Source organism: Actinosynnema sp. NPDC023794 (genome assembly GCF_040639675.1).
Classification (GTDB): Bacteria; Actinomycetota; Actinomycetes; order Mycobacteriales; family Pseudonocardiaceae; genus Actinosynnema; species Actinosynnema luteola.
On the sequence record NZ_JBFAFR010000035.1, the window covers coordinates 1 to 57,671 of the forward strand.

The window sequence follows — 57,671 nt, forward strand, 5'->3', positions numbered from 1 at the left end:
GCGGCGAGCGCCTGACCCACGCCGAGCAGGCCCAAGCCGACGCCCGCCGCTCCGGCCGCGCTCACGCTGAGGAATGTCCGTCGTCGCATGGTCATCGTTGACTCCTTGGTGCAGGGGATGGTGACGGGTGTCGGGACAGGGGCGGATCCGCTGCCGGGTGCGTCCGATCGGCGGTGGGACGCACCCGACAACGGGGGTCGGCGCTCCTGCCGTCGAGAAGGCAGGAGACCGTCGTGCGCGGTGTCAGGGGGTGAGGAAGCTCGCGTGGGGCGGCTGGTTGTAGGCGGTGTTCTGCCACGCGACGGCCAGCCGGTACTGGCGGTCCTGCATCAGCGACGGACGGCTGATGGTCGTCGGGTCGGTGGTGGAGTAGATCCGCAGCGCCCGGTTGTCGGTGGTGCGCCAGATGACCTCCTCGCGCCAGTCGCCGAGGATGTCGGCCTGGAGCACCGGCGTGGACTTGGTGCCGTTGTTGGATGCCACCCCCGAGCCGGTCAGCAGCCGGGTGTCGCCGCCGGTGCCGTACTTGGCGATCTGGGTGCCGTCGAGCAGCTCGCGCTGGGCGTCGCCGTCCCACCAGATCACGAAGTTCTGCGAGCCCGGCTTGCGGGACGCGACCTGGCCGCCGTTGGCCGCAGTGCGCAGGCCGCCGACCGACGAGGACCAGATCTCCGCGCCGGGGTTGCCCGCCCAGACGTCCGCGGCGACCCCGCGACCGGTGTCGCAGTTGCAGACCGGCGCCCGGTAGAGGAACGCGCCGGTCCGCGCGTCGTGCACGTCCATCGCCGGCGAGCTGGTCCACTCGTGCACGTTGAACACCTCCAGACCCGGCCTGCCCGGCACCAGGTCGCTCACGTGCATCGCGTCGCCGTGCCCCAGACCGGTGCTGTACATCAGGGCGCCGTTGTCGTCGATCGTCGCCGAGCCGTAGACGATCTCGTCCCGACCATCGCCGTCCACGTCGGCCACGGACAGGTTGTGGTTGCCCTGCCCGTACGCGCCACCACGGCCGGAGTCGTAGGTCCACCGCCGCGTCAGCTGACCGCCGCGGAAGTCCCACGCCACGACCACAGCACGGGTGTAGTAGCCGCGCGCCATGATGATGCTCGGCCGCGAACCGTCCACATAGGCCGTCGCGGCGAGGAACCGGTCCACCCGGTTGCCGTAGTTGTCACCCCAGTCGGCGACGTTGCCACGTCCCGGCACGTAGTTCTCGGTGTCCAGGATCGCGCCGTCGGTGCCGCGGAACACGGTCAGGAACTCCGGGCCGCTCAGGATGTAGCCGCTGGCGTTGCGGTGGTCGGCGCCTGCGTTGCCGATCACCTGGCCGGTGCCCGAACGGGTGCCGTCCGCGGTCTTCATGACCACCTCGGCCTGGCCGTCACCGTCGTAGTCGAACACCTGGAACTGCGTGTAGTGCGCGCCCGAGCGGATGTTGCGGCCCAGGTCGATCCGCCACAGCCGACGACCGTCCAGCTTGTAGGCGTCGATGATCGTGTTGCCCGTGTAGCCGGCCTGCGCGTTGTCCTTGGCGTTGGTCGGGTTCCACTTCAGCACGATCTCGTACTGCCCGTCGCCGTCCAGGTCGCCGACGCTGCCGTCGTTGGCCTCGTACGTGAAGCTGCCCGACGGCGTCGAACCACCGGCGGGGATCTGCAACGGTACGTCCCTCGTGCTCGCGGTGACACCCACCTCACCACCGCCGTGGGCCGACATCAGCAGCGAGCCGTCCGCCGCGGCGGCACCCGCCTGTTCGACCCCGTTCACCACCGGGCGAACCGTGTAGATGGTGCTCGCCGGCGCGCCGTGGTCCTGGAAGTTCGTCCGCGCGGGGGGAGTCGACGTCACCTTCACGCCGTCGCGGTAGAGGTTGAAGGCCGTGCCCGGCGCGTCACCGGCCAGCAACCGCCAGTTGACGAAGTTGCCCTTCCCGGTGTGGACGCTGATGAGGCCGCGGTCCAGTCTCTCGGCCTGCGGGAGGTCGGGTGCGGCGCCCGCGGTCGGGTACGCCACGGCCCCTGCCACGAGGACCGAGGACGTCACGACCAGCAGTGCACGTATCAACGTTGATCTGTGCATGGCAGATTTCCGTTCGTCGGAGTTTGTGCTTCCCACGGCGGCGGACTGTGGACGGCGGAGGTTCAGGTCGTCACGAGGAACGCGTCGTCACGGGAGCCAGCGGGTGCTGATGACCGGAGCAGCGGCGTCCGCCCCGAGGAGCACCCGACACGTCGTGGCACTTCCCGGACCGTGAGTCGACTCGGGCTTCGGCTCCTCGACGGGTCGGGTGTCAGGGGCCAAGGCGTTCGATGGCATCTGCGATGCATTCCTTGTCGGGCAGGGACTGAGGGAGTTGCGGCAGCGGACAGGCCCAGAGGCGCTGTGAACGTGCACAGTAACTGGCCTCATCACGTATGTAAACATGCCAACTTCGTTGATATTGCTGGACAACAACGCCGACCAGCGCTGTGCACGTTCCCATGCAAACGTCCATCTGGACTAGTCTCGACGCGGCGAACGGCGGCTTCCGTCGAATGTTCGACAGCACGGCACCGCAGTTCCGCCTCGCGTGCATTGATCGATCCAGGTCTGTCGACCCGATCCGGTCGACAGTGCCCCGGGGGCCGCTGGAGCCGGGGTGTCCGCCGGTCGACGGGGAGCCTTGATGTAAACGTTTACTCTCGGGTAGCTCGAAGGCGAAGCTGGCGAGCTGGTGGCAACATTCAGTGGCTACAAGGCGTGCAGTTGCAAGCGCTGTTGACAGAGACGGACGATCCCCTAAGCTGAGTCCGGGAGGCGCAAACGTTTTAACCGCTGGCCCTGTCTACCGCTGTGTGGTCGGACGGCGGTCCGTTGACGCAGTCCTGCTCGCAAGGAGGCGATGCGTGACTCTGTTGGAGAAATCGATGCTCGGGTTGTCCTCGTCAGTCCGGGGTCGCGCCTAGCCGGTCCTTCGGTCGACAGGCTCCACGCCGCAGTTCGCTCTTTCCCTGCGCTGCTGCCGCGCGTTGTTGTCGGGCTGCGCCGCAAACGGCCTGCCCTGGGCGCAATTGCTTGCGCCGGCACAGCGAACCCGCGGAACCGCGACCCCGACCGTGCACGTGCACAGTCCCGCCGCCGCACCCCTGCACGCACTCGATCAAAGAAGATCGAATGACCGCGTACGGCACCGGCCGCGCCACGAACGACAAGTCAACCATCCCTGCCGGCATCTCGCGGCGCAGCGTGCTGCTCGGGGCCGCCGCCGGTGCGGGCGCGCTCGCGTTGGGCGCGGACGCCCTGGCGCCGGCGGCGGAGGCCGCGACGTTCGTGAAGGGCGCGGACATCAGCTGGATGCCGCAGATGGAGGCGAACGGCTACTACTGGAACAACAAGTCGGGGCAGCGGCAGGACTTGTTCACGATCCTCAAGGGCTACGGCATCACCGCGATCAGCCTGCGCACGTGGGTCAACCCCTCCAGCAGCCCGGCGAACGGGCATTGCAGCATCGAGGAGACCGTGCGGATGGCGGCGCGCTGTCGGGACGCGGGCCTGCAGGTCCTGCTCGGGTTCCACTTCGGTGACACGTGGAACTCCGTCGGTGTGCAGAACCCGCCCGCCGCGTGGAAGAACATGAACTACAGCCAGATGCGGGACGCGTTGCGCGGCTACGTCGACCGCTCGCTGAACCTGATGAAGTCCGCCGGCGTCACACCGGGCTGGGTGAAGATCGGCAACGAGCAGAACAGCGGCATCTGCAAGCCGGTCGGCAGCATCAGCAACCCGGCCCAGATGACCGGACTCCTCAACGCCGCGTACGACGTGTCCAAGCAGGTCTTCCCGACCACGCCGGTGATGGTGCACCTCGCCCAGCCGCGACGTCGGAGTCGTGACCGGCTGAGCCGGCCACCGAGCAGCGGCGCGGGCATCCCGGGGCGACCGGGGTGCCCGCGCCGGCGGCGTGAACGCGTCAACCGCGCCCTTGAAACGCCGTCAGGAGAGGTACATGAGCAATAGACGCCTGACCGCGTCCTCACGGGTGTGACGACGCCGGCCACCCTGGTGTCCGCAGGTCTGGTCGCGGGAACCAGCGTGGCCGGCGCGCTCTTCGGCACCGCCACCATCAAGCCGATCGAGAGCAACATCGCCGCCAAGCCGTGGGCCTCGGCGACGGCGGGCAGCGGCTCGTCGACCGCCGGGCTGGCCATCGACGGCGACCTGTCGGCCAAGTTTCGACGAACCGCCTCGAAGACCAAAGACGATACCCGCTGGTTCATCGGTGAGCTCCGCAAAGAACTTGAGACGTGGACGAATCGAAAGTCGCGACGTGTCAAGAACGGTCGTGTTCCGGAATGCCTGACCCTGACCACGAACGTGGTGGGGCGTCGTCGCGCACATCGTCGAACCCGGTGACCGGATCGGGCGCGGCCGTCCGGCCTCTGCGCGCGTGCCGCACCTGACGATCGTCGGTGGGCCGGGGCGGGGCAAGACCACGATCGCGCAGTTGCTGTGCCAGGTGTACCGGGTGGTGTTGCCGGCCGACCGGCCCGCGCACACCCTCGGCCCTGACGTGCCCGGCTGTTGGCCTAGTACCAGAGTCACCTGAACATGCTGGGCATCCCGATGCATCAATGCAGGCGGTGCCCGGCGCGGCCTGCGCCATGATTATCCGCCACGTGGTGGCGCGCGTTCCCCCCGACGCGCGACCGGCCACGGCCATCCGGTCGAAGTATCCCGGTAGGGCGTAGCGGCGGGTTCTGGTGCGGCGATGTCGCTTTCGGGGGGCGGGGTGGCTGTCCCACTTGGCGCCCGGGGAGGGCGGATGGTCCCGTTGTCCTGTGCGGTGGTGGTTGCCGGTCCGCCCGTTGTGCCACGTCGACGAGCGGCCGAGGAACCCGCTCGACCCATCCACCGCGCCGCATGACGACGTCGATCGGACGCTGCTCATCCTGTGCGCCAACGCTTCTCGGCACGCGACCGAGTCGATGTGTTCACCATTTCACCCTGGGGGCCGCTTTGCGTCGTGACCATTCTCTGCCTGCTCACGAGCAGCTGTTCGGAGCGCACGACTTCCGCGCGGTCGTCACCCGAACCGTGCCGCTGGACGCCGTGGCGCCCGAGGTGTTCGACCTGCTGCACGGGCAGGTCGAACGGGTGCGGAACGAGCCGGTGGCGGTCGACCCGGGGATCTTCGCCGAGGTCGCGATCGCGTGCCGTGTGCAGTGAGAGGGTGTGGTGGGTGGCGAGGGGGAGTGAACCGGTGCGCTACGAGTTCGAGGACTACTCCCTTGACCCGGCGCGACTGGAACTGCGTCGGGGTGACGAGCGGCTGCATGTGGAGCCGCAGGTGTTCCAGGTGCTGCTTCACCTGATCCGACACCGCGATCGAGTGGTGCCCCGGACGGAACTGCTGGACAGCGTGTGGGGCGACCGTTTCGTGAGCGACTCGGCGCTGGCGTCCCGCGTGAAGGCCGCGCGGCGCGCCGTCGGGGACAACGGGACGTCCCAGCGCGTCATCCGGACGGTGTTCGGCCACGGGTACCAGCTGATGGCCTCGGTGCGCGAGGTGCGCGAGGTGCGCAGCACCGTCGGCGCGCCGCTGGGCAAACCCGTGGTGTGGCCGCAGCAGCGGATCCGGTTCTGCACCTCGCGGGACGGCGTCCGCCTGGCTTACGCGCTGACCGGGTCCGGCCCGGTGCTCGTCCAGGCCGCTCGAGGCATGACGAACCTGGATCACGGGGCGCCGGGGGCCTCGGGTCACTGGCTCATGGGTCTTTCCGAACAGCACACCCTCGTCCGCTATGACGCGCGTGGCTGCGGGCTGTCGGATCGGGAGGTCGATCGCTTCGACCTCGACGACTGGGTCGACGACCTGTTGGCGGTCGTCGACGCGCTCGGTCTTGAGCGGTTCCCACTCCTCGGCGTGTCCGAAGGCGCCGCGGTCGCCGTCGCCTTCGCCGGCCGCTTCCCGGAGCGGGTCGAGAGCCTCGTCCTCTACGGGTCGTTCGCGCGTGGACGGATGGCCAGGGCCACGACCCAGCGGGAGAAGGAACTGGCGGCGTTCGACCTCGACCTCGCCCGGATGGGCTGGGAGCACGATGAGTCCGGGATCCGCCAGGTCTTCACGGCCAGAATGCTGCCGAAGGCCAGCCGTGAGGAGTGGGAGCAGTTTGACGAGGCTCGCCGCCTGGCCGTGTCGCCGGAGAACGCCGTGCGCATCGTCAACCTGTTCGCGCACGTCGACGTCCGTCCGGCGGCCAGGGCGGTGCGTTGCCCCGCCTTGGTCGTGCACGCCAGGGACGACCGATCGGTACCGTTGGCAGCCGGCCTCGAACTGGCGAACCTGCTGCCGGGGAGCGCCTTCGTCGCGATGCCCGGCGACAGCCACCTCCTGGCGGACGTCGATCCGGCCTGGTCGACGTTCGCGGGCGAACTCGGCGCGTTCCTCGGGGCGGCGGCGCGCAGGCCGCAGGACGGCTCGTCGTTACCGATCGGTGGGTGGTGACCAAAACCCCGGTCACCGACGTCAGGCGAACTTCGCCCGCGGTGGCGCAGTGGCGGGATCGGCGACGACGTCGATGACGAGCCGCCCGCGGTCCGCCAAGGCGCGGGCCGCGGGCCACGACCGCAGTGCCGCGAGGGCGTCGGTGGCGCAGTCGACACCTGAGTCGTCCGGCCGATAGCGGCACTGGAGGCGCAGGGTGCCCCCCACTTCGCTGAGCGACGCGTGGACGTGGGGCTGTGCGAGGTCGTTGACCGTCAACCCGCTCAGCGTCGAGCGGAAGTCGGCACGGCACACACCCTGTCGGTCGAAGGCGTCGTACAGGACCTGCGATGGGACGAGCACCGTCGCCGTCCCGTCGACAGACGCGGTGATCGAGGTCTCGACCCGGCCGACCCGGCGCAGCCCACCGACGTGGTCGGGGCGGCACGCGGAGGTTTCGTCGAGTACTTCGACGAGGTCGCCGGTCAGGTACTTGACGATCGGCTGGGCGATCCCGAAGGGGTAGAGCTCCGTCACGGCCAACCGCGCCGTGCCGGCCGTGACCAGCTCGTGGGAGTCGAGGGCGATGGCCTGCGCCACCAGTTGCGGGTCGAACTCCAGGCACCGGCAGTTCGGGCACACCAGCGCCTTCCCGCGGCACTCCGAGACGGAGAAGCTGTCGATCACCGCGCACTGCCAGTACTCGCCCAGCCAGGCACGCCGTCGGCGACCGGGGTAGCCGCCGAAGAGCCCGACGACCCCAACCGCGAAATCGGAGACCGGGACCCCGTTGTCGACGAGGTACCGGGTGAAGGCGTGGATGCCGACGACCCCGCCCGAGAGCATGGACACGCGGGAGGCGACCCCCGGGGCGGTGAACCGCTTGCGGAGCATCTGGATCGTGCGCTCGACGTGTTCGTCGTCCACAACGGTTCCCGGCACCCGCACCGCACCCGACGTGTCGACCCCGCCCACGCCGTGCCACGTGGACACGAAGTCCAGGCGCAGTGGCCTCACCGCGCCGGTCGCCGGACCTCCGGTCGTGGCCTTGGCGAACGCGCCGGCGAGGGTCCGCTCGCGCGCGGTGAAGTACCGGGTCATGGCCGATCCGGTCGAGCCAGACGAGAAGCCGACACCGACGATCTCGTCCCCGTCGTCGAGCATCGGCGAGATGTCCTCGCTCAGGTGGCGCCGCTCGGTCGGTGGCAGGGCGGCGAGCAGCGCCCACGCGTCGTCCGTGGCGCCGGGCGTGCCGAGATACCGGGTCCAGTGGTCGCGGTAGAAGGGGTGACGCGCGGCGTGCGACAGCGTCGGCCCCAGTTGGCGATCCCTGAACCCGCCTGATCTTGTCGTCATCGCCATCAGCGAATCAGCACCGGCGGAGTCGGGCCATGGAGATCCCGTGGAGATCCGTGGAGTTGCCACGAACCCGGATGGTCCATGGATCGAGGGGCACACCGGTGACACGCGCGGAGCTACCGTGCAGGAGCCATTCCCGACGCACCGGATGGTGCGCCGATGGCGCACCATCCAGTGCCAACGAGATCGAAAGGAGCCGACCTCATGGACAACAAGTCGCTCGACACCGGCGCGATCGAGTCCTACATCGCCGACACGACCGAGGCCGTCGGCCGGTTGAGCGCCCTGCAGGAGGTTCCCGCCGAACTGCTGCGCGAGGTCGCCGGCGGCGCGCTCGCGGAGCAGCCCTTCTAGACCAGGCGAGCGCGTGGGGAGGGTCGGCGGCTGCACGCGACGGCCCTCCCCTTTTCCGTTGCACTCGCGTCGAACGGGGGAGCCGAACCACATGGAACGCAACGAACCAGACCTCACCGGCCACGACCTGGGCTACCTGCGCCTGGCCGCGGTATCGCCGTCGGTGCGGGTGGCCGACGTCGCCCACAACACGCGGGCCACCGTCGAGGCGCTGGAACAGGCCGCCGCTCGCGGCTGCCGGCTCGTCGTGTTCCCCGAACTCGGGCTCACCGGGTACACGTGCGCCGACCTGTTCCACCAGGAGGTGCTGCTCAACGCCGCGGAGCAGGGACTGCGCGAGGTGCTCCGAGCGAGCCGGCGGCTGGGCGTCGCGGCGATCGTCGGTCTCCCTGTCCGGGTGGGCGGACGTCTCTACAACTGCGCCGCCCTCGTGTCCGGCGGTCGGCTCATCGGTGTCGTGCCCAAGGTCTGCCTGCCCACCGCGGGGGAGTACTACGAGCAGCGCTGGTTCACCTCCGGCGTGCTGCGGACGCAGGACGAGCTGGAGATCGCGGGCAACCACGCGCCGTTCGGCGAGGACATGGTGTTCACTGCGCGCAACCTGCCCGGGTGCACGATCGGCGTCGAGATCTGCGAGGACCTGTGGACACCACAGCCGGCGAGCGGCCGGTTGGCGCTCGGCGGCGCGACGATCCTGGCCAACCCCTCGGCGAGCAACGAACTGACCGGCAAGGCCCGCCGCCGCCGCGAGCTGGTCCGCCAGCAGGCCTCGCGGTGCGTGGCGGCATACGTCTATGCCGCGGCCGGTCCGGGCGAATCCTCGACCGACACCGTGTTCGGCGGCCACTCGATGATCGTCGAGAACGGCGTCACCCTGGTCGAGGCGCGCCGGTTCGGTTTCGAGACCGAGCAGATCGTGGCCGACGTCGACCTCCAGCACCTCGGCGGCGAGCGGGCGCGGAGTTCCGGGTTCTCCTCCGCGACCGGCGGGCCGCTGCGGAGGGTCGAGTTCGACCTGCCGCGGCCGGACGTCGACGCCCCCGCCGTCGGGGCGCTGCGACCGGTGCCGTCACGAACGCCGTTCATCCCGGAGGACCCCGATGAACGGGACGAGCACTGCTTCGAGGCGTTCACGATCCAGACCACGGCGCTGTGCACGCGGCTGCGGCACCTGGGCGCGCAGCGATCCGGTCGCGCCGGGCCGGTGGTGAGCATCGGCCTGTCGGGTGGCCTCGACTCGACCCTGGCCCTGCTGGTCGCGGTGAAGTCCTTCGACCGACTGGGCGTCGACCGGCGGGGTGTCGTCGCGGTCACGATGCCGGGCCCGGGGACGACCGGCCGGACGCGGCGCAACGCCGAGGCGCTGGCCGGGCTCCTGGGCGTCACGTGCGAGGTGATCCCGATCGAGGAGTCGATCGAGCACCACTTCAGGGCGATCGGGCACTCCGGACGTCACGACTCGACGTTCCAGAACGCGCAGGCGCGGGAGCGGACCCGGGTACTGATGGACGTCGCCGGTCTGCACGGTGGTTTCAACCTCGGCACCGGAGACCTCTCCGAGCTGGCGTTGGGCTACTGCACGTTCAACGGCGACCACATGTCGATGTACCACGTCAACGCCGGGGTGCCCAAGACGCTCGTGCGGCAGCTGGTGGAGTGGTGTGCGGACAACCTGTTCGACGAGGAGACCGCGGCGGTCCTGCGCGACATCTGCGCCACGCCGAGCACCGCGGAGCTGCTGCCGCCGACCGCGGACGGACGACCCTCGCAGAACACGGAGGAGATCGTCGGCCCCGACGAACTCCAGGACTTCTTCCTGTTCCACGCGGTGCGCTCGGGGTCCTCCCCGATGAAGGTGTTCCGGCTCGCGGAGCGGGCGTTCGACGGCAGGTACGCACCCGAGCAGATCCTCAAGTGGATGGGGATCTTCTACTACGCCTTCTTCACCAGCCAGTTCAAGCGGTCGGCGATGCCGGACGGACCGAAGGTCACGGCGGTCGGGCTGTCGCCGAGGGCCGACTGGCGCATGCCGAGCGACGCGGTCTCGACGCTGTGGTTCCAGGAGATCGCGGACCTGCGCGTGCTGTCCGGCCAGGCGGGCGTCGACGACGCCACCCGGGCGGCGGTGTGAACGCGGGCAACGGGCGGACGCTGCTGGTGGCCGGCGCCAGTGGGCACCTCGGGCGCCGGGTGGTCGAGCTGCTGCGGGCCGACGGGACGGACCAGGTCGTGGCCACGACCCGCTCGCCGGAGCGGGCGGACGACCTCCGGCGTGCCGGCGTCGAGGTCCGCTTCGCCGACTTCGACCTGCCCGATTCCCTTGACCGCGCCTTCGCCGGTGTCGATCGCCTGCTGCTCATCAGCACCGGTTCCGATCCGACCCGCCGGCGTCGGCTCGCGCGGCACCGGGCCGTGATCGCGGCGGCGCAACGCCGCGGCGTTGCGCACGTGGTCTACACGTCGATCAGCTCGCCTCGGCCGTCGTCGGAGCCGTCGCTGTTCGACGACCACTGGCGGACCGAGCAGTGCCTCGCGGATAGCGCGCTCGACTGGACCGTGCTGCGCAACAACCTCTACGCCGACCAGTTCTTCGACACCCTTCCCGCGGTGCTCGTGTTCGGGAGGTTGACCACCATCGCCCCTGCCGCACCGGTCGGCTACGTCCTCCGGGACGATTGCGCGCGAGCCGCCGCGGCGGCGCTGTCGGCCGAGGCCGGCGGCCGCAGGGTGCTCGACATCACCGGCGGCGCGGCGATCGACCGGCAGACCATCGCGACGGTCGCGGGCGAACTGTGCGGCCGGGAGGCCGTCGCCGTGGCGACGGAGCCGGCGGTGCTGCGGCGAAACCTGCTCAGGATGGGGCTGTGGGAGCACGTGGCCGACTCCCTGATCGACATCGAACTGGCGGTGGCCGAGGGCCGGCACGCGGTCGTGAGCACCCACTTCGAGGATCTGACCGGGGAGCGGCCCCGGGGTGTGCTCGACGCGCTCCACGAGAACCTGCCGGCGCTCCTCGCTGGTTGTGCGGCGTTGCAGCGCCGCACAACCCCTGCCAGGCCGTGACGTGCTGACCTTCAGCGAGCGAGGAGACCGCCTCGTGCGCCTGGACCGCGTCGATCAGGACGCCGATGCCGAGCGCTTCGGGCGGATCACGCTCGCGCTCGTCATGCTGGGAGTCCCCGGCGGGCTGGTGCTCGTGCGCAACCGCCGGCGCGACTGCTGGGAGCTGCCCGGCGGCCTGCGGGACGCAGGTGAGTCGCCGGCCGGGTGCGCGAGCCGCGAGCTGTGGGAGGAGACGGGGATCGGTCCCGTCGCCGTGCGCCTCGTCGCGGTGATGACCCTGGACCTCCAGCCCTCACCCCGCAATCCGTTCCGCCGCGAGGAGTGCGGCGCGGTCTTCCGGTCCGAGCACCCCGCAGTGCCCCTCGAGTTCGAGTCGCCGGAGATCGCGGCCGTGATCGCGCGGCCTGCCGACCGCCTGCCCGCGCGGACAGGCGAGTTGGACAAGCACCTGGTCCGCACGCTGTGGTCCGACACGGAGCGGTGATGCTGGAACTCGACGCCCTGCTGCCCACGCAGTCCGGTTTCCGCCTGCCGTTGGCGACGCGGCGAGCGATGGTGGCGCACGTGCGGCGAGGTGGCGACTTCCGCGAGGTGCGGTCGCCCGCAGGCCGGCACGCCCCGATCGTCGTCGACCGGTTCCCCGATGGGCGTCTGTTCGTGCGGGACGGGCTGCACCGGGTGACGGCGGTCCGCCACGGGCGCGAGGAGCGTCGGCTGTGGACGGGCGAGTACCGGATCTGCGACATGACCTATCCGATGTACACGACCGCGGACGTGGCTGATTCCTGGTTCACGCCGTTCGACCCGCGTGCGGAGGTCCGGCTCCCCGACATCGCCGCGTTCAAGGCCAGGGTCGCCGCCATGCTCGCCGAGGGCAGGGATCCGCACCAGTTCATCCGGTCGAACCGGTGGCAGTACTGCCGGGCTCGACGGCCGACCGACACGTTCGAGTCGCTCGCCTGCCATTGGCTGATCCCCGACACCGACGGGTGACGCCGATCAGACGCTCACCCCGTCGACGGGTTCGGTCGTGCCGAGTCGTCCACGCCGCAGCGGCAGGGTGCGGTCGGCCATCCGCAGCGTCTCCTGGCGGTGGGCGACCAGGATCTTGATCATGGGCAACGCCCGCAGGTTCTCGAACACCCGCCCCTCGTTGAAGGGGTCGAGGTTGCTGGTCGCCTCGTCGAGGACCAGGACGTCCGGTCGTTTGTAGAGCGCCCTGGCCAGGAGTATCCGCTGGCGCTGGCCACCGGACAGCGTGGAGCCCATGTCGCCGCACGGCGTGTCGAAACCCAGCGGCATCCGCTCGACGTCCTCCGCGACGCACGCGATCTCGGCGCACCGCCGCATGTGCGCGAGGTCCGGCGCGGAGTCCGCGAAGCAGATGTTCTCCTTGATCGTGCCGCCGACCAACTGATCGTCCTGCATGACCACGCCGAGACGGCCGCGGTACCACCGCCGGTCCTCGTCGGTCAATTCGCTGCCGTTGACGACGATCCCGCCTTGGGTGGGCGTCAGGAGCCCGACCAGCACGCGGATGAGCGTGCTCTTCCCGGCGCCGGAGGTGCCGGAGATCGCCAGCGTCTCACCCCGCTCGACCTTGAACGAGCACGCCACCAGGACCGGGCTGTCGAGCGGGGAGTAGCTGAAGCCGAGGTCACGCAGTTCCAACGACTCGATCTGGCCACGACCGTGCGCGTGGCCCGGGTCCGGCTCGGGCTTCGCGCAGATGACGTCCGCCAGTTGGTCGAGGTGCGGTCGCAGCAACGCCACCTCGGCCAGCTTGTCGATCAGCGCGTACGACCGGCTCTGGAACAGCACCTTGAAGCCGTAGAACGCGAAGAGCATGCCGAGGCTCCACTGCCCGCCGATCACCATGGCGGAGCCGAATCCGATCGAGGCGATGTTCTCCACGCCGGCGATCAGCGCCCGGGCGGACGTGCTGAGCGCGACCAGGCGCTGTACCCGCGCTTCGCGGTTGGAGGACTTGACGAGGTAGTTCGACCATGCGGACAGCCTGAACGGCTCGGCCACGAACATCTTGACGGCCTGGATGCCCTTGATGGTCTCGTGCAGGTATGCCTGCTGGCCGATGTTGTGCTGGAGCAGCTCGGTCTCGGCATCGAGCTGCCGGAGCGCGACCTGGCGCCGCATGACGGCGTACAGCGCGAACGCGCCGGCGGGGATCAGCGCGAGACGCGCGTCGTAGGCGAAGAGGATGACGATGGTGATCAGCCCCATCGCACCGTCCACGATCGCCTCGATGGCCGCGACCGACAGCCTGGCCTGGATCTCGCGGACGCTGCGGAACCTGGAGATCACGTCGCTGATGTAACGCGCCTGGAAGAACGCCATCGGCAACGTCAACAGCGTGGCGTAGGCACGGGCGAGCCAGTGCTCGGTGAAGCGCAGCCCCAACCGGGTGAGCATGAGCGACCGTGCCAGGGTGAGCGCCCCGTGGACCACGACGACCGCGCCGAAACCGGCCGCGAGCACCGGCAGCACGCCCGTGTCCCCGATGCGGACCGCCCTGTCGATGACCGTCTGCAGGTAGAACGGGGCGACCAGCGCCGCCGCCTCGACGAGGCATGCGGAGAGGAAGACGGCCAGCATGACCCCGCGGATGGCCCGGAGCGGCGACAGGAGCGCGCGGAAGCCGAACCGGGTTTGCGTTGGCAGCGGCTGCCAGGAAGCCGGGGCCTGGAGTTCCAGCGCGACCCCGGTGAAGTGCTTCGAGACGTCCGAGAGCGGTACCCGCCGCGGTCCGGACGCGGGGTCGACGACGTGCGCGTACCGACGGTCGGCGGATTCCAGGACCACGAAGTGATTCATGTCCCAGTGGAGGATGCACGGCACCGCGAGTTGCCGGAGCTGCTCAAGCTCGGCTTTGACGGCGCGCGGCGCCATGTCCAGCGCGGACCCCATCGCCACCAGGTCCGCGATGGTGGTGCCACGAACCGAGATCGGGAACTTCTCCCGAAGGCCCTGGAGCGTGACCTCGGTGCCGTGCCACCGCAGCACCATGGCCAAGGCGGCCAGACCGCAGTCGGTCGCCTCGGTCTGGTGGACGACCGGCACCCTGCGCCGCGGGCGGAGCGCGGTGCGCAGGAACCGGTGGCGCGGCTCGCCCAGGTGCCGCTCGGCGCGATGCCGCAGCGCCTCGGCGCGGAAGAGGTTCTGGAGCGAGATCATCGATGGGGTACCGGGCCGGTGGGGCGGGCGCTGCACCGCGCGGCGGCGTCCTCGGATCGCACCAGCCTCGGCATTGGCTCCTCCTTGATCCCGGGCACACCTGGACGCCGACTTCGGAGCATAGGGACGGGCGCCGAACCGCACGTGGAGAAGGACTGGAGGTCTCGTGAACCACGCACCTGCGGTCCCTGAGGTTCACCCGGGCAGTGGAGACCGAACCTCGCGCAGAAGGCGGTCCAGTTCTTCCCGCTCTCGGTTCCGTCCGAGCAACTGGTCCTTCGCAGCTTGTGAGAGGCGGCCGTCGTCCACCGGTGTCCCCTGGTGCGGGTCCCTCTGGCGGAGGAGCTCCGTCCTCATCCTGTGGAAAGGTGATCGGCGAGATCACCAGGACGCAACCGGACGCGGTCGAACATGCGCCGCTGTAACGGACGCTGGGTCCTGGAGGGCCCGGACGCCTCAACTCTGCTGCACGGTGTCCAGCAGTGCGAGGGCGTTCTCGATGCCTTGGTCGAGGATCGCGTCGGCGAGCGGCCGGTCGGATAGGGCGCGGGAGAGCTGCAGTGTGCCGACCATTCCGGCGTAGATGCTGAGCGCTGTCAGGCGTACCGACTCCGGGTCTTGTGGTGCCAGTCGGGCGGTGGTGTCGTCGATGACGGCCAGGACGCCGTCGGTGTACGCCTGCCTGGTGGCGTCCGTGCAACGGCCGATCTCGTCGAGCAGGGCGGCGGACGGGCAGCCGTGCCCGGGGTTGTCGCGGTGCTCAACCGAGAGGTACCGGCGCACGATCTGCTCGACTCCCGCACGGCCCGGTCCCGGCTCGCGCAGGCTCTCGCACTGCCCGCGCAGTTCGCCGGTGATCACGGCCGTGACCAGGTCGTCTTTCGACTCGAAGTGGGTGTAGAAGGCACCGTTGGTCAGCCCTGCGTCCGACATCAGCGTCGAGATCCCCGAACCGTCGATGCCGTCCTGCTTGAACCGGCGGCCGGCCGTCTCGACTATCCGCAGCCTCGTCGCCTGCTTGTGTTCCACCGCGTACCGCACCGGACACCTCACCCGTCAGGGGGTGGCTGTTCGCCGACCCACCGGATCCCGGTCTCACACCACCTTGACGACGACCTTGCCTTTCACACGTCCGCTTTCGACGTAAGCCATGGCCTCTTTGGTCGATTCGAACGGGAAGACGCGGTCGACCACCGGGCGGACGATCCCGGAATCGATGAGCGGGGCGATGTCGCGCAGTTGATCCCCGCTCGCCCTCATGAACAGGAACGAATAGCCGACCTGACGGCGTTTCGCCTCCCGCCGGACGCGGTAGCTGAGCACGCCCGTGGCCGGCCGCAGGATCCACGGCGAGCCGAGGTCCTTCGCGAAAGCCGGGTCGGGCGGGCCGGAGATCGAGATGAGCTTTCCGCCGGGCTTGAGCACTCGCAGCGACTTCTTCAGCGTCTTCTCGTCCTGACTGTGCAGGACCACGTCGTAGTCGTGCAGGACTTCTTCGAAGTCCTCGTTGCGGTAGTCGATCACGACATCCGCGCCGAGGCTCTTCACCAGATCGACGTTCCTCGTGCTCGTGGTCGTGGCCACCGTCGCACCGACGTGCTTCGCCAACTGGATCGCGAACGTGCCCACCCCGCCGGAGCCGGCCTGGACGAAGACCTTCTGCCCCTTCTCCAGGTTCGCGATCCCGATCAGTGCCTGCCACGCGGTCAGGCCGACCAGCGGAACGGAGGCCGCTTCCTCCATGGAGAGCGTCTCGGGTTTGAGCGCCAGGTCTTCTTCGTCCATCGAGATGAACTCGGCGAACGTGCCGATCCGGCTCTGGTCCGGTCGTGCGTAGACCTCGTCGCCGGGCTTGAACCGCCGTACCCGGGATCCGACGCGGACCACGACACCGGCCACGTCATTGCCCAGGACGATCGGCAGGCGGAAGGGCAGGATGAGTGTGAACGCGCCGTCCCTGATCTTGGAATCCAAGAGGTTGACCCCGGCGGCGTGCACCTGGACAAGCACGTCGTCCGGCCGCACCTCCGGTTCCGGCATCTCGCCGGATCGCACGTTGTCGCCGCTGCCGTAGCGGTCGAGGATGAACGCCTTCATGATGATCGACCCTCTCTGATTGTCGCTGAAGTGGAGCGGCTTCAGGCGCCGCTTCCGTCAGGGGAGCTGGGGGTAGATCGCCGAGACGCCCCCGGCCAGTGCGGCCTGCGCCTGGCGGGAGATGTCGTCCGCGACGATTTCGTAGGCGCCGGCGGCGATGCCGTCGATGGCGATCCGGGCGATGTCCGCGGGGTCGGACTTGTCCGCGGTGACGCCCGCGGCCATGTCGGTGTCCATGTAGCCGACGTGCAGTCCGGCGACCCGGATGCCCTGGTCGGCGAGCTGCACGCGCAGGGCGTTGGTCAGCGACCACTCGGCGGACTTGGCGGCGCAGTAGGCGCCGACCTGCGGGAAGCTGATCCAGGACCGGCCGGACAGGATGTTCAGGATCGCACCGCCGCCGTTGGCCGCGATCTGCGGGGCGAAGGCCCGGACCATCGACAACGTGCCGAAGTAGTGGGTGTCCATCTCCAGGTGGACGTCGTCCAGGTCGCCCGTGAGCAAGTCTGCGGCAGTGCCCGAGCCGGCGTTGTTGATCAGGACGGTCACGTCGCCGGTGGCCTTGGTGGCGGCCTCGACGGAGGTGGGGTCGGTGATGTCGAGCGCGATCGGCTTCGCGCCCGGGAGGTCGACCCGGTCGGGGTTGCGGGCGCCGGCGTACACGGTGGCACCGCGGGTGAGCAGCTCGGCGGCGAGCGCCCGGCCGAACCCCCGGTTGGCTCCGGTGACGAGGGCGGTGACGGCAGTGATGTCCATGGAAAGCTCCTTCTGGAGGGGGAACGAGGATCGTCGAATCGACCGCGCGGCCGGTGCTCACGGCCGATTGTCTGCCGATGGTAATATTATGTACGTCAGATAATGGCCTGGCAGTGTGACGGCGCTGCCGGAGCGGATGGGGGAGCCAGGTGGCGCGTTACGGCAAGGAGCACAAGGAGGCGACGCGACAACGGATCGTCGAGACGGCCGGCCGCCGGTTCAAGCAGGACGGTATCGACGGCTCCGGTGTCGCCACGCTGATGTCGGACGCGGGGCTGACCAACGGCGCGTTCTACGCCCACTTCGCGTCCAAGGACGACCTCGTCGCCACCGTCGTCGCCGACCAACTGCGCACCCAGGCCGCGAGGTACAGCACGTTGACACCGGGCCTCGCGGGGTTGGAGGAATTCGTCCGCGAGTACCTGTCGCCCGAGCACCGGGACAATCCCGCCACCGGGTGCCCGTCCGCCGCCCTGCTCGACGAGATCGGGCGCTGCGCGACCGGGACCAAGCAGGCCTACACCGACGGCGCATTGGCCATTGTGGACGGAATCGCTGCCCACCTGGTTCCGGAGGACCCGCGGTCCGCACACGGGAAGGCGCTCGGGCTGTTCACGATGGTGGTGGGAACGATGCAGCTCGCCCGCGCCATGTCGGACCCGAAGCTCTCCGACGAGATCCTCGGGCAGGGCATCCGGAACGCCCTCGCCTTCATGGCCTGAGCGACGCGCGTAGCGCTCGGCGCCGTGGCGGACTGGACAACCGCCTGCTTCGGTTCTACCGCTTGAGGAATTCGAGGGCTTTCTCCACGAACTGGCCGTGGAACTGGAAGATGCCGCCGTGGCCGGCGTCGGGGTAGATGACCAGCTCGCTGTCCGGCAGTCGGTTGGACAGGTCGACCGTGTTCTTCGTGGGCACCATCCTGTCGTTGTCGCCGTTGACGACGAGCACGGGCTGGCGGATGACGGAGAGGTCCTGCGGCCGCGCCAGTCCCCACTGGTGGATGGCCGTGAGCTGCGCGCCGTAGGACTTGATCGAGATCGTCTTGTCCCGGTTCACGGTGCGCTCCTTCAGGCGCGCCAGGAACTCCTTGCCCGCCCGACGTCCGTTGGCGGTCCTGGAGAAGAAGAGGAACTGTTTCGGGTCCTGGAGCGTGAACAGCCCCCGGATGGTGTCGAGGTGCGAGAGCCGGGTGACGTTCTCGATGCCCTCGCCACCGGCGGGCCCGGTGCCGGCGATGATCATCTTGCGGACGAGTTCGGGGTCGTCCTGTGCGATCACCTGGGCGATCATGCCGCCCATGGAGAAACCGAGCAGGTCGATCCGGGTCAGACCCATCGCCCGGATGAACGTGACGGCGTCCTCGGCCATCGCCTGGATGGTCTTCGGGGTCGAGCCGGTGGACGCGCCGACGCCCCGGTTGTCGAACGTGATGACGCGGTGCTCCGCGGCGATGCCGTCGACCACTCGCGGGTCCCAGTTGTCCAGCACCGCAGCCAGGTGGTGCAGGAAGACCACCGGGATGCCGGCCTTCGGGCCGAGTTCACGGTAGGCGTAGATCACGCCGCCGGCGGTGACGGTACGGGTCGGCGCGTCCTTGTGCGACGTCACCACGTCGGTTCGGGCCTGTCGTTCGTCGTTCATGGTCATGTCCTCAATGCGCCGCCGTGGCGGCCGGTCGCGTCGCGCTGCCAACGATAGAATTATGACCATAATTCTATATGGAGCGCAAGTGCCACACCCGGGCAGCGGTGACCCGGCCGAGCTACGGCGGCAGGGTGCTCCGGGGTGACCCCCGTCGGGCAGCATGCCGAGCTCCGCCGGGTGAAGTCCCGGTCCTGGAGCCGGCGAGGTCACTCGGTCGCGGGTTGTGTCCGTGATCCCGTTGTCGGGGCGTCGATGTCGTGACGGCCCGGATCGGACAGTGGGTGGTGGTGTGCGGTGGATCGGGCCTGTCCCAAGTCAGGTTCTCGCCGCCGTGCCAGCCTCGAAGTTCGAGTGTGGACGAGGGAGGCGGATCGTGGCGGCCTTGTGCGCCCGGGATGTGCTGACCGATTGGATGGGACTGTGGACCGAGGACGCCACCTGCGGCGCCCGCGGAGTCCATCCGGGACCTCCTGCGGTGGGTGGGTTGAGGTTCGCGTTCTACGGCCGTACCTCGACCATCGAGCACCAGGACCCGGAGACGTCGCGGGCGTGGCAGCTGGAGGTGTGTGAGGTCCTGGTCGCCGGGCATGGGCGGATCGTGGCGCACTTCTTCGACGCCGGCAGGCCGCGGCGTGATCGGTGGCGGGATGAGGTGATGCTGGAGGAGGCTGTTGACGGGGTCGTCGGTTCGGAAGACCACCGCAACCGACACCGGCCCCACCAGGCTCGTGACCAGCTACCACCCGAAGCTCGGCAGCACCCCACCGCGGTACACGACCTCGACACCCACCGACTGCACCGCACCCCCATCCCGGGCGGCATCCTCAACGAGTACACGCGCGAGTGAAGTCGGCGATGATCTCGTCGAGACAACGTTCGACTACTGCCGCGATGGTCAATGCCGGGTTGACGGCCGCTGCGGAGCCGGGCATGAGGGCGCCGTCGAGGCAGTACAGGCCGTTGTAGCCGCGCAGCCTGCCGTAGGCGTCTGTGCTTCTGCCAAGTACGACGCCGCCGACGGGATGCGCGACGACCGGGTGGGTCGGCTCGCCCGGTATCATCGGGCGTCCGCCGGGAACATAGCGTGCGACGTGGCGGACAAGGGCGTTCACGGCCTGTCGAGAAGTTGTGTCGTACTCGGCCTTCCACTTCAGCCTGGTCTTGCCGTCGGCTGTCATCGTCCATTGTCCGAAGTGGTCGGAGATGCCCATTCCGAGGCAGGTGAGGAGCCCTGAGCCCACGGGGAAGGGCATGGGCGAGTGCATCACGCCGGCTGTGCCGTCGGAGTTGCGCACGAGAACCGCCGGAGGGCCGCCCTGTGGTGCGCCGATCGGTATCAAGGATGTCCTGATCAGGGTCAGATGATCACCGTTGGATCCCCAGCCCTTTCCGATGGATTCGTGCAACCGCGGCAGGGCGCCGGTCTCGCGTGCGGTGAGGAGGATTCGCGGTGTGTGGACCCCGGCTGCGAGGATCAGTCTGTCGCAGACGAATGCCAGGCGCTCGACGGCTGTTCCATCCTCGTCCAGGCGCTCGGCGATCACGCGGTAGAGGCCCTTGAGATCCTGGGACACGTGGGTCACCCGGTGGAGTGCGCGCACCGTGGTCTTGCCGGATGCCTCAGCCCGTGCGAGGTATGTGCGGTCCACGCTCAGCTTCGCGCCACTGTTGCAGCCGGTGAAGTGGTACTGGCCGATCACCGCCGAGGCTGTCTCGGTGCCGTCGAGTTCGCCTCGGACGGTGTCGAAGTCGTAACTGCTCACGATGGCCTCTGTCGAAAGCCCTGACCGTTTCGCCGCGAGGCTCCACAGGCGGTTCGAATCATAGGGCGTCCGGGCGAGCAGGTCGTCGGGGAACGGGGCGGCCACCAGGCGCTTGCGCGCCCGGGGGTAGTAGACGCGGTCGAGCTCGTCGTAGTTCAGCTCGGCGGGGAACAGGCGCCGGAAGGGGTCGGGGCGAGGCTGGGCGAGCACACCTCCGTAGACCAGCGTTCCACCGCCTACTCCCGCGCCGCTGAGGATCACGACGCCGTCCTGGGTGTTCACGTCCAGCAGTCCGGTCGAGCGCGGCAGCGCCGCCGAGAGTGTGCGACGGAGCACGGACAACAGAGGCCCACGTGCCGGCGGCAGGGGGGTGGAATCGTCCTCCAGCCACACGAGTCGGCGGTCCAGGGAAGGGAAAGCGGGAAAGGTGCCGCCGTCAGGTGTGACGGGCCAGCGCCGGCCGCGTTCGAGGACCAGGTTCTCCACGCCGGCCTCGGCGAGGCGGAAAGCCGCGATGCTCCCGCCCAGGCCCGACCCGATGATCACGACTCCGTGCCGTTCCTCGCGTTCGGTCTGCGTACCGCCGGTGTACGTCGGCGCGGTGCTTCTGACGGTTTCCGGGACGTGGGTGCCGCCGTCCACCCCGGCTTCCGGTGCGTCCGGTGTGCCGTACGCCTGCGTTTCGTCGTTCAAGGTGTCGTCGTTCATGGATGTCCTCCTGTGTCGGCGTTTGCGCGACCGTTCGGCGATGTGAGGTCCAGGTCGTCGCGGACGAAGGAACCGAGTGCGTCCACGAACTCGTCGTGGCTGTCCAAGTAGGACACGTGACCCGCTCCCGCCAGGACGGTGAAGCGGCCGGCCGGGAGTCGACGTGCCGCCTCCCATCCCTGCCACAGGGGGAAGAGCTGGTCGAAGCCACCCCAGATCACCAGGGTCGGCACGTCGATCTCGTGCAGGCGGTCGGTCACGATGATGCTCTCGCGCTGGCCGGTGATGCCGCCGCACGCCCGGAACACCTTGAGTGAAGTCCGCAGAGCCTGTCGTGACCGGGCCAGCCGGAACTGGGCCACCCAGGTTTTCGCGGGGATGCGCCAGGGCTGGCGCAGCAGCAGGTTGCTCGAGAGGGTGAGCACGGCGGCGACGCCGGGCAGAGCGACGAGGGCGGTTGCCATGTCGGCCGCGCGCGCGGGCAGCAGGCCCAGCGCGAGGGCCACCGGGTGGACTGCCCGGCCGAGACCGCAGGCGTCGACCAGCGTCAGTCTGCTGACCGCAGGTGGATTCAGCAGGGCCAGTTCGGCTACCACGAGGCCGCCGAAGGAGTGGCCCACCGCGATGACGGAATCCACTTCGATAACTTCGAGGAAATCCGCGACGAACGAGGCCACCGCGGTGGGGCTTACATCCGGCCGCGGGCTGGTGCCGCCCAGGCCGGGCAACGACAGCGCGATGGCCCGGTGTGTCAGGGCGAGTTCGTCCATGACCGGGAACCAGTCCTGGGGGTCGGTTGCGACACCGGGCACCAGCAGGACCACCGGGCCTTCTCCGACCTCGTAGAAGAGGACGGAGGTTCCTCTCACCAGAACACGCCGCTTGGTCGGTTGCTGGTCGTTCATGCGGTTCCTCCTCAAGCTGTGTGAGACGGCCGCGGAGCGATGCCCTCGCCGCTCGGGATCCTGGACAGAGCAAGGTGTATCGGCACGGTCAGGTGAAGATCAGGTCGTCCGTCACCGAATCCCGCCCGGCGAGCCACATCCCCAGGGCCTCCCTGGTGCCGCGGACCTCCCGCGCGCACGGTGAGCGGGCCCCGATCTCGGGATATCCGTCCGTGGGCACCACCCGGTACCGCAGGATCCTCAGGTTGGCGGTCAGGCTCAGCAACGCTCCGTCCCAGAGGATGAATGTGGGCACGGTGGCCGGGAGGTCCGTGCGCAAGCCCAGTCCCCGCACGATGTCCTGGTGGTGGATTGCGAGATCACCAAGGGTGATCACAGCGCCGATTCGGCTGGACAGGGACGGCTGGTCCGCCCACATCCGGGCGCGTTCCATCAATTGACCCCGCTGCAGCCGGCGGGCCCGCTCCACCTGTTTTCGGTTGGCGGCGTGAAGGAAGGGGCCGTAGGGGAGGTAGGAGGCTGCGAAACTGTCCACAGCCAGGAGGTGCCCGAGGATGTCCCGGGGAGACCACTCGGTGCACAGCGTGCGACCGGATTCGAATGCGTCATCAGACAGCTGGTCCAGGGTGGCGATCAGGCGGCGCCTCTCCGCGCGCAGTTGCTGTTCCAAAGGCAGCCCCACTGCTCCAGCCTCCCTGTCGGCTCGTCGGTTCGTCGGTTCGTCGGTTCGTCGGTTCGGGGGGTCTCGAATCTCGGGCCGCATCGCGACGGCGGTTCTCTCCCGTCGCGTGGCGGGCCGGTCACCCGGTGATCAGTTCGTGCAGGCTCTGTTCCAGGCAGTGGTGGAAGAGGCCGGTGTCCGTGACGGCGGCAGGGTCGAGGTTGGTCCCGATCGCGCAGGTCCCGTCGTGCGAGGCCATCGATATGTTGGCCGCGGCACCGCCTCTGGGAGCCCAGGCCACGGCGTTCACCACGTGGGCGCCTGCGGCGTAGGTGGTGCGGGAGAACCCGGGAACGCTGGTGACCACGATGTCGACCGCGCTCCGCAGCACAGGGGGCAGGGCCAACCGGTGGACGAGGCCGGGGACCCAGGACCCGAGGTCGGCCAGCGTGGTGTACACGTCCCGGACAAGGGCGCCGCGTGCCTCGGTGATCGCGGAGTGCACGGCGGCCATGCGCGCCGAGGCCGGCATGTCGCCGATCGGCCCCGCGATGCGCACCGAGGCGACGATGTTGCCCGCGCCGGTCTCGAAGGGTTTGCGTATGTTCACCGGCACCAGAGTCGGCACACTGCTGCGGCTTACCCCGTGGTGCGCGTGGTAGCGGTGGAACGCGCCCAGGACCGCAGAGACGTAGGCGGACGTCACGGACACACCGGCGGCTTTACCGGCGTCTTTGAGATCCGTCAGGGGAACGGTGACGATGCCGCAGCAAATCGCGGAGCTGCGCTTGCGCAAGAGCGGCGACGGTGTGACGGGCTGGAGCAGTTGCGCGGCGGCCCGGCCGGCGAGGCGGGCCCGGTCCCCGGTGGCGCGCGGTGTCGTCAGCCACCGCACGGTCTCCCGCAGAAGGGTCCTCGTGCCGTCGGTGACGCCGTGGGCCGCGGAGGACAACGGTGGACGCGCGATGGGGGCCGTTCGCCGGGCGGTGTGCTCGTCGTGGGGCGGCGGCCGGCGGGGGGTGGCTGTCGGTGCGGTGTCGGGGAGCATTCTGTTCATGACCGAGACGATGGTGACCGCATCGCCGATGCTGTGGTGCCACTTGAGGAGGATCGCGCCCTGGTCCTGTTGGTAGTCCTCGACGAGGGTGGCCTCCCAGGGCGGGTGCAGGGGGTCGAAGTCCGCGTTGTTGCGCCACTCGACGAGTTCGAGGAGGTCGCGCGGGCCGGCCGGCTCCGGGAGGCGCATCCGGTGGACGTGCCGGGTGAGGCGGAAGTGCGGGTCGGGCACCCACGCCGGGGTTCCGGCTCGTACCGGTGTGTCGGCCACCCGGTGGGTGAGCCGGGGGAGTCTCGTGACGATCCACTGGCAGCCGTCGAGGAACGTGTTCCAGTCCGGTGTCCTGTCGAGGTACCAGAGCCAGGTGACGTGTGGACGGGTCAGGGGGTTGGTCCCCATGCGCCAGAAGAGCGTGTCGGTGCCGTTCATCGGGCCGGGCGAGGACCACCCGGCTATCGCCGGGGTTCCGTGCATGGTCGTTCCTCCTGCGGTGGTGTCGCGCGTGTCGTGCTCCGGGGCGGACGTGTCATGAGAGACCCACCAGTTCTTCGGACCGCTCCCAGACGGCGCGTTGCAGGCCGGTCCGGAAGCGGTGAGGGGAAGGTGGCAGGAGAGCGGCTCCAGGCGTCGTGGAGTAGAAGCCGCCGCTCCGGCCGGCGAAACGCGGGTCACCGGCGAGCCGCAGGGCGTGTTCAGCGGCTTGACGGGCGTTGCGCACGAGCGGTGTCCGTTCTGCCAGGGAGAACAGGCGAGCGCCCATCGGGATGTTCCTGACGAGCCCGGTGGACACCAGGCCGGGGCAGAAGGCGTTGGCGGTGATGCCGCGTGCAGTCCACCTGCGTGCGATCTCCTGCGTGACCAGCACGTTGAGCAGCTTCGAGCGGGCGTAGACGGCCAAGGAGCCGATCGGTCCGTACGAGCCCGGTTCGGCGAAGGTCCGGGGATCGAGGTGCAGCACGCTCCGGTGCGATTCGGAGGCGACGACCACGACACGTGATGGTGCTGCGCGCTCCAGCAGGTCCGCGACGAGGTTGGTGAGGAGGAAGGGACCCAGGTGGTTGGTGGCGATCATCCTGTCGAACCCGTCGGCGCTCACCTCGGGGCGCAGATCGTGCGTGCCGGCGTTGTTGATCAGAACGTCGAGGCGCGGTAGGTGTCGGTGCACCTCTTCGGCCACCCTGCGCACGTCCTGCAAGGCCGAGAGGTCCGCCACGAGCATCCGGACGTCAGCGGACGGGCTCTTCCGGTGCAACTCGGCCAACGTCGCCTCGCCCCGTGCGCGGTCGCGGCAGATGAAGAGCAGGTGCGCGCCCGCCGCCACGAGTCCCCGGGCGATCTCCTTGCCGATGCCCGAGGTGGCGCCGGTGACGACGCAGCAGGCGCCTTCCACGGCCTTGGTCGGCCCGGTCATGTCGCCATCTCCACGAGTTCGACACCGGACATCTCCAGCAGCAGCCGGCCGGTGGGCGTGACGGCCCGGTAGACGCCGTCCGGACCGACTGACACCACGAGCCCGTGCCCGTGACGGAGCAGCAGGTCGTGGTCGTTGGCTCCGTGGGTGTGCAGGTGGACACGCGACACCGAGCGGGGCACGAACAGGGGGTGGCTGCGGTCAGCGGCGGGACGCAGGGCGGAGGTCCTGAGCGCGGCGCACATCAGCAGCGCCGGCGTCGTCATCGTCCGCAATCCGGGGTACCCCGCCAGTTCCGGAGTCCAGTTGCCGCGCGCGAAGGAGCGGTCCACGGAGCAGCACGAGAGGTTGCGGAAGGGGCCGCGCAGCGACACTGTGGCCCCTGGCCCGGCGTACGGGTCGTTGGCGGGCAGGGGTGCGACAGGGGCAGGTGGATCCCACTGAGCGCCGTCCGGCAGGGGCTCGCGGGACAACAGCACCTCGGTCTCGAAGTGGCGGAGTCCTCCCGGTCGCGTCCGACCGTCCGGGCCCAGGGTGTCGGAGTGGATGCTCACCGCCACGGCTGTCCGGGGCTCGTCGCCGGACTGACGCCGTGCCAATCTCGCCCGGATGCGCAAGGGAGCAGGCCTGCTCCGGTTGAACGGGCGGATGAAGGTGTCGAACCGGGCGTCCCGGAACCCGGTGGTGAACGTTCCCGGGACCAGCGCTTGCGCGGCCTGCGCGGCGATGTCCAGGATGAACGTCGCGGGCACCGTGGGTTTGCCGCTGACCAGGTGGTCGTAGAGGTGGGGTTCTCCGTCCGGGGTCATGGGGATGGCCCATTCTCCGCCGGCAGGGTCCTGCGGTGATGACCGCCAGGACGGCCACAGGCGGCTCGCGGGACGTGCGGGCGGCTCGTCGCGCACCAGGCCTGGGAAGTGGTGCCGCAGTCGGTCTCGCTCCGTGCTCCCCAGGTAGACCGACGTGCCTCCGGCTCGTGGCGCGGCCGCGAGCTCGTCGAGGAACTGCGCGGTGCCTTCGGCCGTCGATATGGGGGTGAACTGCGCCTGACGCGAGACGTGTTCCTGGTACAGGGCGTCGGATCCCATGCCTGTCTGGCGCCACATCGTGAAGCCGACGGTGATCTCGTGGGAACCCATGGCCGTCTCCGCGGTGGCCTCCAGGTAGGCGTTGCCGGAGGCGTAGTCCGTGTCGCCGGGAGATCCGGCGGATCCCGAGTACGAGCCGATGTTGCACCACAGGGATGGCTGCCCCGGGCCCAGCGCCGACCTGAGGTGGAGGTGGCCGAGTACTTTGGTGTCCCGTACCGCGCGGAACACTTCGAGCCGTTTCTTCTCCAGGAGGGTTGACGCGACCTGGCCGGCGGCGTGGACGACGAAGTCGACCCGCCCTTCGACGCTCAGCACTCGTCCGACTGCCTCTCGGACCGAGTTCTCGTCCCGTATGTCACATGCGAGGTAGTGCACCCGGTCCTCGCCGAAGAGATCCCTGAGCGCCCGCAGCTTGAGGTGCAGCCTGTGCTGCTTCAGCAGGGTGTCCGCGCGGGCGACCACGGACTTCGGGGTCGGTTCGGGCAGGCTTTCGCGGAGGCGGCGGATGAGGCCGGCGCGGGTGCCTGCGAGCCGTGCGTCTCCGATACCTTCGAGTTCCGCGGGCAAGGGCTCTTCGGTGCGGCCCAAGAGCCACAGCGTGGGGCGGACATGGTCTGCCAGGGCTTCGAGCAGGGCCTGGACGATGTCGCCCGCACCGCCGGTGATCAGCCCGACCGATCCGTCGGTCACTGGCAGGCCCGAGGGCGGCACGGAGGTCGTGAGGGGGACTGGGCGCAGTGCTTCGGTCCAGCGCCTTCCCTGGAGGTAGGACACGGCGGGAGGCGGTAGCGGACGGGCGGCGCGTTCCCGCGCTACGCGGGTGAGCAGGTCGGGTGTGATGGGCTCGTCGGTGGTCAGCGTGAAGGCGACGGTGCCCGGGCGTTCCCAGCGCAGGCTCTTGACGAACCCGTCGAAGAGCGAGGCCGCCGGGTGTGCCGTCCGGTCGCATGGAGCCCCGCCCAGCAGAACGGCCAGCGAGCTCTCCGGTTGCCAACGCGACCAGAGGCGCTGGGTGACGAGGAAGACCGCGTCGTGCAGGGCAAGGGCCTGTGGTACGGAGAGGGCCGCCACGTCTCCCAGCACCGTCAGGTGGGGAGCTGCCGAGTCGACTGCGCTGAGCATCTTGTCCACCGAGGCCGCGGACACGGGCCCACCGCTGTCGCCCGGCAGGTCCAGGACGAGTGAGTCGCTGTCGTGGAGGTCGTCGCGGACCGCCCCACCGACATCCGGGGAGGCCAGGAGCACGACGCCCCGGCGGGGTAGCGACGGTGACCGCGGGGTGCCGGTGTCACCGCGGAGGGGCGCGGCCCTGGCCGTGAGCTGCTTCCTGTAGCGGCGGGTCAGACGCTCGAGTCCGTGCTCCTCCTGTCCCGGGTGCGCCTCCTCGGCCGGCTCGGCCAGCAGGGCCGCGTCCTGGTGCTCGGCGGGCAACCGCACGGGCAGGGCGCCGCGCTCCACGGCGTGCAGGAGGGCCAGGGCGTGGTCGGCCGCCAGGTAACTTCGGCCCTCGGTCGCCGCCGGCCGCTCCTGCGGGGCGGTGCTGAATGACAACCGGGCGAGAACCGGCAGCCCACGCTCTCTCGCGGTGTGGCTCGTCGTCACGGCCAGCAGGAACGCGCCCTCGCCCAGGGGCGCCGGCCCGAGCCTCGCCAGGACGGCGTTCTCGGTGCTCCCGTTGCCGTTGACGGCGACGACCAGCGCCAGGTCCAGTTCACCGGTCCTGAGGTAGCGGTGGGCTACCCGGAGGGCCGCGAACGTGCCGTCCCTCCCGGCGTCGATCGCCATGCACGGACCGTGCAGGTCGTAGCGGGCCGCGATGCGGGAGGCGATGACGTTCGGCAGCACGCCCGCCTGTGAATCCTCGGTCGTCGCCGGGAACCGTTGACGGGTCCTCTCCAGGCTCTGCGCCACGTGGGAGAAGACGGGGTCGGCACCATGCTGGTCGAGCAGCCAGGTCGCGTCGTGGGCATAGCAGCGCACCGCGGTTCCCACCAGTGCGCGCGGCATCCCCGTGTGCGCGGCGATCACTCCCGTGGTCTCCCGAAGGTCCGCCCACAGCTCACCGTGCTCCGCGGCGAAACGCGCCGCGACCTGCAGTGCCATCAACTGACAGGGGTCGACAACGGGTGTCGTGCGCCCCGACATCCGGACGTCGGCGGGCGCCGGCGCGGGGTAGGGCCGGGGGAATCCGGCGCCCGGGGGAGCTGCCGTGCCGCGCAGCCAGTCACGGATCGACGTGGTGGACGGTTCGCCGGGCAGGTGAGCCGACCAGGCGACCAACACCAGCTGCCCGGAGTCCGGCTGGACCGGCGGTGCGGAGCGCGGAGCGTTGGCGTCGGGACGATCGGCGACGAGGAGGTGCGCGTTGGTCCCGCCGAAGCCGAAAGCCGATACTCCAACGGTGCGGGGCCTGTCCTGCCTGGGCGGGAAGTGCACGGCCTTGCCCGGTACCCGGACACGCGCACCAGTCGTCCCGCCCTCCGGCTCCTCCGCTCCGAGCTGCCCGGGTATCCAGCCGTTGCGCAGACCCAGCAGCGCGTGCATCAGGGACAGAACGCCGGCAGTCCAACCCGTGTGGCCGAAGACCGGCTTGTTGCTGCTGCACCATTGACCGGAGTCAGGGCCGAGGGTCGTGAGAACCTGTGACTCGACGCCGTCGCCTGCCGGTGTTCCGGTCCCGTGCGCGACGACCCAGTCGACCTGTTCCGCCCCCGCACCGTTGACCGTCCGGGCTCGCTGTATGGCGCGCTGCTGACCGGCGGGGTTCGGCGCCGAGATGGACTTGCCGCGGCCGTCTGCGGCGCCGCCGAAACCGAGGAGAACACCGAGGACGGTGTCGCCGTCCTCGCGCGCCCTCCGCAGCGTCTTCAACGCCACGAGCCCGGCACCGTCGCTGAACAGCGTTCCGTCCGAGGCTCCCGTGAACGCCCGGACACGACCGCGAGGGGAGAGCCCGCTGAGCTTGGCGAACATCACCGCCATGGTGGGATCCACGACGTTGACGCCACCGCAGTACGCGATCTCGCACTCACCCGCGAGGAGGGCTTTGCTGCCCAGGTCGACGGCGTAGAGCGAGGAAGCGCACGCGGTGTCGACCACCAGGGCCTCGGCTACCCGCTCTGTGAGCCCCGCGAAGGCACTGCGCACCACAGCGTCGGGGCCCTCGGCCTGATCGAGGGTCACCGCGTGCCGGTAGTGCTCGAGCAGTGCCGCTCGGACCCTCCCGACGTGCTCCTCGCCCGGCGCCGATCGGGCGAGGAGCTCCACCAGCACCGACTCGACGAGGCTCTGGCTGCCTCCGGGCCAAGCGCCGACGTAGGCTCCGCAGCGGTAGCCGGGTTCGATCCGGACACCGGACCGTGCTTGAAGAACCGTGTGCCGCAACCAACGGATTGCTTCATCGCGGCCGGCACCCACCTCCTTCTCCGCTTCCAGCAGAGCGGGGTGGGGCCGGAAGTCGTGCAGGTAGCCGGCGCGGCGAGCGTAGGTCTTGTCCGGCTCGTGCCGGTCCTGGGACCAGAACCGGCTCAGTTCGAAGCGATCCCCCGGCTCGCTGAAGACGTCGTGCCCACCGTTGACCGTCCTCCACAGCTCACCGGGACTGCAGGCACCGGGTACCGCGACGCCCATGCCCACCACGGCGACCAGGTCGTCGGCCTCTCTCGGCGCGGTCATCGGCGCTGCTCCTCCACCAACTCGGCGATCTTCGCCAGCGTGGTCGCGCGGACCCTTCGCTCAGCCGGTGGTTCGGCCAGCCCGTACTGCTCCCGCACGCGCTGGAACAGCGCGAGTTGTTTGGCGGAGTCGACGCCCAGGTCGGCCTCGAGGTCGATGTCGAAGGACAGCATCTCCACCGGGAAACCGAGGTCCTCTGCGTACATGGTGGCCAGCTCGGCGAGCACATCGGCGCGGGTGGGCGGCGAATCCTGTTCGGCGGGGACCACCGCCCGCGGTGACGCTTGTGCTTCACGTGCGACGGTCTCGTCCGGACCGGGTCGGGCGGGCGGCGGACTCCAGCTCACCGGGAACTCCACCTCGTCGAGGGCGGCGGTGATGCCCTCCACGTCACCACGGCTGGGCAGCAGCGCAACTGCGCGCGCGGAGGTGGGCAGTGAGGACCTGACAATGCCGGTCAGTGCCTGGCGCGCACCGGCCTCGACGAATGTCGTGGTGCCCGACCGGAACAAGGAGAGCAGCGCATCGTAGAAGCGCACTGGCGCCACCATGTTCCGGGTGATCACCTCCCGGACGTCCGCGACGGTTCGAACGTGCCTGCCCAGGATCGGGGAGAACACCGGCACACGGGGCTCGGTCAACCGCACGTCTGCCGTGGAGTCGCGGAAGATGTCCGCGGCGAGATGCAGCACAGGGTTGTGGAAGGCGTACTTGGCCCGCAGCCGAGTGGCGCGGAAGCCCAGGCCGGTCGCCACCGCTTCCGCCGCTCGCAGGGACGCCAGCGGACCGGAGACGACCGTCTGTCCCGGCCCGTTGTCGATCGCCAAGCGGAGCCCGGGATCGTCGAGCAAGCCCACGAGGTGCTCGGTGCGCCATGCGGGCACGTCCAGCGCGAGGAGCCCGCCCTCGACCGGATCGGCCCGACGAAAGGCTTCCGTCCGGGTGCACGCCATGCGGGCGACGTCGGCGACTGAGATCGCTCCTGCGGCCGACAGCGCGGCGAACTCGCCGAAACTGTGGCCGACCAGGACATCGGCCCGCGGTCCGAGCCCGGACAACACCTCGAAACCGGCCGCGTTGATGGCGTAGATCGCCAGGTCCAGTTGGTCGCTGTTCTTGGCGAGGAGCTCGTCCAACGGGGCTGCGTCACGTTCCAGGACCAACGGTGCCACGGGCTCGAAGCCGTGCTCGGTGGCCACCGCGTCGATCGTCTCGAGTACCTCGACCGCCTTGGGGAAGTGTCGTGCTCGATCAGCGAGCACTCCGGGCAGGTAGGCGCCCTGGCCGGGAAACAGCACCGCCAAACGTGAAGTCATGAGTGTGCCTTTTCGTGAGGTCGAACGAAACTACTGATCCTCGTGCTGCCGGAGTCTCTGATCGGCGTAGAAGGCCTTGGCGACGGCGAGGGCGTTCAACGCCCTCGGGAACCCGGCATACGCACTGATGTGGGCGAACAACGCGACGACGGCGGAGGGAGGGATGCCGATCTTGTGCGCGATCGCCAGGTGGAGCTCCAGCTCCTTCTCGGTGTCGCCCAGGACGGCGAGCGCCGTCAGGGTCACCAACTCCCGTTCGCGGTGATCCAGCCCCGGCTCGTGGTGCAGCGTCCCGAAGACCGTCTCGATGACCAGGCGTGCGGTGCTCCCGCTGATCGGCTCCAGATCATCGAGGAATCCCTGCACGGCCTCGCGTCCGGCCAGCTCGTTCGCCGTTTCCAGGCCGCGCTCGTACCGTGCGTCCTGGTGCCGGCTGCGGGCCTCATGTGGGTTGTCTGCTGTCATCACCAGTCATTTCGTCGAGTCCGGCGGACTTCAACGAGGAAGTGGGCTGGACGGTGGTGGGCTCGGGTTGTCCGGACCTGCGTGGCGGAATCGGCCGGTTCTGGTGAGGCGGCGCCGTGCGCCGTCCTGTCCACGCCCTGACCGGCGCCCCCGGACCGCCCGACCTCGTCCTCGTCCGGCCGGCCGCGGGATCGATTGCGGTCCCGGGGAACGGGGTTCAGAGCGAGGTGATCTCCAGGGTCATGAGGGAGTAGATGCTGGAGACCGTTGCCAGTCCGGCCGTGCACAGCAGCACGTCGACCGCCGGGGCGGTGAGGACCTGGACGACGGTGCTGCCGGTGAACAGGCCGGAGGTGACCGTGCCGGTGTCGGTGACCACCAGGGCGGCTCCCACCGTGGTGGAGGTGAAGTTGGAGGATATGGTCGAGCTCTGACCGGTGTTCCAGGTGATGGAGAATGTGGTGGAGCCGCTGTTCACCAGGTCGAGGCAGGACCGTCCCGGGATGAGGAGGGTGCGTGTGCGGGAGCCGGAGGTGATGGCCGGATTGCTCAGCGACGCGCACGGCCCGTACTGCGTCGTGGAAACGACGGAGACGTCCTGCGGGGTCATGCTCAGCGGCGGGGTGTAGGTGTCGTTCTGGCTACTGGGCGGGGTGCAGGTGACATCCAGCACCCCGGCCGAGGCCGTCCCCGCCGGGCCCGACACGAGCAACGCCACAACGGAGACCGCCGTCATCAGCGTGGAAGTGGTGGTGCGTAACAGTTTGATCATCATCGCTCTCCATCCGGGCGGTACTCGGAAACCCGGGGTGGGGCGCGAGTACGCGTCCGATACTTCAAAGATGCTCCGACCGGACCTCTCGCGACAGGGCCATACGGGGGACTCGATGCAGAGGAATGGCTCTTCGTCACCACCGCCATGCGGACCTGAAGCCCGCCAACCAGGTCCGGGCACCGCCACCTTCGCCCGGACAGAACGCACTTGGCCGTGCCGCGCGAAAGTGGCGGCGGGGTGGGTGCCCGACCGGCGGTCCGCCGTGCAGGTCCGGACGGTGGTGGGCTCGGGTTGTCCGGACCTGCTTGGCGGAATCGGGGCGTGTCGTCGCCGCAAGTCGCCGAACGCGCTCCGTCGAACGTGCGGTTCGCGGTCGATCCGGTACCTGAAGCGGCCCGGTCAGGACGCGACGCCGATCTGGAACGGGGGATCACCCGTCACATCCGCGATTGCGGGAGTGGTGTCGGGTGCCAAGCTCGACGATCGCGTGCCGGAGAACCTGGTGAACGCTCGCACCTGGGCGGGATCCGGGCAACGCCGCCAGGGTGGGCTCCACCAGGTGAGAGGGCGGAGCCCATGTAGATCACAGGAAGCGGTAGGACTTGAACAGGAACGTGATCGAGCTGCCCGGCGGCACCGGGTTGGCGAGCACGGCACAACTGGTGTCCGTGTAGAGGGTCACCGTGGTGTCGGTGGCGTTGTAGACGCTGGTGCCCAGCGTGGACACGAGGTGGCAGTCGCCGATCTCGGGATCGTGGACCTCCTGACTGCCGCCCACGAGATCCACGTAGTAGAAGGTGCCGTCTGCCCGAGTGTCCTCAGCGGCAGCCGCCGTCGTGGTGGCCGGGACGGAGGCGAGAGCGAGGGCCAGGACCGCGACTGCTCGTAGTGCGCTTCGCATGTCGATTGCCTTTCAGCCGTGTTGTCAGGTGTGCCCCACGAATGCGGGTCAGGTGTCGTGCCGACCGCCGCACGTGCCCGAACAGCTTCCGCTTCTCCCGACGATCAACTCAAGAGCGGGAAGTGATTTCGTCAAACGTGACAACGGGACATGATCGTTGACCTCCGGCGACCGGCCCGGCTTTCGTCACCCGCTGAGAGTAACGTGAGTGCACCGAGTGATGAGGGCGCGTGAGAGAGGCTGACCGCAGGTGGGTGCTTGGGAATAAACAGGAATAAATGTGCGCCGCACGGGTGACCGTGTCGATCTGAACTTGCGGCCGGGGTAAACGAGGAAGACGATCGAGCGGTGGGCGGCGAGGTCGTTCCGGGGCGTAGCGGGGAGAGTGATGATCGGCAATTCCGAGCGCACTGCGGAAATGATCTCCTGGGTCGACCGCGACATGCCGGTGATGCGACTGCTCCGTGAACGGTTCGGCTCGGAGCGACCGCTGGCCGGGTACCGCCTGTCGGCCAACGTGCACCTGCTGGCCTCGACCGTCCCGCTGTTGCTGGCGCTGCGCGACGCCGGCGCCGACCTGGTGGTCTGCGGGTCGAACCCCATGTCGACCGACTCCGGTGTCGCGCGATGGCTCGATGACCACGGTATGACCGTGTTCGCTCCCGGTGTGGACGACCTCGAAGACGACCACGGGCGACTGCTGGCCGCGCTGGACCACCGCCCGCACGTCATCCTCGACGAGGCAGACGGGCTCCTCGGTCTCTTGCACGCCGAGCGCGAAGAACTGGTGCCGACCATTCTCGGCGCGTCGGTGCACACCCTCACCGGCGTTCGACGTCTGCACCGCTTCGCGGATCAAGGGCGTCTGCGCTTTCCGGTGATCGGGATCGACGGCAGTCCGATCAAGCAGCTCTTCGACAACGAAATGGGCACGGCGCAGAGCACGCTCGACGCGATCACTCGCCTGGTGAACCCGCTGTACTGCGGGTTGTGCGTCGTGGTGGCCGGTTTCGGCGCGTGCGGACGGGGAATAGCGAAGGCGCTGTCCCGCCGCGGAGCCGACGTCATCGTCACCGAGGTCGACCCGGTGCGCGCGCTGTGGGCGGTGACATCCGGCTTCCGCGTCATGCCCGCGGACGAGGCAGCCGCCGTGGGGGAATTGTTCATCACCGCGACCGGGAACATCAACGTTTTCACCGGGTCGCACTTCTCCCGGATGAGGGACGGAGTGACGCTCGCCAACGCCGGGCACGGGGACGTCGAGATCGACGTCGCGACCCTGGCCGACACCGCGTCCGAGGCCCGCACCGTCCTGCCGTTGGTGACCGAGTACCGCGACGGGAGTGGGCACCGGAAGTTCCTCCTGGCGGAGGGGTACCCGGTGAACACCGCCGCATCGGCCGGTCACCCCCCGGGACTCATGGACATCAGCTTCGCCGCGCAGGCATTGGGACTCGAGTACCTCGTCAAGAACGCCTCGCGCCTGTCCAGGACGGTCCACCCGCTGCCCGAGGAGGTGCAACGGCGCGTCGCCGGCGCGAAACTGGCGGCGCTGTCGGTGTCCATCGACCGACAGGACCCCGAGCAACTGCAGTACGACGAGCAACTCAGCTTCGCTCCGCGATGAGCTTCGGAGAGCGCCATGTTGCACCTGATGCCATACCGATCCTGGCTCGCCTCTGGGGCCGTCGACCACCCCGACGCGGTCCGCCTCACAGACGACAACGCCGTGCTGGAGCACGTCAACAGCCGCTTGACGGATGACGAACGTCCCTTCGTGGTCGTGGAGCCGCACTTCGGTGTCGCCCCGAGGGTCCGCTTCCTGTGCCGGGACATCAGGGGTGCAGTGGTGGAGATCGCGCCTCGTCCACCGCTCGCCGTGCGCTTGGACCTGTTGCCGCACCCCGAAGGTGGTTGGGCCAAGGAGATCTGGGAAACCGGGTACACCTTCACCCCGGCGGGTTATCCCGGTCCACGTGCCAGCGCGACCGCGTTGCAGTACGCCCTCGGCCCCGACGAGCGTTCCCGCTGGCACGTCGTGCGGCAGGACGAGCTGTGGTTGTGGCAGAGCGGGGCGCCGCTGCGCATGCTGCTCGGCGGCCGCGCCGAGGAACCCGCCGACCCGTCAGAGCACGTCCTCGGCGACGACTTCGCCCAGGGGCAGCAGCCCTGCCTGCTGGTTCCGGGGGGCACTTGGCAGGCCGCCGAACCGGCCGTGCCCGCAGAGGTGCTGATCGCCTGCGTGGTGTCGCCCGGCTGGGATCCCGAGGACTACCGCATCCTCGAAGCGGAGCACGAACGGTCGTGAAGCCGCCGCTCGCCTCTTGTTGCCGCGACGGTGCCAGGTGCGCTCGAGGCCGCCGACTCCCACTTGTTCCCTTGGACGCCGCGCCCGCGCCACGGGGTTACGTTGCGACCGTCTCGCGAACGAGCATCTCGAGCGCGCCGGGCAACCCGTGCTCGGCTGCCGCACGGCGTTGACGGGTGGCGGCGCCGCCACCGGTCAACACCCGGTCCAGCAACGATCGCACCTCGTCGAGGTCGCCCGACGTGGTCAGCGCGGGTGTGACGTGCTGCAGGAGGCGTGCGGCCAGAGTGCTCGCGGGTACTCGCGCACCGGTCCAGGGGTCGATCGCCGCGCCGCACAGGCCGTGTCGGGCGGCCGCCCAGAGCGCGTCGGCGAGCACGACGTCGCTCAAGCGGCGCGCTTCCCGCCCGGCGTCCAGTTCGGTCAGCGCGGTGCGCACGAGACCTCGGGCCAAGGCGGCGTAGAGCACCGCCTCGTCGACGGTGGCCGCCGCGTCGCCGATCCGCACCTCGACGGTCGGCAGGTGGTCGGACAGGCGGGCCAGTCGCAGCCCACCGTGGTCCGGTGGCAGTAGGGCGCACTCCTTGAGGCGGGCCAGGTCAGCGTCGTACTCGGCGGCCGAGGCGAACCACGGGGGGAGACCCGAGGCGGGCAAGCAGTGGTACACCATCATCCGCCAGCTGTGGAACCCGGTGTCCCGACCCCGCCGGTAGGGCGAGTTCGCGGTGATCGCGAGCAGGGTCGGCAACCAGGGCGCCACGTGGTTGAGCACCGCGACGCCGGTATCGCGGTCGCCGATGCCGGTGTGGACGTGGCAGCCGCAGATCTCCTGGTCGGCTACGACACCGGCGCACACCTGCCGCAGCGCCTGGTAGTGGTCGTCCGCGTTGAGTTCCGCCTGCCGCGTGTCGAACAGCGGGTGCCCGACCGACACCAAGTCCAGACCTTCGGCGTCGGCCGCGCGGGCCAGTGCCAGGCGGTTCCGGATGAGATCACCGCGCAGCCCGGCGAGGTCCGTGCGGACTCCGGTGTTCGTTTCGACCTCGCTGTCCCACAGCTCGCGCTGGAGGCGGCAGCCGTCGCCAAGACCGATGTCCGCCGCCCGCTTCAACACCGACGCGGCGGCTTCGGCGGACCGCAGCGACTCGCGGTCCACCAGCAGGAACTCCTCTTCCACCCCGATCGTGACACCGGCCTGCCCAGACACCGGTCGCGCCGTAGTCATCGCGATATCGACCTCACTTCCGTCCACCCGTCTTCCCGATAGGGCGACCCGTGCGCAGCAGTGGCGCGGCGGCTGCCCGTCGCGCGGCGGCGTGGGCCGGAACCTCGGGATCCGGCACCAGCGACGCGCCGCCCGATCACGTAACGTCGATTCGCACCGCATCTCTCCACTCGAGTCGCCAACGGAGGGAGGATTCCCCTTCGGGGTCGGCTGGAACTCTCCGGCGAAGACTGTTCGTTGCGCACATCGGGTGACCGTCAGGGCCCCGAACGAGTGAGAACGTCGGATGCCACACGTAGGTTCCACCGGCAGGTGCAATTACGAGTGTGGCGATGGGCAGTGACGTCGTCTCCGCCATCTGCACGCGGGAGTTCCTGGACGGTGAGGTGGAATGTCTGACAGGCAGAGAACGACGCTCGTGATCGCGGACCGGTTCTGGGACGGGTTGTCCGACCGCCCGTCCGGGCCTGTCCAGGTGCTCGTGCGGGGGCGTCGCATCGCGGCGGTGGGTGAGAACCTGGCCGGTTCCTCGGACGCCGACGTGGTGGATCTGGGGGATCGCACCCTGCTGCCAGGCTTCATCGACTGCCACGTCCACGTCGTGCCCGAACTCGCACCCGACACGTCCACCAGCGCCCGGACCCTGGCCGCCCTACCCACCCTGCGGGCCCTGCTCGACAACGGCTTCACCACCGTGCGCGACCTCGGTTGCACCGACCAGCCCATCACCGTGGATCTGCGACGCGCGCAGCGGGAAGGTGTCGTGGAAGGTCCAAGGCTCGTCGTGGCACCTCACATCATCTCCGGACGCGGCGGCCACGGAGACAAGTCCGCGGGACTCCCGAACCGCTTCGGCGTGGAGGTCGGCGTGCTCGCCGACGGTGTCGACGAGGTCGTCCGCGCCGTGCGCACGGAGGTCCGGCTCGGCGCGGACTGGATCAAGTTCGCGGGCACCGGCGGATTCGGGCCCGGGTCCGACGACCCGGAACTGGTCACCTACTCCCAGCGCGAGGTCGACGCCCTCGTGGCGACCTCGCGCGACCTGAGGCGGCCGTGCGCGGTGCACGCGTTCAACGACGAAGGTGTCCTGCGTGCGGCACACGCGGGCGTCCGCTCAGTGGAACACGCTTCACTCGCCTCGTCTGAGACGCTGACCGTGCTGGCGGAGAAGGGGATCTGGCTGGTCCCCACCCAATCAGTCGTGGTCGAGTGCCTCGACCACCTGGACGACGACGACTTCTGGACCGAAAAGCCGGCACACCTCAGGGTCGTGTTCCGCGGACACGAGGACCGCCTGCGTCAGTCCGCGTCACACCCGTCGGCCAGCGGCGTCCGGTTGGCGTTCGGTTCCGATGCCAGCGTCCTGCCCCACCGGGACAACTGGCGGGAGTTCCCGGCAATGGTGACGGCTGGTCTCAGCCCACTGCGGGCGTTGCGGGCGGCGACCTCGGAAGCCGCCGCACTGCTCGGCACACCCGAACGCGGAGCCGTCCGCCCCGACCTCATCGCCGACTTGATCGCCATGCCCGGCAACCCCTTCGACGACATCAACGCCACCGGGGACGTCGACTTCGTCATGCAGGGAGGAGAGGTCAAGCGGAACGCCGTCCGGTAGTCGTCGTGGTCGGTGGCGCCATGCTGAACCCGCGCGGGCCCTCACCCCATGTCGGCGCAGAGCTGGTCGATGTGCTCGGCGGTGACGTGCGGCATGACGACGACGTGAGCGCGGCCGTCGTGGGTGAGGAGGTGCCACTTGCGCATCACCTCGTCGGAGGGCGGGTCGAACAGCACGACGTTGCCGCCGGGGCCCTGGTCGGGTGCCGACCCACCGCCTCCAGTCAGCGGATTGCGTGGTCGGTGACCTCCAGGCAGCGGTGGATCCGTCGGGCCAGCCCTTCGCGGCCGAGTCCGCGCAACGCGTACCACAGCAGCACGGGGGACAACGCGTCGCGTGAGCCGCTGATGGTGTCGTCGTCACTGCCGACGGCACGTCCGCGGAGCGGGCCAGGACGACGCTGCTGGGCACCGGCGAGCCGATGATCTTGTGCCCCGCTGATCGACACGCTGTCCGCGCCGTCGGCGAAGGCCCAGGGCCTGGGCGGCCGTCCGAACGCCGCCAGCATCCCGCCGAACGCGGCGTCGGAGTGGATGAACACCCTGTGCACGCCGGCCTTCGACACGACCCGCCGGATGCGGTGTGCGTCGTCCATCGCGCCGCGGCCGGTGCTGCCGACCGTCGCGACCACGACGGCGGCCCGGTCCGACCGGACTCGCACCTCCCGGACCAGGGCGTCCAGGCTCATCGCGCCGTCGGCCCCCGTGTCCACCGCCACGTGGGGCAGGCGCAGCAGCCGGGTGATCTTGGGGATCGAGTAGTGCGCCTCGGCCGATGCGTACAGCACCGCGTCCGGGTACCGCTCCCGTCCGAGGTAGGCGGCGAACAGGTTGGCCTCCGTGCCGCCGTGGGCCACGTGTCCCGAGATCTCACCGGCGTCGCCCCGGCGAGGTCGGTGAAGAAGGACACGACGGCCTGCTCGAAAGGCTTGGAGTCGATGCCGTACTCGCTGGTCTGATCCGGGTTGCCGGCATTGTTGAGGTGCAGCGACAGGAAGTCGATCAGATCGCGGTAGTCGAAGTCGAGGTTCACGGGGAACCCGAGCATGGTTTCCTGCTTCTTCCGGACCGAACCGGCGAACTGCCGCAGCAGGTCGCCGTCGGCGTGCTCCGTACCGGGGGCACTTCGGTCGGGTATCCGCAGATTCGCAGGTGTCGGCACCGTGCAACCGCCTTTCCGGATAGCGGCGCGGGCTTCTCCGAGGTGGGCACCACGAGCTTGTCCGACGACCCGGATTTCGACGGCACGACCGATCCGACGGTGTCACAACTCCTGTGCAAAGGATTCCCCTTCGCGCGGAAACAGCATCGGGTCGGCAGCGAGAATTCCCTCCCCGCGAGCAGGCGCAACCTGCGTCAGGTCCTGAGGACGGCCACCACCGGGTGCACCAACCGGTTGGGAGAGCACGATTGGGCGATAGGTGCGGCGGACGTCCGGGTGAACCGTGCCGGGGCGGTTTTCGCCCCCACGTCCCGGGAACCCGTTCACGGAACGCGAACCCGGGGAGGCGAGCGTGGTGAAGGCCGTCGTGTGGCACGGCGTCGGGGACATCCGCTTGGACGAGATGCCCGATCCGAGGATCCTGGAACCGACCGACGCGATCGTGAAGATCACCCGGAGCGCGATCTGCGGCACGGACCTGCACCTGGTGCGGGGCACCATGCCCGGAATGGTCGAGGGCACCGTCCTGGGCCACGAGGCGGTGGGCGTGGTGGAGGAGGTCGGTCCGGCGGTGCGTGGCTTCACCCCCGGCGACCGGGTGGTGGTGACGTCCTCGATCGCCTGCGGCGCCTGCTCGTACTGTCGTGCCGGGTACTTCGCGCAGTGCGACACGGCCAACCCGAACGGCCCGTCAGCGGGGACGTGCTTCTTCGGCGGTCCCGAGGCGACCGGTGCGGTGAACGGACTGCAGGCGGAGTACGCCCGAGTGCCCTACGCGATGACGAGCCTGGTGCGGCTCCCGGGCGCCGTGAGCGACGACCAGGCGATCCTGCTGTCCGACATCTTCCCGACGGCGTGGTTCGGTGCCCGGTTGGCCGAGGTGGGCGACGGCGACACGGTTCTCGTGCTCGGCGCCGGCGTGGTGGGACAGTTCGTGGTCGCGTCGGCGAAACGGCAGGGTGCGGGGCGCGTCATCGTCGTGGACGGCATCTCCTCACGCCTGGACAAGGCGCGCGAGCAGAACGCCGAGACGGTCGACTTCAACGCGGAGGACCCGGTGGCGGTGGTCCGCGAGCTGACCGGTGGCATCGGCGCGGACCGCGTGATCGACGCGGTCGGTGTGGACGCGGAACGCCCGAAGACCGGCCCCGCGGTCGAGTCGACCGAACAGTGGGCCGACCGGTTCGAGCAGGAGCGTCGGCTGTCCGCGCCCGAAGCCGACCCTCGCGGTGACCAGTGGTTGCCCGGAGACGCGCCCAGCCTGGCCCTGCGGTGGGCGGTGCAGGCTGTGGCGAAGGCGGGCAGCATCGGCGTGATCGGCGTCTACCCGCCCGGGTTCGACGGCTTCCCCCTCGGTGAGGCGATGAACAAGAACCTCACCGTCAACATGGGCAACTGCCACCACCGCCGCTACCTGCCCCGGCTGCTCGACCTCGTGGTCGCCGGGACCGTGGATCCCACCGCGTTCATCACCCGGCGCGAACAGCCCGTCGACGCGCTGCGGGCCTACGAGTCGTTCGACCGCCGCGAAGAGGGCTGGCTCAAGACCGTGCTGCACGTCGCATAGCAGACGCCCCTCGCGGACACTTGTTCTCGACGGTGCGGCACCGACCGGTATGCCGATCTTCGAGGTAGCCGCTTCAGCTTGTCGCAGGCAGCACGGCGATGGACGTCGCGGTCCCCGGTGCAGCCGACGCGCGCCGAACCACCGCGTGGGCAGACGCGGGCCGTCAGCGTCGACGGCCACGTCCGTCGGCGCGGATCCGCGTGGGTCGATTTTCGATGACGATCACGACGGGCGAGCTCCAGGAGCAGGTCGGGAATCCGCGCCCGCGCGCACCTCCGCAAGCTCGAACAAGTACGGAATATTCGAAAGATCAGCACGCCGATATTCCGCGCGAATTGGACGAAACCGATCTTGTGGCCAGATCGTGAGCAATGTAGCATCCCGTCCATCGGCGACTTCCGGGACTGCATGGCACCGATGCGCCCGGAACCGGTTCGTCCTCCGGAAGGGCGGCGGCATGCACGTGAAAGCACCTGCCATGCGGATTCTTGCCCGAACGTCGGCAGCGGTCTTCGCTTTAGCCCTGCTGTCGGCACCTGTGCGTGGTGAAACAAGTCCCGGAATTCCGTTCGACCTGGACACCGGAAACGCCATAGCGGAAGTGGTTATCCCGGCGGAGAACCCGCTCTTCCGAACCACGGTATCCCCGAGTGACGCCTCTCTCGTCATCCGGTACACGGTGCTGCTCAACAACGCCTGGTTCGACGCCATCGCGCCGTACCACCCGACCGCGGTGGGCATCGCATCCCGGCTCGGTCGCAGGCCGGCGACCGAGCGGGCGACCAACCGGGAACGCAACATCGCCATCATGTACGCGAGCTACCGCGTGCTCAACAGCCAGCTGCCCCAGTTCCGCGCGCAATGGCGCGAGATGCTCGTCTCGACCGGGCTCGACCCGGACAACGACAGCCGTGACACCACCACGCCCGCGGGCATCGGCAACCGCGCCGGAGAGGCGGTGATCGCCGGCAGGCTGCACGACGGCATGAACCAGCTCGGTGACGAGGGCGGCCGGAAGTACAACCGGCAGCCCTATGCCGACTACCTCGGGTACCGGCCGGTCAACACCGCCGACACCATCCGGGACCCGTCCCGCTGGCAACCGAACGTGGTGACCGGAGGCAACGGCGTCTTCCGGGTCCAGGAATTCGTCACACCGCAGTGGAGCGTCACGCGACCGTACTCGTACAGCGACCCCGCGGAGTTCCCCCTGCCCCCGCCCGTGAACAGCGACGCAGTGCGCAACCCGGCCGGGTACAAGCGCCAGGCGGACGAGATCCTGCGCGCCTCGGCCAACCTGACCGACTACCAGAAGATCCTGGCCGAGAACTTCAACGACAAGTTCCGCGCCCTGCCGCCCGCGTTCCGGCACATCGCGGCCGTCAACAAGTACGACCTCGACCGGTTCGTCTTCCTCGACGCCCTCTCGAACGTGGCCCCGTTCGACGCCGGGATCGCGACCTGGCACTACAAGCTGCGCTACGACGCGGTCCGCCCGTTCACCGCGATCCGCTACCTGTACGGCGACCGGAACGTCACCGCCTGGGGCGGTCCTGGTCAGGGCACCGTCACCGACATCAAGGGCAACGAGTGGCGCAGCTACCTCGAGACCTCGGACCACCCCGAGTACCCGTCGACCTCGACCGCGTTCTGCGGCGCGCTCGCCCAGGCGGCCCGCCGGTTCACCGGTTCGGACGCCCTCGGTCTGTCGATCCGCGTGGCCAGGGGCGCATCGGTGGTCGAACCGGGCATCACCCCGCGCGCCGACACCACCCTGGGCCCGTGGGAGACGCTGACCGAGTGGGAGCAGGAGTGCGGCCTCAGCAGGCTCCTGGGCGGCGTCCACTTCCGCTCCGCCATCGACGCGGGACGTGACCTGGGCAGGCGCGTGGGCGACCGCGCCTATGAGTTCCTCAAGACGCACATCGACGGCACCGCGCCACCACCTCCGGGCAGCTGACCGGCTAGGGCCAAGGAGAGCGGCAGATTGCGTCTGATCGGGTGAAGCGGTTTCCGATGACCTGCGATGGCCCTTCAGCGCGTGTCGCATGCGCGTGGGACGCGAGTTGCACTGATCAGGCTGCCGCTCCTGCGAGTTGGCCAGGTGGTTGAGGAGGTCCGCGGCATCTCGGGAGATCTCGTGCCCGGGCATCCCCTGTCCATCGGCGTGGTCGTGGTGCTGTCGCTCTTGGTCGCACCCTGACCGGCGGCCCCCTACGCCACCGCTTGGCCGCCCACCAACTGGTTCGTCGAGTGGGATGACATCACCTACATGGGTGCCTCGGTCGATGACCGAGTGGCTCCAGTTGCGACGCTGAGCGGGCGGACCCATGCTCTGTCGCGGAAGAGGGCCGTTGCGCGGTTCATACCCTGATCGGCTTCTTGAAGCCTGTGACGAATCGTTTCCCTCCACGAGGAGTGACCAGGTTTATGCCCCATCCGGGTCCGTCCGAGCAACGTGCCGCCGAGGCCGTCACCGTGGTCATGTCCGTTCATCGGGATCAGGGCGACTTGGCAGCGGCGGTGGACGACCTGATGTCCACCCTGGACAGGGTCGGAGAGCGGCACTGCGTCCTCCTCGTGATCGAGGACGGCGATCCCGTCACCGCGGTGAGCGTCGTCGGCGAGGTGGTGAACCGCAATCGGGACCGCGTCAAGGTGGTCCGTCACGAGCATGGTTGCAACGAGAAGGTATTGTCCTGCAAGGGCTTCATCGTGGCCTTGGCGGATGCCGATCACCGGCGGATCTTCCTGACCGACGTCCGTTTCACCGCCGCGCGACTGCCTGCCCTGTTGGCGGTGGCGCGCGAGGAGCGGGCGGGCCTGGTCATCGGGTGTCGGTGCGACCGCGTCGATCCGCGGCGCCGCAGGGTGTGCTCCTGGCTGCGGAAGGCAGTGCGCTCGACCGCCCCTGTCGTGGGTGTGCCGGGTGCCTGGAAGGGCTTGGTCCGTACGGGGTCGGTCGGCCGTGCTGTCAGCAGGGTGCTCTCGCCTCGCGATCCGGTCTTCCGCGCAGTGCTCCTGGTCGCGGCGGTGTTGTCGGTGGCTGCTTGCGTCGTGGTGGCCGCGAGGCAGATGACGCTGGCCTACCCGGACGCGGTGTCGCACCTCTTGATCACCCGTCGGGTGCTCGACGCGTCGACGCCCGGTGCCGCCCAACTCGGCGGGGTTTGGCTGCCACTGTCGCACCTGCTGGCACTACCGCTCGTGGTGAACGACTCCTGGTATCACGCGGGCGTCCTGCCGAGTGCGGTGTCCATGTGCGCCTACGTCGCCACTGCGGGCTGGTTGTACCGCATCGGCACCGCGCTCACCGGGCGCCGGGCGGGCGGGGTGACCGCGGTCCTGGTGTTCTGCGCCAATCCCAACGTCCTTTACCTGCAGAGCACGCCGATGACCGAGGCACTGCTGTTCGCCTGCCTGGCTGCGGCGACCTGGCACCTGCTGTGCTGGTGTCAGAAGGGCGATTACCGGCATCTGCTGGCGACGGCCGTCGCCGTCCTCGGGGCCACCCTGGTGCGATACGAGGGGTGGGTCTTCCTGGTAGCGGTAGCGGTGGTCGTCGGAGTGCGATCGTGGCGGCGGTCGCGGACGAGAGCAGGGCCCTGGGTGCTCGTGCGGGCCGACCTGGTGTTCTTCGGTTGTCTGGCGGTCGGTGGCGTGGTCGGCTGGGCGGTATGGAACGCCGCGATCTTCGGTGATCCGCTGAACTTCGTGCGTGGCGAGTTCGCCAAGCCCGCGTTGTGGGTCAGTGCTGGAGAGCAGGCCGTCGGTGACTGGGGTGCGTCGCTGTGGACCTACCTGCACGCCATGGACCACAACCTCGGGCCGGTTGTGCTGGTCCTGTCCGGGGTCGGGCTGACCTGCTTCACGTGGCGGACGAGGTTGCGGGCCGAGGCCCTGGCACCGCTGCCCCTGTTGGTGTTCCTGCCCTTCTTCGTCTGCGCGCTCGAGTCCGGGCAACGGCCGCTGCACGTGCCCGAGATCAGCGGCGACCTCTACAACGTCCGGTTCGCGCTTGTCATGGCGTTGCCGGCGGCGGTGTTCACCTCCTACCTCGTCGTGCCGGCGGATCGGACATCGACCCGGTTCCTGCCCGCTGTCGCGGTGTTGTTGGGCAGTGGGCACCTCGTGGTGACGGGAACCGCGACGTGGGAGGAGGCTCAGGCCTTCCGGGAGGGCGCCACCGAACGCATCAACGCCCGAGCGGCGGCCTGGTTGCGCGAGCACTACGACGGTGGCCGGGTGTTGATGCAGTCGTGGAGCAACGAGACGGTCAGCTTCGGCTCCCAGGTGCCCATGGAGCGGTTGGTCTACGAAGGCAGCTTCCGTCAGTGGGAGCCCGCGCTCGATGATCCTCTCGGGCACGGGATCCGCTGGATACACCTGCGCTGCACGTCGGGCGGCGAAGACCTGGTGTGGCAGCGGCTGCACGACAGCCCTTTGATGCATACCGAGTACAAACCGGCGTACGCCGACGACCATCACATCTTCTACCGGCGAGTGGAGGGTTGAGGACGGGAGGGGGCGCTCTTGTGAACGATCTCCGGGCGGGTCACAGGCGCATCGGGTGGAACAGCGGGACCAGGAGGGTCGTCATGGGTCGGATCAGGAGGAAGTGGCGGGACAGTGACCTCTGAGATACGACAAGCCGGGAAGCGTTCCATCGCCTACGTCTTCCCTGTTTACAACGAGGCGGGGAACATCGAGCTGCTGCATCGCACGGTGTGCCAGGTCACCGGGGCACTCGCCGACCGCTACGACTTCACCTTCACCTACGTCGACGACGGCAGCAAGGACGACTCCGCGAGTTGCCTGCAGGCGCTGGCCGATGCGGACCACCGCGTCACGGTGATCGAACTCGCGCGGAACTTCGGCCACCAGACGGCGGTCACCGCGGGTTTGGATCTCGTCGATGCCGATGCGGTAATCATCATGGACAGCGACTTGCAGGACCCGCCACAGGTGAGCCTGGAACTGATCACGAGGTGGCAGCAGGGCTACGAGGTCGTGTACGCGCAACGCCGCTCTCGCCGCGACACGACGTTCAAGAAGTTCACCGCGAGCGTGTTCTACTGGGTCCTGCGCAAGATCGCTTCGATCGACATCCCTCGCGACACCGGCGACTTCAGGCTCCTGGACCGCAAGGTGGTCGACGAACTGCGCAAGTTCCGCGAACGCGACCGGTTCCTGCGCGGCCTGGTCAGCTACATCGGCTTCCGCCAGACCGGGGTGTTGTTCGATCGCGACGAGCGGCACGCGGGCACCACGGGCTACCCCTTGAGCAAGATGCTGAGATTGGCTGCGGACGGCCTGCTCGGGTTCTCCGTCACTCCGCTCAGACTGATCAGCAGGCTCGGGTACGGCATCTCACTGCTGAGCTTCCTGGGAATCCTGTACACGGCCGGGGTGAAGGTCCTGGCTCCGGAGACGGCGGTACCCGGGTGGGCGTTCACCGCCATCGCGATGTTCTTCCTCGGCGGAGTGCAGATCACCATGCAGGGTGTGCTGGGCAGCTACATCGGCCGGACCTACGCCGAAGCCCTAGGGCGACCGCTCTACACCGTCTCGTCGGTGCGCACGGCCGTCGACCAAGACACACCGGTGAAGACCGTGCAGGACCGGTCCGTGCAGTCGAGCGGCCGGAGCCTGAACCGGTGAAGCCGGGCACCGGCACGCGTCTGCGCTTCGGTGTGGTCGGTGTCGTGAACACCTTCGTGGACCTCCTCGGCTACCTCTCGCTCGTGCTGACGGGCACTCCGACGTTCCTGGCGAACCTGATCTCGACCTCGATGGGCATGGCGTTGAGCTTCGTGCTCAACAGGTCGTTCACCTTCCGCACACGGTCCGGTGACATGCGCACCCAAGTCCCGTTGTTCGTGTTGTGCACGGCATCAGGGCTGTGGGTCGTCCAACCCCTGGCGATCAACGTCACAGTGGATCTGTTCGGCGGTTCGACCACCCTGAGCGCGGTGACGGGGCCCAAGCTCGTCGGCTTGGCAATCGGACTGGTGTGGAACTACGTCCTCTACAGCAAGGTCGTCTTCCGCCGGCTGGGACCCGGACCGGTGACAGCGGTCGGACACGTCACCTGGGGAGTTGGTCGGTGGCGGGCGTGGCCGGCCCCACGAAGCCGACCGGCACAAGACCCGATTCACCCGGCCGCATCGGATGGCGCCCGCGAGGTGAAGGACCTGCCGGAGGTGTGACCACCCCTCGCCGTCCGGCCTGGAAGCCCGTGCCTGAGAATGGAACCACCCCGCACATGACGACCAGTTCCTCCCGAGACAGGGCTGAAGCCCTCGTCCTTCCCGAGCAGTACAGCGCCTTCAGACTGCTCAGCCACGGGCAGAAGATCACCCTTGCGGCGGTGTCCACCGTCCTGGTGTGCGCGGTTCTGGCCGGCGCCTTCACCACAGCCGCACCGCGACCGCTGTGGTGGGCGCAGGTGTTCGTGACCGGGACCACGATCGTCTACGTGCTCGTGATCTGCTTCCGATGCCTGCTGGTGGCCGCCGGCCCCGGCGCGCGGATCATCCGAGTGCGCGATGAGGACATGATCGCCGATCAGCAGCTGCCGCCCTACACGGTGCTCATCCCGGTGCACCGCGAGGAGGCGGTGCTGCCAGGGCTGGTCGAGACCATCCGCCGGCTCGACTACCCAGCCCAGAGGCTGCAGGTGCTGCTGCTGGTCGAACAGGATGACGACATCACCCGCCCGACCCTGGACCGCCTGGACCTGCCGTCGGAGTTCGAGGTGGTGCTCGTTCCCGAGGGCGGGCCCCGCACCAAGCCCAACGCGTGCAACGTGGGCCTGGCCCGCGCCACCGGCGAGTTGTGCGTCATCTACGACGCGGAGGACCGCCCCGAATCGGACCAGCTCCGCAAGGCGGTGGCGGCGTTCGAGAGGCAACCGGACCGGGTGGTGTGCGTGCAGGCCGAGCTGGCCTACTGGAATCCCTGGACTAACTGGCTGACCCGCAACTTCGCCGCCGAGTACGCGCTGACCTTCGCCTTGGCGCTGCGCGGGCTGGACCGCTTTCACCTGCCCATTCCGCTGGGGGGCACGTCCAACCACTTTCGGGTCGACGCCCTGCGCGCACTCGGCGGCTGGGATCCGCACAACGTCACCGAAGACGCCGACCTCGGTGTGCGCATCGCACGCCGAGGGTGGACCGTGCGGATGATCGACTCGATCACCTACGAAGAGGCCAACAGCGAACTGGGCAACTGGATCCGCCAGCGCAGCCGCTGGATCAAGGGCTATTTCCAGACCTGGCTGGTGCACATGCGCAACCCGTGGCGACTGCTGCGAGAACTGGGGCCCTGGAAGTTCATCGGCTTCCAGCTGACCTTCGGCTTCACCACCATCACCACGCTCGTCAACCCGCTGTTCTGGTCGCTGACGTGCCTCTACCTCGCCATGGGCCCGGAGCGGATCGAGCCGCTGTTCCCGCCAGCCGTGCTCTACGCAGGGACGACCGCCATGCTGGGGGGCAACCTCGCCGTGCTGTACCACTTCATGGCAGGCTGCATGGAACGCGGTCTCCACCGCGCCGTGCCGACCATGCTCACCGTCCCCCTGTACTGGGCACTGATGAGCGTCGCCGCCTACAAGGCACTGACCCAGCTCCTTCGCCCCAGCAAGCGCCATCACTGGGAACTCACACGCCACGGATTGGTGGGGGAGCACGAAGCCCGCAGTGCGCCGCTCCGATCGCCACCCGACTGATGCGCGCGGGCAGACCGGAAACTCGCCCGACCGAGTGACGTTCACCGCTGTCCGGACTTCGCCACCGATCGCGGGACGAGCCGTGATCGGTCAGAGGGACCACCGTTGATTCGGCCCCGCGTGGCAGTCCCAAAGCCGCACCTTCGTGCCGTTGTGACCGATGGTGTGCGGATCGGCGTCCAAACAGCGTCCGCTCATGTAGTTGATCAACACCCCGCGGTGCCGGTCGACGTCCCAGATCTGGTTCCTGTCGGCGTGGCAGTCCCACAAGTGGATCTTCGTGCCGTTGTGACCGATGGTGCCCAGGTCGGCGTCCAGACAGCGTCCGCTCTGGACGTTGCGGATGAGGCCGCCGGGTTCGAAGTTCCACAACTGGTTCTCGTCACCGTGGCAGTCCCACAAGTGGACCGTCGTGCCGTCACTGCCGATGGTGCCCAGGTCGGCGTCCAGGCAACGAGCGTCGCCGCCGTTGCGGATCGACCCGCGATCCTCTGCTGACGCGGCGCCCGAGAAACCGGGAACCACAACGAGAGTGGCTACCGCTACCAGGGCAATCAACTTCCTCGTGATACCGGAAGACATCGTTGATCGTATTCCTTGTTCGGAGTTGTATTGAGCGTAACTTGTGCTTCTCACGCGTCTTGCCGGTGCGTGATCCAAAGGGTTCGAGCTTGGTCACCGTGCGGAGTGGCCGCTCACTCCAGCCAGACCCGATAGGCCACGACGGAGTGAGCGGGGACTCGAGCACGCAACTCGTCGGTGGTCTCACCCTCCTGTTTGGTCCACAGGTCGAACACCCGGTACTTCGACGCGGACGGCAGCCCGATCGCCTCGACGGTGACGCCGATCTCGCGGTCGGACAACCCCCGGTTGAACATCACCACGGCGGCTGATCCGTCCGACATCGGCTTCGTCCACACCTCCTGCTCACCGTCGTCACGCAGCCGATAACCCTGCTGCCCTCCCCAGTCCTGGTTCACCGCGACGACGTCACGGTCCAACAGGATGTCCTTGACCGGCCGGCTCATCACCCTCAGGTCGTTACCCGCGATCAACGGCGCGTTCAACAGCGCCCACATCGTGAAGTGCGCCCGGTCCTCGTGCTCTGCCATGCCGCCGTTGCCCACCTCGAGCATGTCCGGGTCGTTCCAGCCGTTGGGCCCGGAGTGCTCCTCGAGTCCGACCTGGAGGTCCAGGAGTGCCGTCCAACTGGCCCAGGAGTCGGCGATGTCGCGGGTCGTGCGCCACAGGTGTCCGCCGACCTTGCGGCCCCAGCCCTCCCACGGGCGCTCGTGCCCCCACTCACAGATGCCGAATACGACCGGTCTGCCCGACTCTCGCAGCGCACGACCCATCCTCCCGTACCGCTCGGCCGCCGGGCTGCCGTCGTTGTTGCAGTTGTCGTACTTGAGGTAGTCGACACCCCATTCGGCGACACTGCGCGCGTCGACCTGCTCGTGCCCAAGACTGCCGGGGTAACCCGCGCACGTCCTCGTACCCGCGTCGGCGTAGAGACCGAACTTCAACCCCCGCTCGTGGACGTAGTCCACCACCGGCCTCAGACCGTTGGGGAACTTCACCGGGTCCGGCACCAGGCGCCCCTGCTCGTCCCGCTCACGCGCCATCCAACAGTCGTCCAGGTTCAGATAGGTGTAACCGGCATCGCGCATCCCCGACGCCACCATCGCGTCGGCGGTCTCACGGACCATTCGCTCCCCAATGTCGCAACCGAACCCGTTCCACGAGTTCCACCCCATCGGAGGCGTCGGCGCCAAGCCCGCCGACACGGAGCGGGCCGCGACGGGCCCGCCGACCACGACGACCGCGAAGGCCAGCAATCCCGCGACCGCCACCTGAACCACCGACCGATGCACGACACCTCCGGCAAGACGACGTGAGTCCACGGAACCAGGAACCTCCGCAGAGGGAAACTCTTGACCCGTGATTTCACCGAGCCGTGGGTACTCAGCGGGTGACGCTCCTCGGAGCGCGCGCTTTCACCGACGAACCGTGCCCCTGTCAGATGCCTTCGTGGATGTCGTCGCGGCGTTCCCAGCGGATGCGTACGAGTTGCAATCCGCCGTCGGTCAGGACGTGCGAGGAACCGGCCACCGCCGCTCCCAGTCGAGAGCGCCGGCGGAGTGCAGCCCGGCTAGGAGCATCTCGTGCAGCCGCCTCCACGCGCCGGCCTCGTTCAGTGGCGGGACCTCCGCTGACAGATCCTGGGCGAGCCGAAGCCCAGCTCCTGCGCAGGACCGGACCGACGCTCCACTCGACAGCGAATCGTAGGCCGCCGCGGCGACCCCATCACCGGACGCCCCAGTCACGACTGTCGCCCAGTCGGCTGACCGACTATCCGCTGGCCGACGGATCGACGCCCCTGGGCGACGGTCGGCCTGCTACCTGCTACGCGCCGAACTCGAGATCGGGTACTGCCGTCAATGCCGGCCACCCCGGGCCGGGCAGTCAACTGATCGAGTGATGCGCCGTGGGTGAGAGGTCTCCACCGAACCGGCGTGGTCGAGACTGCTGCGACACGGCCCGCCATCATCCTCGACCGACCCGTCGTCGAGGTGTTCACCGCAAGTGCACCGTGCCGGCCGTCACTCGGGCGTGTGCTGATCGCCAGAGCTCGCATGGTCTGCAGGTTCGGCGGTACCCGGCCAACAAGACCACCGACCGACCTGAGGAGACGACATGTACACCGCGAAGCGCCTCATGGCGGCACTCGTCCTGGGCGCGGCCCTGGCTGCCGTTCCCGCCGCTGTCGCGTCCGCCGACGAGACCGGCCCACGTGCCGTGGCGGCGGTGATGGCTCAGGAGAACAACAACGATGACGACGACGGGAGCGGTAACTGGGGCCTGCTGGGCCTTCTGGGTTTGTTGGGTCTCGCGGGTTTGGCGGGCCGCAAGAAGCGCAACGTCGCCGACCGCCACGTGGCCGGACGGTGACCTGACTCGGCGGATGGCCTGCCATGCGCTTCGACAACACCCGCCTGGGCGGTGAGGAACTGCCGCCAGGTCGGGCCATTGCGGCGTGGTGCCGGGTCGATGCCCGCGTCGTGCAGGATCCGCCAGACCGTCGAGTAGGCGATCTGGTGTCCGAGGCGGGCAGGTTCTCCCTGGATCCGCCGATGACCCCACCGTGGGTTTTCCCTGGCGAGCCGCAGCACGAGCGATCTGATCGCCGCTCGTGTCGTTGGGCGTCCGGTACGTCGGCGCGTGGAGTAGTCCCACTTGCGGGCTAGGAATCTGCGGTGCCAGGCGAGCAGGGTGCCCGGCGTGACCGGAAAGACCTCCTGCCAATGCCGACGATCCACCAACCCGGACAGGGCGGCGAACCAGAACCGATCCGCGGGCTCGTAGCGGACCGGACCTGTGAGTTGCCGGCGAAGAACTGCGTTCTCGTGGCGCAGCACGAGCAGTTCGGCGTCCTTGGCCGCCTCGCTGCGCAGCACCATCGACGGCACGGACAGCCGTTGCCGGGTCACCTTGTACAGCAGGGACACGATCACCCGGACATGCTCTCAAGACGGTGAAGCCCTCGCTCTACCAGCGGCGATGACATTTCGAGCGGCACACCCCAGTGGCACTACAGCGCTGTGCTCGCGTCAGTCGTGTTCGTGGAGGTCGACATTGCGCACGATGCGGGCGGGACAGCCGTGGATCGTGGCGGACGCCGCGCACGACGCGAGGCTGACCGACGGTGACCGCGGCACCTACCAGCGGACCGGTATCCGAGCGGTGGTGTCGGTGCCGCTGCTGCGGGACGGGCGGTTCGTCGCAGGGGTGGCGGTGCACCAAGCGTCGGTCCGCCACTTGACCCCGGCCGAGGTCGAGTTGATCTCAGTGGTGGTGGGGCGGTGCTGGGAGTCGTTGCAGCGGGTGCACGCCGACCGGGTGCTGCGCGAGAGCGAGCAGCGCCACCGACTGCTGGTCGAGCAGGCCACCGACGCGATCTGGATCCTCGACCGCGACGCCCGGTTCGTCGAGGCGAACCGGGCCGCTTGCGCGTTGCTCGGGCGCACCCAACGCGCGTGCGAGTACGGGCCGATCGGTCGGTGGGCTGGTGATGAAGCAGGGCCGGGTTCGCGGGAGTGCGCGCTCCTGCGAACCCGGCCCTGCTGCCCACCTGTCGTGGTCATCCGCCCAGAGGCGCCCCAAGCACGGCTTGTGGATCGCCGACGAGGTCGACATCGAGACCCACAACCACGAGGACCGCTCGCGCTGGTGCCAGTTGAACAGCGGAATCGCGGCAGGGTAGGCCAGCACGGCGAGGCTCCCGGTCGGGGCATCGGATCTTGGTCGACTGCTGTCTTACCCGGGAGCCTCGCCCACCGGGCTCCCCACTGCTCAGCCTCTGCCGTGACCTGCAACGTCACGATGAAAGAGGCTCAGTGGTCTGATCGCGAACCGATGAGAGGGTTCGTGCAGGCATGTCAGGCACGGACCGTGTGTGCCGTCGCCGGGCACCACTGGAAGGGCGTCGGCGGGCCGGGCGCGCGGAACGCATTGTGGGGCTGGGCGCGACACGTAGGCTGTGCGCACTTCGGAAGAGTGCGTTGATGCCGTGGAGGAGGGTGAGGCGGTGCGGGCAGCGGTGAGGGCGCGTCGTCTCGGGCTGTTGTTCGCCCTCCTGCTGGTGCTTCTCGGCGTGAGCGCAGCTGTGGCGCCGCACTCCGGTGTCGGACCTGCCGGGCCGCAGCAGGCATCACTGCTCGGAGCACCTGTGCTCCGGGAGTCGGTGTCGGCGGCGCCGGCGATGAACGACGACCTCCACGACTGGCTGAGGCTGTCGATGGCGGCGCGGTGTGTACCGGCCGCGGCGGTGCCCGAGACCTGGTGGGCCGTGCGCCCTCACGCGACCGGCGGGTGCGCCCCGCAGGGCCGGTGGCGTCTCGACGAGGCCGGTGGGACCGGTACGGCTATCGCGGAGCCGACACCTCGGTCGAGCCGGGCGCCCCCGCTCGCGTGAACCGGTGAACCGGTGAACCGGTGAGCCGGACCTGAACCGCTCCGACAAGCCTGTCGCGCACGCCCCCGGCCGGGGACGGCGTGGTGGACCGCTTGTGGGGCCTTGACGTCGTGTTCTTCTCCTGTGCCGGGTACGTCACGTGCCGACGCCAGAGTGGCGGTGGTCGGCGGTGGGTGCCGGGCATGACCGCAACTTCCGTGAGGACCCGTACATGTATGTTGTCGTGCTCGCTCTGCTCGCCGTCGCGGTCTTGGCCGCGGGTGGCCTGATGGTGAGGATGTTCGTGAAGGACGAACCGTTGTACGGCGCTGTGGCGCTCGGTGTCCTGACCGGCCCGGGTAGCTTGCTGGCGCTCGCGCACATGGCCGTGGCCTAGCGCCAGGGTGCCCCGGTGGCGTTGTCGTTCCGGCAACGCCACCGGCTCGACAAGCCAGTGTGGCGGTCGTCCGGACGACGCGACGGACCGACCGGACGGCCGCCGAGTGCGGCAAGGTCCTGGGACGCCTGCCTGATTCGGAAGCCGGATCGCCAGAACCGCGGGTCTTGCCGGCGGTGCCACTTCGCGGTCAGCCTCGTGGTCGTCGGCGTCGACGGGTTGGCCGCGGTGTGGGAGGTCATGGGCGCGACGGTGAGGTCGGGTGCGCGTGGTTGTTGCTGTCGGTCCGGTCGGCGTGAGGCTCTCGGTCGTCATTGTCGGGTGTTGGTACGTGGATCGTGGTCGGCGGCAGCTGTGAGGTGCTCGTTTCGGCTTGGGCGGCGTCGGCGACCGCTGCTGCTGCCGCCCAGGCGCGTGCTCGGCTGCACGGTCTGCGAGATCGTCGGAGGCGGCGGTGTGACGGGTGGCAGGGGACTTGGGCAGGGTTTCGGCGAAAGCGCGTGACACGCTGTTCAGCGCGGTGGCGACTTCGCTGGGGATGACGAAGAAGGTGTTGCCGGGGCCTTCGGCGAGTTTGGGGAGGGTCTGGAGGTATTGGTAGGCGAGCAGTTCGGGGTCAGGCACTGCTGGTCGCCGGAATCGCTTCCCGGCTCCAGGTCTCTCCGCCGCGGTCGCGCGTTCCTGCTCGGCATCGCGATCTCCGGGTCCACCGCGGAGAACGCCACCAAGATGCTCGAACCCGTGCGCGACCTGTTCGCCGCGATGCTCTTCGTCGTGTTCGGCCTGAACACCGACCCCGCCACCATTCCTCCGGTCCTGGGCGTCGCCGTCCTGCTGGCACTGGTCGCCACCCTGAGCAAGATCGCCACCGGCTGGTGGGCCGCCAAACGCCAGGGCATCGCGCCAATGGGCCGTGCCGGTGCAGGCGCGGCCCTGGTCGCACGCGGCGAGTTCTCCATTGTCATCGCCGGACTCGCCGTCAGCGCCGGCGCGGTCGACGACCAGCTCGCCTCCCTGGCCACCGCCTACGTCCTGCTCATGGCCGTCCTCGGCCCGCTCACGGCCAGGCTCGCGACTGTGGCGGCCGAGATCAACCGCCTCTCACCGCGATAGCGAACAGACGATCGATCCAGGTCAGGGAATGGCGGCGAGGAGGAGGAACGCGCCGAGCAGGATGAGGTGGACGATTCCTTGCAGTCGGGTGGCGCGACCGGGGACGACGGTCAGGGTCGCGACGACGATGGTGATCGCGAGCAGGACGATCTGGTTCGCGCCGAGGCCGAGCTGCAGAGGGCCGGGGAGCCAGACCGTGATGAGCGCGATGACGGGGATGGTCAGGCCGATGCTGGCCATGCCGGAGCCCAGGGCGAGGTTGAGGCTGACCTGGATGCGGTTGCGGCGGGCGGCGTTGGCCGCGGCGAGGGTCTCGGGCAGCAGCACCAGCAGGGCGATGACCACGCCGACGAACGCGTGCGGCAGGCCGAACCCGGCGACGGTTGCCTCGATCGCGGGGGACAGCACCTTGGCCAGGCCGACGACCGCGACGAGCGCGACGAGCAGCAGCACCACGCTCGTGACGGCCGCGCGGTTGGTGGGCGGGTCGGCGTGGTCGTCGCCGTCGGCGTCGTTGACGACCACGCCGTCGCTGGTGACGGGCAGGAAGAAGTCGCGGTGGCGCACGGTCTGGGTGCTGACGAACGCGGCGTAGAGGACGAGCGACGCCGCAGCGACGAACGTCAGCTGCGTCGGGGAGAACTCGGGCCCGGACCGGGCGGTGGTGAACGTCGGCAGCACGAGGCAGACGACAGCCAGGGTGGCGACGGTGGACAGGGCCGCGCCGGTGCCCTCGGCGTTGAACACGGCGAGCCGGAACTTCGTGGCGCCGATCACCAACGACAGGCCCAGGATCCCGTTGCAGGTGATCATCACGGCGGCGAAGACGGTGTCACGGGCCAGTGAGGCGGCACCGGTCCCGCCCGCGATCATCAAGGTCACGATCAGGCCGACTTCGATGACCGTGACGGCGACGGCCAGCAGCAGCGACCCGAACGGCTCCCCGACGCGATGCGCGACCACTTCGGCGTGGTGCACCGCGGCCAGCACCGAGGCCCCCAGGACTAGGGCGACGACCACGAGCAGCAGCGAGGGCACGTCGCGGCCCCAGGAGGCGGCCATCACCGCCACGGCGACCAGCGGCGCCACGAACCGCCAGTCCGTGAAGAACCGGCTTCGACGCGCCGGCGTCGTCGCGGCGGCTTCCGCCTCGATGGGGTCGGTTCGCTCGGGCCCGCTCATGCCGATGCCCGGGTGGGGACGCGGTCGAAGCAGCCGTGCACCGTCGAAAGCGACACCACGAACAGGTCGGGCTCCGTGCTCACGTCGTGCGGCTGCTGCGCCAGCCCCACGACGTCCGGGGCTTGGTTCGCGGTTGACGCTAGCGCATATACGACGATCATGTGTTCAGAATATCCGACTCAGGCGGTTCCCGACGTAGATGGCCGATGCAGAATCCCGACGCGGTAGCCGGTCTGCCCTGTCCACTCCCGACTGCGTCGAAAGTGTTGCCGGAGAACGCAATCTTGAACGGCAACGCGCCGACTGCCGCCGCTACCTGCAGCCGCGAGGCGACGCCCCCGCGGCCGGCGACTCCGACACCACTTGTGGCCTGGCTGCCCCACACCGGATCGGGTGATGGATGCCATGACGCTCCGGATCGAGGGAAGGCGCTCAGACGTTAGCGTTCGGTCTGCACAGTCGGGATGGTCACGGTCGACGGGACGCTCACCGGCCCCACGTGGGTATAGGAAAACCCCACAGAGCTGGTCCACTATGCTGGAACCAACCCCATGGGACAACAATGTGTCCGAGGGCTTGTTGAACCCCCAAATGTGGGCTTCAGTCCATCTCGGACACCCCCACGGTGCCGCATAAGTCATGCATAGCAACAACATCTGCCCACTGTCCAGGTGGGCCACAGCTCACTTCCCTACCGCTTTTGGAGGGGTTTGACAACGGTTCTTCACGCTCTGTCCACAGTGGCGTCGCGTCCGATG

At 69.0% G+C, this 57,671-nt stretch carries 48 protein-coding genes and 1 pseudogene (1 of these 49 running past the window's edge); 25 read left to right on the forward strand and 24 right to left on the reverse strand.

Annotation, left to right across the window (positions count from 1 at the left end):
* Window positions 1-243: 243 nt before the first annotated feature.
* The gene (locus AB0H12_RS38920) at window positions 244-2,043 is read right to left on the reverse strand and encodes a rhamnogalacturonan lyase (protein WP_499629972.1); all 1,800 of its coding nucleotides are present in this window, start codon (window positions 2,041-2,043) and stop codon (window positions 244-246) included.
* 1,110 nt (window positions 2,044-3,153) lie between these two features.
* On the opposite strand from AB0H12_RS38920, the gene AB0H12_RS38925 reads away from it, so the two are divergent.
* The 4 genes from AB0H12_RS38925 to AB0H12_RS38940 all read left to right on the forward strand — a co-directional run bounded on the left by AB0H12_RS38925 (window position 3,154) and on the right by AB0H12_RS38940 (window position 6,484).
* Window positions 3,154-3,996 carry a glycosyl hydrolase 53 family protein gene (locus tag AB0H12_RS38925; RefSeq protein WP_499629974.1) on the forward strand — a complete coding sequence of 281 codons (843 nt, stop codon included), beginning with the start codon at window positions 3,154-3,156 and terminating at the stop codon, window positions 3,994-3,996.
* Between the two features lie 24 nt (window positions 3,997-4,020).
* Entirely contained in the window at window positions 4,021-4,392 is a 372-nt protein-coding gene (locus AB0H12_RS38930) for a hypothetical protein (protein ID WP_499629976.1), read from the forward strand.
* A gap of 603 nt (window positions 4,393-4,995) precedes the next feature.
* Window positions 4,996-5,205, forward strand: a complete 210-nt coding sequence (locus AB0H12_RS38935) for a hypothetical protein (RefSeq protein WP_499629978.1) — start codon at window positions 4,996-4,998, stop codon at window positions 5,203-5,205.
* Between the two features lie 34 nt (window positions 5,206-5,239).
* On the forward strand, window positions 5,240-6,484 hold the full coding sequence (locus tag AB0H12_RS38940; RefSeq protein ID WP_499629980.1) for an alpha/beta hydrolase: 1,245 nt from the start codon (window positions 5,240-5,242) through the stop codon (window positions 6,482-6,484).
* 21 nt (window positions 6,485-6,505) lie between these two features.
* Here the strand turns inward: AB0H12_RS38940 and AB0H12_RS38945 are convergent, their stop codons facing one another.
* Entirely contained in the window at window positions 6,506-7,819 is a 1,314-nt protein-coding gene (locus AB0H12_RS38945; RefSeq protein WP_499629982.1) for a phenylacetate--CoA ligase family protein, read from the reverse strand.
* Window positions 7,820-8,026: 207 nt separating this feature from the next.
* On the opposite strand from AB0H12_RS38945, the gene AB0H12_RS38950 reads away from it, so the two are divergent.
* The 5 genes from AB0H12_RS38950 (at window position 8,027) to AB0H12_RS38970 (ending at window position 12,232) form a co-directional block, all read left to right on the forward strand.
* A complete protein-coding gene (locus AB0H12_RS38950) occupies window positions 8,027-8,176 on the forward strand; it encodes a hypothetical protein (protein ID WP_499629984.1) in 150 nt (49 codons plus the stop codon).
* Window positions 8,177-8,267: 91 nt separating this feature from the next.
* Window positions 8,268-10,307: an NAD(+) synthase gene (locus AB0H12_RS38955; RefSeq protein ID WP_499629986.1), complete on the forward strand. Its 2,040-nt coding sequence runs from the start codon at window positions 8,268-8,270 to the stop codon at window positions 10,305-10,307.
* Entirely contained in the window at window positions 10,304-11,239 is a 936-nt protein-coding gene (locus AB0H12_RS38960; RefSeq protein WP_499629988.1) for an NAD(P)H-binding protein, read from the forward strand. The genes AB0H12_RS38955 and AB0H12_RS38960 overlap by 4 nt, the downstream gene beginning before the upstream one ends.
* 34 nt (window positions 11,240-11,273) lie before the next feature.
* Window positions 11,274-11,723: an NUDIX domain-containing protein gene (locus AB0H12_RS38965; RefSeq protein ID WP_499629990.1), complete on the forward strand. Its 450-nt coding sequence runs from the start codon at window positions 11,274-11,276 to the stop codon at window positions 11,721-11,723.
* Window positions 11,723-12,232: a hypothetical protein gene (locus tag AB0H12_RS38970; protein ID WP_499629992.1), complete on the forward strand. Its 510-nt coding sequence runs from the start codon at window positions 11,723-11,725 to the stop codon at window positions 12,230-12,232. Before AB0H12_RS38965 ends, AB0H12_RS38970 begins: the two co-directional genes overlap by 1 nt.
* 6 nt (window positions 12,233-12,238) lie before the next feature.
* Here AB0H12_RS38970 and AB0H12_RS38975 read toward each other — a convergent pair whose 3' ends face one another.
* The 4 genes from AB0H12_RS38975 to AB0H12_RS38990 form a co-directional block, all read right to left on the reverse strand.
* On the reverse strand, window positions 12,239-14,431 hold the full coding sequence (locus AB0H12_RS38975; protein WP_499629994.1) for a peptidase domain-containing ABC transporter: 2,193 nt from the start codon (window positions 14,429-14,431) through the stop codon (window positions 12,239-12,241).
* A 456-nt stretch (window positions 14,432-14,887) separates the two neighbouring features.
* Window positions 14,888-15,472 carry a TetR/AcrR family transcriptional regulator gene (locus AB0H12_RS38980; protein ID WP_499629996.1) on the reverse strand — a complete coding sequence of 195 codons (585 nt, stop codon included), beginning with the start codon at window positions 15,470-15,472 and terminating at the stop codon, window positions 14,888-14,890.
* Between the two features lie 54 nt (window positions 15,473-15,526).
* Entirely contained in the window at window positions 15,527-16,456 is a 930-nt protein-coding gene (locus AB0H12_RS38985) for an NADP-dependent oxidoreductase (protein ID WP_499629998.1), read from the reverse strand.
* Between the two features lie 129 nt (window positions 16,457-16,585).
* A complete protein-coding gene (locus AB0H12_RS38990) occupies window positions 16,586-17,284 on the reverse strand; it encodes an SDR family oxidoreductase (RefSeq protein WP_499630000.1) in 699 nt (232 codons plus the stop codon).
* Between the two features lie 149 nt (window positions 17,285-17,433).
* Here AB0H12_RS38990 and AB0H12_RS38995 point away from each other — a divergent pair, with 149 nt between their 5' ends.
* Window positions 17,434-18,006, forward strand: coding sequence for a TetR/AcrR family transcriptional regulator (locus tag AB0H12_RS38995; RefSeq protein ID WP_499630002.1), 573 nt, complete (start codon window positions 17,434-17,436; stop codon window positions 18,004-18,006).
* A 55-nt stretch (window positions 18,007-18,061) separates the two neighbouring features.
* Here AB0H12_RS38995 and AB0H12_RS39000 read toward each other — a convergent pair whose 3' ends face one another.
* A complete protein-coding gene (locus AB0H12_RS39000; RefSeq protein WP_499630004.1) occupies window positions 18,062-18,928 on the reverse strand; it encodes an alpha/beta fold hydrolase in 867 nt (288 codons plus the stop codon).
* Between the two features lie 487 nt (window positions 18,929-19,415).
* Here AB0H12_RS39000 and AB0H12_RS39005 point away from each other — a divergent pair, with 487 nt between their 5' ends.
* Entirely contained in the window at window positions 19,416-19,778 is a 363-nt protein-coding gene (locus AB0H12_RS39005; RefSeq protein WP_499630006.1) for a hypothetical protein, read from the forward strand.
* On the opposite strand, the gene AB0H12_RS39010 is transcribed toward AB0H12_RS39005, so the two are convergent.
* The 10 genes from AB0H12_RS39010 to AB0H12_RS39055 form a co-directional block, all read right to left on the reverse strand.
* On the reverse strand, window positions 19,756-21,402 hold the full coding sequence (locus tag AB0H12_RS39010) for a GMC oxidoreductase (RefSeq protein ID WP_499630008.1): 1,647 nt from the start codon (window positions 21,400-21,402) through the stop codon (window positions 19,756-19,758). The two genes, AB0H12_RS39005 and AB0H12_RS39010, sit on opposite strands and share 23 nt — an antisense overlap.
* The gene (locus AB0H12_RS39015) at window positions 21,399-22,307 is read right to left on the reverse strand and encodes an alpha/beta fold hydrolase (protein ID WP_499630009.1); all 909 of its coding nucleotides are present in this window, start codon (window positions 22,305-22,307) and stop codon (window positions 21,399-21,401) included. Before AB0H12_RS39015 ends, AB0H12_RS39010 begins: the two co-directional genes overlap by 4 nt.
* Window positions 22,308-22,395: 88 nt before the next feature.
* Window positions 22,396-22,989: a maleylpyruvate isomerase family mycothiol-dependent enzyme gene (locus AB0H12_RS39020; protein WP_499630011.1), complete on the reverse strand. Its 594-nt coding sequence runs from the start codon at window positions 22,987-22,989 to the stop codon at window positions 22,396-22,398.
* Window positions 22,990-23,107: 118 nt separating this feature from the next.
* Window positions 23,108-24,499, reverse strand: a complete 1,392-nt coding sequence (locus tag AB0H12_RS39025) for a wax ester/triacylglycerol synthase domain-containing protein (protein WP_499630013.1) — start codon at window positions 24,497-24,499, stop codon at window positions 23,108-23,110.
* 52 nt (window positions 24,500-24,551) lie between these two features.
* Complete coding sequence (locus tag AB0H12_RS39030; RefSeq protein ID WP_499630015.1) at window positions 24,552-25,436, reverse strand: SDR family NAD(P)-dependent oxidoreductase; 885 nt, start codon at window positions 25,434-25,436, stop codon at window positions 24,552-24,554.
* Entirely contained in the window at window positions 25,433-30,202 is a 4,770-nt protein-coding gene (locus AB0H12_RS39035) for an SDR family oxidoreductase (protein ID WP_499630017.1), read from the reverse strand. Before AB0H12_RS39035 ends, AB0H12_RS39030 begins: the two co-directional genes overlap by 4 nt.
* Window positions 30,199-31,518: an acyltransferase domain-containing protein gene (locus AB0H12_RS39040; protein WP_499630019.1), complete on the reverse strand. Its 1,320-nt coding sequence runs from the start codon at window positions 31,516-31,518 to the stop codon at window positions 30,199-30,201. The genes AB0H12_RS39035 and AB0H12_RS39040 overlap by 4 nt, the downstream gene beginning before the upstream one ends.
* A 30-nt stretch (window positions 31,519-31,548) precedes the next feature.
* Window positions 31,549-31,983, reverse strand: coding sequence for a carboxymuconolactone decarboxylase family protein (locus AB0H12_RS39045; RefSeq protein ID WP_499630021.1), 435 nt, complete (start codon window positions 31,981-31,983; stop codon window positions 31,549-31,551).
* Between the two features lie 217 nt (window positions 31,984-32,200).
* Window positions 32,201-32,755, reverse strand: a complete 555-nt coding sequence (locus tag AB0H12_RS39050) for a hypothetical protein (RefSeq protein WP_499630023.1) — start codon at window positions 32,753-32,755, stop codon at window positions 32,201-32,203.
* Window positions 32,756-33,341: 586 nt separating this feature from the next.
* Complete coding sequence (locus AB0H12_RS39055; protein ID WP_499630025.1) at window positions 33,342-33,545, reverse strand: hypothetical protein; 204 nt, start codon at window positions 33,543-33,545, stop codon at window positions 33,342-33,344.
* A 532-nt stretch (window positions 33,546-34,077) separates the two neighbouring features.
* Between AB0H12_RS39055 and AB0H12_RS39060 the strand changes: the two genes are divergently transcribed.
* Window positions 34,078-35,286 (forward strand): adenosylhomocysteinase, encoded by a 1,209-nt coding sequence (locus AB0H12_RS39060; protein ID WP_499630099.1) that lies wholly within the window; start codon window positions 34,078-34,080, stop codon window positions 35,284-35,286.
* 27 nt (window positions 35,287-35,313) lie between these two features.
* Window positions 35,314-35,967, forward strand: a complete 654-nt coding sequence (locus tag AB0H12_RS39065) for a cupin domain-containing protein (protein WP_499630027.1) — start codon at window positions 35,314-35,316, stop codon at window positions 35,965-35,967.
* Window positions 35,968-36,064: 97 nt separating this feature from the next.
* On the opposite strand, the gene AB0H12_RS39070 is transcribed toward AB0H12_RS39065, so the two are convergent.
* The gene (locus AB0H12_RS39070) at window positions 36,065-37,174 is read right to left on the reverse strand and encodes a carboxylate-amine ligase (RefSeq protein ID WP_499630029.1); all 1,110 of its coding nucleotides are present in this window, start codon (window positions 37,172-37,174) and stop codon (window positions 36,065-36,067) included.
* Window positions 37,175-37,583: 409 nt separating this feature from the next.
* On the opposite strand from AB0H12_RS39070, the gene AB0H12_RS39075 reads away from it, so the two are divergent.
* Complete coding sequence (locus AB0H12_RS39075) at window positions 37,584-38,807, forward strand: metal-dependent hydrolase family protein (protein WP_499630031.1); 1,224 nt, start codon at window positions 37,584-37,586, stop codon at window positions 38,805-38,807.
* A gap of 41 nt (window positions 38,808-38,848) precedes the next feature.
* On the opposite strand, the gene AB0H12_RS39080 is transcribed toward AB0H12_RS39075, so the two are convergent.
* Window positions 38,849-38,983, reverse strand: a complete 135-nt coding sequence (locus AB0H12_RS39080; RefSeq protein ID WP_499630033.1) for a hypothetical protein — start codon at window positions 38,981-38,983, stop codon at window positions 38,849-38,851.
* Window positions 38,984-39,030: 47 nt separating this feature from the next.
* A complete protein-coding gene (locus tag AB0H12_RS39085; protein ID WP_499630035.1) occupies window positions 39,031-39,663 on the reverse strand; it encodes a pyridoxal-dependent decarboxylase in 633 nt (210 codons plus the stop codon).
* Between the two features lie 657 nt (window positions 39,664-40,320).
* Between AB0H12_RS39085 and AB0H12_RS39090 the strand changes: the two genes are divergently transcribed.
* The 6 genes from AB0H12_RS39090 to AB0H12_RS39115 all read left to right on the forward strand — a co-directional run bounded on the left by AB0H12_RS39090 (window position 40,321) and on the right by AB0H12_RS39115 (window position 49,267).
* Window positions 40,321-41,535 carry a zinc-dependent alcohol dehydrogenase gene (locus tag AB0H12_RS39090; protein ID WP_499630037.1) on the forward strand — a complete coding sequence of 405 codons (1,215 nt, stop codon included), beginning with the start codon at window positions 40,321-40,323 and terminating at the stop codon, window positions 41,533-41,535.
* A gap of 679 nt (window positions 41,536-42,214) precedes the next feature.
* Complete coding sequence (locus AB0H12_RS39095) at window positions 42,215-43,495, forward strand: vanadium-dependent haloperoxidase (RefSeq protein ID WP_499630039.1); 1,281 nt, start codon at window positions 42,215-42,217, stop codon at window positions 43,493-43,495.
* 470 nt (window positions 43,496-43,965) lie between these two features.
* Window positions 43,966-46,050 carry a glycosyltransferase family 39 protein gene (locus tag AB0H12_RS39100; RefSeq protein ID WP_499630041.1) on the forward strand — a complete coding sequence of 695 codons (2,085 nt, stop codon included), beginning with the start codon at window positions 43,966-43,968 and terminating at the stop codon, window positions 46,048-46,050.
* A gap of 114 nt (window positions 46,051-46,164) precedes the next feature.
* Entirely contained in the window at window positions 46,165-47,196 is a 1,032-nt protein-coding gene (locus AB0H12_RS39105) for a glycosyltransferase family 2 protein (RefSeq protein ID WP_499630043.1), read from the forward strand.
* Window positions 47,193-47,744 (forward strand): GtrA family protein, encoded by a 552-nt coding sequence (locus tag AB0H12_RS39110; protein WP_499630045.1) that lies wholly within the window; start codon window positions 47,193-47,195, stop codon window positions 47,742-47,744. The genes AB0H12_RS39105 and AB0H12_RS39110 overlap by 4 nt, the downstream gene beginning before the upstream one ends.
* Window positions 47,745-47,905: 161 nt before the next feature.
* A complete protein-coding gene (locus AB0H12_RS39115) occupies window positions 47,906-49,267 on the forward strand; it encodes a glycosyltransferase family 2 protein (RefSeq protein ID WP_499630047.1) in 1,362 nt (453 codons plus the stop codon).
* Between the two features lie 90 nt (window positions 49,268-49,357).
* Here the strand turns inward: AB0H12_RS39115 and AB0H12_RS39120 are convergent, their stop codons facing one another.
* Together AB0H12_RS39120 and AB0H12_RS39125 are read right to left on the reverse strand one after the other, a co-directional pair.
* Window positions 49,358-49,849 (reverse strand): RICIN domain-containing protein, encoded by a 492-nt coding sequence (locus AB0H12_RS39120; RefSeq protein ID WP_499630049.1) that lies wholly within the window; start codon window positions 49,847-49,849, stop codon window positions 49,358-49,360.
* Window positions 49,850-49,962: 113 nt separating this feature from the next.
* Window positions 49,963-50,976: a glycoside hydrolase family 27 protein gene (locus tag AB0H12_RS39125; RefSeq protein ID WP_499630050.1), complete on the reverse strand. Its 1,014-nt coding sequence runs from the start codon at window positions 50,974-50,976 to the stop codon at window positions 49,963-49,965.
* 10 nt (window positions 50,977-50,986) lie between these two features.
* Between AB0H12_RS39125 and AB0H12_RS39130 the strand changes: the two genes are divergently transcribed.
* The 5 genes and pseudogenes from AB0H12_RS39130 to AB0H12_RS39150 form a co-directional block, all read left to right on the forward strand.
* Window positions 50,987-51,124 (forward strand): hypothetical protein, encoded by a 138-nt coding sequence (locus AB0H12_RS39130; protein WP_499630052.1) that lies wholly within the window; start codon window positions 50,987-50,989, stop codon window positions 51,122-51,124.
* Window positions 51,125-51,964: 840 nt separating this feature from the next.
* Window positions 51,965-52,219 (forward strand): WGxxGxxG family protein, encoded by a 255-nt coding sequence (locus AB0H12_RS39135; RefSeq protein ID WP_499630054.1) that lies wholly within the window; start codon window positions 51,965-51,967, stop codon window positions 52,217-52,219.
* 426 nt (window positions 52,220-52,645) lie between these two features.
* Entirely contained in the window at window positions 52,646-53,833 is a 1,188-nt protein-coding gene (locus AB0H12_RS39140) for a GAF domain-containing protein (protein ID WP_499630056.1), read from the forward strand.
* A 620-nt stretch (window positions 53,834-54,453) separates the two neighbouring features.
* A complete protein-coding gene (locus AB0H12_RS39145) occupies window positions 54,454-54,618 on the forward strand; it encodes a hypothetical protein (protein ID WP_499630058.1) in 165 nt (54 codons plus the stop codon).
* Between the two features lie 608 nt (window positions 54,619-55,226).
* Window positions 55,227-55,731, forward strand: a pseudogene (locus AB0H12_RS39150) (cation:proton antiporter); the annotation flags it as partial.
* Window positions 55,732-55,752: 21 nt separating this feature from the next.
* Here the strand turns inward: AB0H12_RS39150 and AB0H12_RS39155 are convergent.
* The gene (locus AB0H12_RS39155; RefSeq protein WP_499630101.1) at window positions 55,753-56,793 is read right to left on the reverse strand and encodes a calcium:cation antiporter; all 1,041 of its coding nucleotides are present in this window, start codon (window positions 56,791-56,793) and stop codon (window positions 55,753-55,755) included.
* 803 nt (window positions 56,794-57,596) lie between these two features.
* A protein-coding gene (locus AB0H12_RS39160; RefSeq protein WP_499630060.1) for a transposase crosses the window boundary here: on the reverse strand, window positions 57,597-57,671 show its end. The gene runs 594 nt beyond the window's last position; only the last 75 of its 669 coding nucleotides appear in the window; its start codon lies beyond the right edge, outside the window — the gene reads right to left on this strand; its stop codon occupies window positions 57,597-57,599.

Excerpts from the sequence above, each read along its gene's own strand:
- AB0H12_RS38925 (WP_499629974.1), top strand. The coding sequence starts at position 3,154 with ATGACCGCGTACGGCACCGGCCGCGCCACGAACGACAAGTCAACCATC.
- AB0H12_RS38945 (WP_499629982.1), bottom strand. The coding sequence starts at position 7,819 with ATGACGACAAGATCAGGCGGGTTCAGGGATCGCCAACTGGGGCCGACG.
- AB0H12_RS38950 (WP_499629984.1), top strand. The coding sequence starts at position 8,027 with ATGGACAACAAGTCGCTCGACACCGGCGCGATCGAGTCCTACATCGCC.
- AB0H12_RS38955 (WP_499629986.1), top strand. The coding sequence starts at position 8,268 with ATGGAACGCAACGAACCAGACCTCACCGGCCACGACCTGGGCTACCTG.
- AB0H12_RS38970 (WP_499629992.1), top strand. The coding sequence starts at position 11,723 with ATGCTGGAACTCGACGCCCTGCTGCCCACGCAGTCCGGTTTCCGCCTG.
- AB0H12_RS38975 (WP_499629994.1), bottom strand. The coding sequence starts at position 14,431 with ATGATCTCGCTCCAGAACCTCTTCCGCGCCGAGGCGCTGCGGCATCGC.
- AB0H12_RS38990 (WP_499630000.1), bottom strand. The coding sequence starts at position 17,284 with ATGGACATCACTGCCGTCACCGCCCTCGTCACCGGAGCCAACCGGGGG.
- AB0H12_RS39000 (WP_499630004.1), bottom strand. The coding sequence starts at position 18,928 with ATGAACGACGAACGACAGGCCCGAACCGACGTGGTGACGTCGCACAAG.
- AB0H12_RS39010 (WP_499630008.1), bottom strand. The coding sequence starts at position 21,402 with ATGAACGACGACACCTTGAACGACGAAACGCAGGCGTACGGCACACCG.
- AB0H12_RS39015 (WP_499630009.1), bottom strand. The coding sequence starts at position 22,307 with ATGAACGACCAGCAACCGACCAAGCGGCGTGTTCTGGTGAGAGGAACC.
- AB0H12_RS39025 (WP_499630013.1), bottom strand. The coding sequence starts at position 24,499 with ATGCACGGAACCCCGGCGATAGCCGGGTGGTCCTCGCCCGGCCCGATG.
- AB0H12_RS39030 (WP_499630015.1), bottom strand. The coding sequence starts at position 25,436 with ATGACCGGGCCGACCAAGGCCGTGGAAGGCGCCTGCTGCGTCGTCACC.
- AB0H12_RS39035 (WP_499630017.1), bottom strand. The coding sequence starts at position 30,202 with ATGACCGCGCCGAGAGAGGCCGACGACCTGGTCGCCGTGGTGGGCATG.
- AB0H12_RS39040 (WP_499630019.1), bottom strand. The coding sequence starts at position 31,518 with ATGACTTCACGTTTGGCGGTGCTGTTTCCCGGCCAGGGCGCCTACCTG.
- AB0H12_RS39045 (WP_499630021.1), bottom strand. The coding sequence starts at position 31,983 with ATGACAGCAGACAACCCACATGAGGCCCGCAGCCGGCACCAGGACGCA.
- AB0H12_RS39050 (WP_499630023.1), bottom strand. The coding sequence starts at position 32,755 with ATGATCAAACTGTTACGCACCACCACTTCCACGCTGATGACGGCGGTC.
- AB0H12_RS39060 (WP_499630099.1), top strand. The coding sequence starts at position 34,078 with ATGATCTCCTGGGTCGACCGCGACATGCCGGTGATGCGACTGCTCCGT.
- AB0H12_RS39065 (WP_499630027.1), top strand. The coding sequence starts at position 35,314 with ATGCCATACCGATCCTGGCTCGCCTCTGGGGCCGTCGACCACCCCGAC.
- AB0H12_RS39075 (WP_499630031.1), top strand. The coding sequence starts at position 37,584 with ATGTCTGACAGGCAGAGAACGACGCTCGTGATCGCGGACCGGTTCTGG.
- AB0H12_RS39100 (WP_499630041.1), top strand. The coding sequence starts at position 43,966 with ATGCCCCATCCGGGTCCGTCCGAGCAACGTGCCGCCGAGGCCGTCACC.
- AB0H12_RS39120 (WP_499630049.1), bottom strand. The coding sequence starts at position 49,849 with ATGTCTTCCGGTATCACGAGGAAGTTGATTGCCCTGGTAGCGGTAGCC.
- AB0H12_RS39125 (WP_499630050.1), bottom strand. The coding sequence starts at position 50,976 with ATGGTCCGTGAGACCGCCGACGCGATGGTGGCGTCGGGGATGCGCGAT.
- AB0H12_RS39130 (WP_499630052.1), top strand. The coding sequence starts at position 50,987 with ATGTCGCAACCGAACCCGTTCCACGAGTTCCACCCCATCGGAGGCGTC.
- AB0H12_RS39135 (WP_499630054.1), top strand. The coding sequence starts at position 51,965 with ATGTACACCGCGAAGCGCCTCATGGCGGCACTCGTCCTGGGCGCGGCC.
- AB0H12_RS39145 (WP_499630058.1), top strand. The coding sequence starts at position 54,454 with ATGTATGTTGTCGTGCTCGCTCTGCTCGCCGTCGCGGTCTTGGCCGCG.
- AB0H12_RS39155 (WP_499630101.1), bottom strand. The coding sequence starts at position 56,793 with ATGGCCGCCTCCTGGGGCCGCGACGTGCCCTCGCTGCTGCTCGTGGTC.